The organism is Desulfosporosinus shakirovi, assembly GCF_020595055.1.
Lineage (GTDB): Bacteria > Bacillota > Desulfitobacteriia > Desulfitobacteriales > Desulfitobacteriaceae > Desulfosporosinus > Desulfosporosinus shakirovi.
Window position 1 is genome coordinate 1 of the sequence record NZ_JAJDOO010000006.1, and the last position, 57671, is coordinate 57671.

The 57671-nt window shown below is 42.0% G+C and carries 55 protein-coding genes, 1 tRNA gene, 1 pseudogene and 3 CRISPR repeat arrays (1 of these 60 running past the window's edge); of the genes and pseudogenes, 16 read left to right on the forward strand and 41 right to left on the reverse strand.

The genetic code is table 11. From position 1 onward, the window contains the following. The first annotated feature begins 48 nt into the window (after positions 1 to 48). Positions 49 to 348: direct repeats of the CRISPR family, unit length 32 nt; unit sequence ATTTCAATCCACGCTTCCCTGTGGGAAGCGAC. Between the two features lie 542 nt (positions 349 to 890). The 16 genes from LJE72_RS06745 to LJE72_RS06820 form a co-directional block, all read right to left on the reverse strand. Then, positions 891 to 2114 carry an FAD-dependent oxidoreductase gene (locus LJE72_RS06745; protein ID WP_229246864.1) on the reverse strand — a complete coding sequence of 408 codons (1224 nt, stop codon included), beginning with the start codon at positions 2112 to 2114 and terminating at the stop codon, positions 891 to 893. Between the two features lie 62 nt (positions 2115 to 2176). Further along, entirely contained in the window at positions 2177 to 2500 is a 324-nt protein-coding gene (locus LJE72_RS06750; RefSeq protein WP_229246865.1) for a thioredoxin family protein, read from the reverse strand. A gap of 510 nt (positions 2501 to 3010) precedes the next feature. Then, positions 3011 to 3187: a hypothetical protein gene (locus LJE72_RS06755; protein ID WP_229246866.1), complete on the reverse strand. Its 177-nt coding sequence runs from the start codon at positions 3185 to 3187 to the stop codon at positions 3011 to 3013. Positions 3188 to 3192: 5 nt separating this feature from the next. After that, positions 3193 to 4617 (reverse strand): aryl-sulfate sulfotransferase, encoded by a 1425-nt coding sequence (locus LJE72_RS06760; protein ID WP_229246867.1) that lies wholly within the window; start codon positions 4615 to 4617, stop codon positions 3193 to 3195. A 116-nt stretch (positions 4618 to 4733) separates the two neighbouring features. Further along, positions 4734 to 6179 carry an SLC13 family permease gene (locus LJE72_RS06765; RefSeq protein ID WP_229246868.1) on the reverse strand — a complete coding sequence of 482 codons (1446 nt, stop codon included), beginning with the start codon at positions 6177 to 6179 and terminating at the stop codon, positions 4734 to 4736. Between the two features lie 285 nt (positions 6180 to 6464). After that, positions 6465 to 7388, reverse strand: a complete 924-nt coding sequence (locus tag LJE72_RS06770; RefSeq protein ID WP_229246869.1) for a LysR family transcriptional regulator — start codon at positions 7386 to 7388, stop codon at positions 6465 to 6467. 85 nt (positions 7389 to 7473) lie between these two features. Then, complete coding sequence (locus LJE72_RS06775; protein WP_229246870.1) at positions 7474 to 7761, reverse strand: hypothetical protein; 288 nt, start codon at positions 7759 to 7761, stop codon at positions 7474 to 7476. Between the two features lie 669 nt (positions 7762 to 8430). Beyond that, positions 8431 to 10324: a CRISPR direct-repeat array (repeat unit 32 nt; unit sequence ATTTCAATCCACGCTCCCATGTAGGGAGCGAC). 169 nt (positions 10325 to 10493) lie between these two features. Next, positions 10494 to 10784: a CRISPR-associated endonuclease Cas2 gene (gene cas2 / locus LJE72_RS06780; protein WP_229247047.1), complete on the reverse strand. Its 291-nt coding sequence runs from the start codon at positions 10782 to 10784 to the stop codon at positions 10494 to 10496. Positions 10785 to 10794: 10 nt separating this feature from the next. After that, entirely contained in the window at positions 10795 to 11826 is a 1032-nt protein-coding gene (gene cas1c, locus LJE72_RS06785; RefSeq protein WP_229246871.1) for a type I-C CRISPR-associated endonuclease Cas1c, read from the reverse strand. Continuing rightward, positions 11823 to 12500 carry a CRISPR-associated protein Cas4 gene (gene cas4 / locus LJE72_RS06790; RefSeq protein WP_229246872.1) on the reverse strand — a complete coding sequence of 226 codons (678 nt, stop codon included), beginning with the start codon at positions 12498 to 12500 and terminating at the stop codon, positions 11823 to 11825. The genes cas1c and cas4 overlap by 4 nt, the downstream gene beginning before the upstream one ends. Continuing rightward, positions 12497 to 13378, reverse strand: coding sequence for a type I-C CRISPR-associated protein Cas7/Csd2 (gene cas7c, locus LJE72_RS06795; RefSeq protein WP_229246873.1), 882 nt, complete (start codon positions 13376 to 13378; stop codon positions 12497 to 12499). The genes cas4 and cas7c overlap by 4 nt, the downstream gene beginning before the upstream one ends. A 25-nt stretch (positions 13379 to 13403) precedes the next feature. After that, positions 13404 to 15161 carry a type I-C CRISPR-associated protein Cas8c/Csd1 gene (gene cas8c / locus LJE72_RS06800; protein ID WP_229246874.1) on the reverse strand — a complete coding sequence of 586 codons (1758 nt, stop codon included), beginning with the start codon at positions 15159 to 15161 and terminating at the stop codon, positions 13404 to 13406. After that, entirely contained in the window at positions 15158 to 15814 is a 657-nt protein-coding gene (cas5c, locus tag LJE72_RS06805) for a type I-C CRISPR-associated protein Cas5c (RefSeq protein WP_229246875.1), read from the reverse strand. The genes cas8c and cas5c overlap by 4 nt, the downstream gene beginning before the upstream one ends. Before the next feature lie 366 nt (positions 15815 to 16180). Further along, positions 16181 to 18436, reverse strand: a complete 2256-nt coding sequence (gene cas3 / locus LJE72_RS06810; RefSeq protein WP_229246876.1) for a CRISPR-associated helicase Cas3' — start codon at positions 18434 to 18436, stop codon at positions 16181 to 16183. An 821-nt stretch (positions 18437 to 19257) separates the two neighbouring features. After that, complete coding sequence (locus tag LJE72_RS06815) at positions 19258 to 19644, reverse strand: Rpn family recombination-promoting nuclease/putative transposase (protein WP_282437853.1); 387 nt, start codon at positions 19642 to 19644, stop codon at positions 19258 to 19260. A gap of 523 nt (positions 19645 to 20167) precedes the next feature. After that, complete coding sequence (locus LJE72_RS06820) at positions 20168 to 20365, reverse strand: hypothetical protein (RefSeq protein WP_229246878.1); 198 nt, start codon at positions 20363 to 20365, stop codon at positions 20168 to 20170. A gap of 109 nt (positions 20366 to 20474) precedes the next feature. Between LJE72_RS06820 and LJE72_RS06825 the strand changes: the two genes are divergently transcribed. Then, the gene (locus LJE72_RS06825; RefSeq protein ID WP_229246879.1) at positions 20475 to 20696 is read left to right on the forward strand and encodes a helix-turn-helix domain-containing protein; all 222 of its coding nucleotides are present in this window, start codon (positions 20475 to 20477) and stop codon (positions 20694 to 20696) included. A gap of 355 nt (positions 20697 to 21051) precedes the next feature. Here LJE72_RS06825 and LJE72_RS06830 read toward each other — a convergent pair whose 3' ends face one another. From LJE72_RS06830 to LJE72_RS06845, 4 genes are all read right to left on the reverse strand, one after another. Further along, on the reverse strand, positions 21052 to 21189 hold the full coding sequence (locus LJE72_RS06830) for a hypothetical protein (RefSeq protein ID WP_229246880.1): 138 nt from the start codon (positions 21187 to 21189) through the stop codon (positions 21052 to 21054). Positions 21190 to 21361: 172 nt separating this feature from the next. Beyond that, positions 21362 to 22555 (reverse strand): serine aminopeptidase domain-containing protein, encoded by a 1194-nt coding sequence (locus LJE72_RS06835; RefSeq protein WP_229246881.1) that lies wholly within the window; start codon positions 22553 to 22555, stop codon positions 21362 to 21364. 72 nt (positions 22556 to 22627) lie between these two features. After that, positions 22628 to 23371, reverse strand: coding sequence for a helix-turn-helix domain-containing protein (locus LJE72_RS06840; RefSeq protein WP_229246882.1), 744 nt, complete (start codon positions 23369 to 23371; stop codon positions 22628 to 22630). A 169-nt stretch (positions 23372 to 23540) separates the two neighbouring features. Further along, positions 23541 to 24572: direct repeats of the CRISPR family, unit length 32 nt; unit sequence ATTTCAATCCACGCTTCCCAGTGGGAAGCGAC. Between the two features lie 442 nt (positions 24573 to 25014). Then, positions 25015 to 25344: a helix-turn-helix domain-containing protein gene (locus LJE72_RS06845; RefSeq protein ID WP_229246883.1), complete on the reverse strand. Its 330-nt coding sequence runs from the start codon at positions 25342 to 25344 to the stop codon at positions 25015 to 25017. 152 nt (positions 25345 to 25496) lie between these two features. Between LJE72_RS06845 and LJE72_RS06850 the strand changes: the two genes are divergently transcribed. Beyond that, positions 25497 to 25904 carry a LytR/AlgR family response regulator transcription factor gene (locus LJE72_RS06850; RefSeq protein WP_229246884.1) on the forward strand — a complete coding sequence of 136 codons (408 nt, stop codon included), beginning with the start codon at positions 25497 to 25499 and terminating at the stop codon, positions 25902 to 25904. A 243-nt stretch (positions 25905 to 26147) separates the two neighbouring features. Beyond that, a complete protein-coding gene (locus LJE72_RS06855) occupies positions 26148 to 26414 on the forward strand; it encodes a hypothetical protein (protein WP_229246885.1) in 267 nt (88 codons plus the stop codon). 86 nt (positions 26415 to 26500) lie between these two features. Here LJE72_RS06855 and LJE72_RS06860 read toward each other — a convergent pair whose 3' ends face one another. The 3 genes from LJE72_RS06860 to LJE72_RS06870 all read right to left on the reverse strand — a co-directional run bounded on the left by LJE72_RS06860 (position 26501) and on the right by LJE72_RS06870 (position 29398). Beyond that, positions 26501 to 28363 carry a heavy metal translocating P-type ATPase gene (locus tag LJE72_RS06860; protein ID WP_229246886.1) on the reverse strand — a complete coding sequence of 621 codons (1863 nt, stop codon included), beginning with the start codon at positions 28361 to 28363 and terminating at the stop codon, positions 26501 to 26503. A 308-nt stretch (positions 28364 to 28671) separates the two neighbouring features. Continuing rightward, positions 28672 to 29085 carry a MarR family winged helix-turn-helix transcriptional regulator gene (locus tag LJE72_RS06865; protein ID WP_229246887.1) on the reverse strand — a complete coding sequence of 138 codons (414 nt, stop codon included), beginning with the start codon at positions 29083 to 29085 and terminating at the stop codon, positions 28672 to 28674. A 172-nt stretch (positions 29086 to 29257) separates the two neighbouring features. Next, the gene (locus LJE72_RS06870; protein ID WP_229246888.1) at positions 29258 to 29398 is read right to left on the reverse strand and encodes a hypothetical protein; all 141 of its coding nucleotides are present in this window, start codon (positions 29396 to 29398) and stop codon (positions 29258 to 29260) included. Between the two features lie 353 nt (positions 29399 to 29751). On the opposite strand from LJE72_RS06870, the gene LJE72_RS06875 reads away from it, so the two are divergent. Both LJE72_RS06875 and LJE72_RS06880 read left to right on the forward strand, forming a co-directional pair. Further along, positions 29752 to 30123: an ArsR/SmtB family transcription factor gene (locus LJE72_RS06875; RefSeq protein ID WP_229246889.1), complete on the forward strand. Its 372-nt coding sequence runs from the start codon at positions 29752 to 29754 to the stop codon at positions 30121 to 30123. Beyond that, positions 30090 to 32528 carry a heavy metal translocating P-type ATPase gene (locus tag LJE72_RS06880; protein WP_229246890.1) on the forward strand — a complete coding sequence of 813 codons (2439 nt, stop codon included), beginning with the start codon at positions 30090 to 30092 and terminating at the stop codon, positions 32526 to 32528. Before LJE72_RS06875 ends, LJE72_RS06880 begins: the two co-directional genes overlap by 34 nt. A gap of 452 nt (positions 32529 to 32980) precedes the next feature. Here the strand turns inward: LJE72_RS06880 and LJE72_RS06885 are convergent. From LJE72_RS06885 to LJE72_RS06905, 5 genes and pseudogenes are all read right to left on the reverse strand, one after another. Further along, positions 32981 to 33153, reverse strand: a pseudogene (locus LJE72_RS06885) (M23 family metallopeptidase); the annotation flags it as partial. Positions 33154 to 33161: 8 nt separating this feature from the next. After that, positions 33162 to 33374, reverse strand: coding sequence for a hypothetical protein (locus LJE72_RS06890; RefSeq protein ID WP_229246891.1), 213 nt, complete (start codon positions 33372 to 33374; stop codon positions 33162 to 33164). Positions 33375 to 33467: 93 nt separating this feature from the next. Further along, a complete protein-coding gene (locus LJE72_RS06895; protein WP_229246892.1) occupies positions 33468 to 34898 on the reverse strand; it encodes a sensor histidine kinase in 1431 nt (476 codons plus the stop codon). An 11-nt stretch (positions 34899 to 34909) separates the two neighbouring features. Further along, on the reverse strand, positions 34910 to 35647 hold the full coding sequence (locus LJE72_RS06900; protein ID WP_282437864.1) for a response regulator transcription factor: 738 nt from the start codon (positions 35645 to 35647) through the stop codon (positions 34910 to 34912). Then, positions 35619 to 35930 carry a hypothetical protein gene (locus LJE72_RS06905; protein ID WP_229246893.1) on the reverse strand — a complete coding sequence of 104 codons (312 nt, stop codon included), beginning with the start codon at positions 35928 to 35930 and terminating at the stop codon, positions 35619 to 35621. Before LJE72_RS06905 ends, LJE72_RS06900 begins: the two co-directional genes overlap by 29 nt. A gap of 402 nt (positions 35931 to 36332) precedes the next feature. On the opposite strand from LJE72_RS06905, the gene LJE72_RS06910 reads away from it, so the two are divergent. From LJE72_RS06910 to LJE72_RS06930, 5 genes are all read left to right on the forward strand, one after another. Next, positions 36333 to 37034, forward strand: a complete 702-nt coding sequence (locus LJE72_RS06910) for a polyphosphate polymerase domain-containing protein (RefSeq protein WP_312038900.1) — start codon at positions 36333 to 36335, stop codon at positions 37032 to 37034. Continuing rightward, on the forward strand, positions 37034 to 37729 hold the full coding sequence (locus LJE72_RS06915; protein ID WP_229246894.1) for a DUF4956 domain-containing protein: 696 nt from the start codon (positions 37034 to 37036) through the stop codon (positions 37727 to 37729). Before LJE72_RS06910 ends, LJE72_RS06915 begins: the two co-directional genes overlap by 1 nt. Positions 37730 to 37746: 17 nt before the next feature. Beyond that, on the forward strand, positions 37747 to 39423 hold the full coding sequence (locus LJE72_RS06920; protein WP_229246895.1) for a CotH kinase family protein: 1677 nt from the start codon (positions 37747 to 37749) through the stop codon (positions 39421 to 39423). A gap of 52 nt (positions 39424 to 39475) precedes the next feature. Further along, a complete protein-coding gene (locus tag LJE72_RS06925; RefSeq protein WP_229246896.1) occupies positions 39476 to 40357 on the forward strand; it encodes a peptidylprolyl isomerase in 882 nt (293 codons plus the stop codon). 354 nt (positions 40358 to 40711) lie between these two features. Continuing rightward, a complete protein-coding gene (locus tag LJE72_RS06930; protein ID WP_229246897.1) occupies positions 40712 to 41584 on the forward strand; it encodes a PhzF family phenazine biosynthesis protein in 873 nt (290 codons plus the stop codon). A gap of 94 nt (positions 41585 to 41678) precedes the next feature. Here LJE72_RS06930 and LJE72_RS06935 read toward each other — a convergent pair whose 3' ends face one another. The 6 genes from LJE72_RS06935 to LJE72_RS06960 form a co-directional block, all read right to left on the reverse strand. Continuing rightward, the gene (locus LJE72_RS06935; protein WP_229246898.1) at positions 41679 to 42914 is read right to left on the reverse strand and encodes an MFS transporter; all 1236 of its coding nucleotides are present in this window, start codon (positions 42912 to 42914) and stop codon (positions 41679 to 41681) included. Between the two features lie 146 nt (positions 42915 to 43060). Beyond that, the gene (locus LJE72_RS06940; protein ID WP_229246899.1) at positions 43061 to 43540 is read right to left on the reverse strand and encodes a MarR family transcriptional regulator; all 480 of its coding nucleotides are present in this window, start codon (positions 43538 to 43540) and stop codon (positions 43061 to 43063) included. A 373-nt stretch (positions 43541 to 43913) separates the two neighbouring features. Continuing rightward, the gene (locus tag LJE72_RS06945) at positions 43914 to 44315 is read right to left on the reverse strand and encodes a response regulator (protein WP_229246900.1); all 402 of its coding nucleotides are present in this window, start codon (positions 44313 to 44315) and stop codon (positions 43914 to 43916) included. Positions 44316 to 44360: 45 nt separating this feature from the next. Further along, positions 44361 to 44549, reverse strand: coding sequence for a hypothetical protein (locus LJE72_RS06950; RefSeq protein ID WP_014902817.1), 189 nt, complete (start codon positions 44547 to 44549; stop codon positions 44361 to 44363). A 229-nt stretch (positions 44550 to 44778) separates the two neighbouring features. After that, a complete protein-coding gene (locus LJE72_RS06955) occupies positions 44779 to 45207 on the reverse strand; it encodes a pyridoxamine 5'-phosphate oxidase family protein (protein WP_229246901.1) in 429 nt (142 codons plus the stop codon). An 88-nt stretch (positions 45208 to 45295) separates the two neighbouring features. Beyond that, entirely contained in the window at positions 45296 to 46165 is an 870-nt protein-coding gene (locus tag LJE72_RS06960; RefSeq protein ID WP_229246902.1) for an AraC family transcriptional regulator, read from the reverse strand. Positions 46166 to 46389: 224 nt separating this feature from the next. On the opposite strand from LJE72_RS06960, the gene LJE72_RS06965 reads away from it, so the two are divergent. From LJE72_RS06965 to LJE72_RS06975, 3 genes are all read left to right on the forward strand, one after another. After that, positions 46390 to 49077, forward strand: a complete 2688-nt coding sequence (locus LJE72_RS06965; RefSeq protein ID WP_229246903.1) for a LytS/YhcK type 5TM receptor domain-containing protein — start codon at positions 46390 to 46392, stop codon at positions 49075 to 49077. Between the two features lie 169 nt (positions 49078 to 49246). Further along, a complete protein-coding gene (locus tag LJE72_RS06970) occupies positions 49247 to 49633 on the forward strand; it encodes a response regulator (protein ID WP_229246904.1) in 387 nt (128 codons plus the stop codon). A 137-nt stretch (positions 49634 to 49770) separates the two neighbouring features. Continuing rightward, a tRNA-Thr gene (locus tag LJE72_RS06975) sits at positions 49771 to 49843 on the forward strand. 173 nt (positions 49844 to 50016) lie between these two features. On the opposite strand, the gene LJE72_RS06980 is transcribed toward LJE72_RS06975, so the two are convergent. The 4 genes from LJE72_RS06980 to LJE72_RS06995 form a co-directional block, all read right to left on the reverse strand. After that, complete coding sequence (locus LJE72_RS06980) at positions 50017 to 50316, reverse strand: hypothetical protein (RefSeq protein WP_229247055.1); 300 nt, start codon at positions 50314 to 50316, stop codon at positions 50017 to 50019. Between the two features lie 46 nt (positions 50317 to 50362). After that, positions 50363 to 51055 (reverse strand): LrgB family protein, encoded by a 693-nt coding sequence (locus LJE72_RS06985; RefSeq protein ID WP_229246905.1) that lies wholly within the window; start codon positions 51053 to 51055, stop codon positions 50363 to 50365. Then, complete coding sequence (locus tag LJE72_RS06990; RefSeq protein WP_229246906.1) at positions 51056 to 51430, reverse strand: CidA/LrgA family protein; 375 nt, start codon at positions 51428 to 51430, stop codon at positions 51056 to 51058. A gap of 327 nt (positions 51431 to 51757) precedes the next feature. Further along, positions 51758 to 52645, reverse strand: a complete 888-nt coding sequence (locus LJE72_RS06995; RefSeq protein WP_229246907.1) for a LysR family transcriptional regulator — start codon at positions 52643 to 52645, stop codon at positions 51758 to 51760. Between the two features lie 264 nt (positions 52646 to 52909). On the opposite strand from LJE72_RS06995, the gene LJE72_RS07000 reads away from it, so the two are divergent. From LJE72_RS07000 to LJE72_RS07010, 3 genes are all read left to right on the forward strand, one after another. Continuing rightward, positions 52910 to 53146 carry a hypothetical protein gene (locus LJE72_RS07000; RefSeq protein ID WP_229246908.1) on the forward strand — a complete coding sequence of 79 codons (237 nt, stop codon included), beginning with the start codon at positions 52910 to 52912 and terminating at the stop codon, positions 53144 to 53146. An 81-nt stretch (positions 53147 to 53227) separates the two neighbouring features. After that, the gene (locus LJE72_RS07005; protein ID WP_229246909.1) at positions 53228 to 53821 is read left to right on the forward strand and encodes a hydrolase; all 594 of its coding nucleotides are present in this window, start codon (positions 53228 to 53230) and stop codon (positions 53819 to 53821) included. A gap of 109 nt (positions 53822 to 53930) precedes the next feature. Then, positions 53931 to 54482, forward strand: coding sequence for a helix-turn-helix domain-containing protein (locus LJE72_RS07010; protein ID WP_229246910.1), 552 nt, complete (start codon positions 53931 to 53933; stop codon positions 54480 to 54482). Between the two features lie 304 nt (positions 54483 to 54786). Here the strand turns inward: LJE72_RS07010 and LJE72_RS07015 are convergent, their stop codons facing one another. The 3 genes from LJE72_RS07015 to LJE72_RS07025 all read right to left on the reverse strand — a co-directional run. Beyond that, positions 54787 to 56151, reverse strand: a complete 1365-nt coding sequence (locus LJE72_RS07015) for a DUF6179 domain-containing protein (RefSeq protein ID WP_229246911.1) — start codon at positions 56149 to 56151, stop codon at positions 54787 to 54789. After that, positions 56138 to 56638: a DUF6323 family protein gene (locus tag LJE72_RS07020; RefSeq protein ID WP_229246912.1), complete on the reverse strand. Its 501-nt coding sequence runs from the start codon at positions 56636 to 56638 to the stop codon at positions 56138 to 56140. Before LJE72_RS07020 ends, LJE72_RS07015 begins: the two co-directional genes overlap by 14 nt. 675 nt (positions 56639 to 57313) lie before the next feature. Beyond that, positions 57314 to 57671 carry the end of a DUF4097 family beta strand repeat-containing protein gene (locus tag LJE72_RS07025; protein ID WP_229246913.1) on the reverse strand. The gene runs 611 nt beyond the window's last position, so only the last 358 of its 969 coding nucleotides appear in the window; the start codon falls outside the window, past its right edge; it ends in the stop codon at positions 57314 to 57316.

A 57671-nucleotide genomic window follows, 5' to 3' on the forward strand; every position in this document is an offset into this window, starting at 1 on the left:
CTGTGGGAAGCGACATGCCAAATAATGATTAAATAAATAATAAATAAGATTTCAATCCACGCTTCCCTGTGGGAAGCGACAAGATTATTTAACATTTATGAAAAATTGTATATCAATTTCAATCCACGCTTCCCTGTGGGAAGCGACGGGGTTATTAATTTCAAGGTTCTACAAAATAAAAATTTCAATCCACGCTTCCCTGTGGGAAGCGACGGCTACTAACGCTTTAATGCTGCGTGATACATTTATTTCAATCCACGCTTCCCTGTGGGAAGCGACAATGCTTTTACTCAGTCGAATGGGATAAACACAAGAGATTTCAATCCACGCTTCCCTGTGGGAAGCGACAGCAAACAATAATAGAAAACTCTCTTCTGTGAAGATTTCAGTTTAATTCCTTAAACTTTTCGTCACAAACTACAATTACAAATTCAATATCCTACCATATTTCAATAAAATCTTTATTATTTCGCGGTGCGAATCCCCCGGCAATTCTATGTTCACTACACATTCGCACTAGCACTAAATAATGACTGTATCCTAGTTTCCTTGTATATATCTTCGCCATAAATACTTGCAAAACCTTGTTCCTTAGTAGTTTTTTTGATACTACCGCAAACAAAATTATAGTGACCTTGCTCTCAGGCAGGAAGAAAGGTGTACTGATCCTCACTTCCGGCTGCCTCCGGTGCGGAGGGTAGCTTGTGAAAGAGACTTATATGGGAAGGGCCAATCGAAAGTGCGGTAATTGTGGCCAAAATGGAAGACTGGACCCCGGCAACCAATATAAAATGCCAGTCCCACTTTGAAAGGCCTTTCAAAGTGGGACTGGCATTGCAATAATGTCACACCACCCAATAGTTGAGATGGTGAACATCCCTGTGTACTTCCTAATTTGTCAGAATTGATTTCCATTGTGTGCAAGTCAAAACCTCTAAGCCCTCAAAACGGTGGCTCTCCATTCCCTTATCCAGCACCAGGACTGAGGGAATGCTCTTGACAGCATATTTCTCAGCAAGATTTTTTTTCGTTGCCATATCGACGCTGACGATTTTGCAATCCAGACCATCTTCCTTGGTTGATTTCTCTAAAGCCGAGCAATAGTTCAGACTTTCATTATCTTGAGCATTAAAGAACAAAAGTAAGACTCTTTTCTCACTTTGCATAACATTGCGGTTAAAGTCATTCAGTTCTTCAATGTATCTTTCGGCTGCAACAGCAGCAGTTGCACCATCTCCCGCAGCGGAAACAACTTGTCTGAGATATTTTACCCGGTTGTCACCCACTGCATAGACCCCTTCAAGGTTGGACTTCATCAGGTCATTGGCAGGGATATACCCTCGTTTATCCATCTCCAGGCCACTGTCTTTAAGATAGCCCGTGGAGGGGACCATGCCTACAAAGAAAAAGACACCCTGACAGCTAAGCTCTGATGTCAAACCGGTTTTCAAATTCTTGATTTTCACCGCCTCGACATTTTCCTCTCCCAGGACTTCTTCGATGGTTGAATTCCAGATGAAGGCCATTTTTTCATGATTTAACGCTCGTTCCCCGCTGACTTTATTGCAATCAAGAATACCCTCCTCATGCAAAACAATGACCGTTACTTTACGGGCAAACTTGGCGATGAACATGCCTTCTTCAATAGCCTGGTCGCCGCTGCCCACAACAACAACCTCATCCCCTTCGAAGAACTCTGCATCACAGGTGGCACAATAGGCTACGCCCATACCACGCAGTCGTTTTTCACCGGGAATATTAAGCAGCCTTGGCTCGCTGCCACAGGCCAGAATCACCGCTTTCCCGAAAAACTCCTGGCCTTTTTTCAACACAATCTTCTTTTCTGCCTGGGAAAAATCCGCCCGGACAACCTCACCTTTTAAAAATTCCACCCCAAAGGTATCGGCATGTTTCTTGAACTCATTCATGAGATCCGGCCCGCTGATTTGGGCATAGCCCGGATAATTGACGATTTCCCGGGTGGTATTGACTAAACCGCCAATCCCTCCTTTGTCGATAACCAGGGTCTTCAGTTTAGCCCTGCCGCCGTAAATAGCGGCAGAGAGCCCGGCGGGTCCGCCGCCAATTATAATTAAATCATAGCTGTTTGCCATTCTTTCACTTTCCTTTTTCCATTATCAGAATCAGAATTTCCCCTTGGGCGGAAGTCCGCCCCTTACTTGAGGGTGTCGGATATTTTGTCTTCGATTTGCTCCTCCTCAACCTTGCCGGCTTGTTTTCCCTGGTATTGTCCGCCGTTAAAGTAGAGGATCTGGGGAACTCCTTTTAAGGAAAACCGCTGGAATAAGGACTTGTCTTTTTCAACGTCCACATAGTAAAAACCGAACTTTTTCTCATAGTTAGGCTGCAGCTGCTCCAAGACCGGTACAACCTCCTTGCAAACGTGACATTCCTTCCTTGAGAAGATAACCAAACATGCTTCGCCGTTATTATAGACGGCTTCCTCAAAACCCGCGGCGTTTAATTGTTTTAATGACATGGTTTAACTCCTTTCCAGTGCTTCTATCCTTTATTTTAGCCTCAAAACCCTGTCCGGCATAATACAGGTTTTGTTATAACTGGTATGTGAAAAATACTATTCCTTACTGGTGTCAGCTTTCTTATAAAGAAATTATATATTCAGAAGTCTATGTATACCAAGGAAAACCGATGGGCCGTAGCAAAACTCGAAAAATTTTCGAGATGGTGGTGCGTTATCCCCCCAAAAGAGGATTGTACATCTTGACGTGGTGAATAGATCCTCTTGTATATGGGGAAATATCGAATAAAGTGAGGATGTAACAAACAGGAAAACAAGTTTTGTTACATCCCCCTTTCACAACTACTCTGAAAAAAGCCTAAAACATACTTAATCGACCCGAAAGACAGGCGGCTTCGATCCACAGGAGAGAACCATTGCATAGAGAGGCGGTAAAGCCTACAAAGCTTGGGAGGGAAGCGAAGCCACAGGTTCACATCAGGTACTACCCGGAGGTTTGGCACGAAAGTGTCAGGTGGACATTTTCGCTGAAACGGCAATCTCCAAAGAATATTTATCCGCTGAAGATAGCCCCGCCCAAGCGAGTAGGCGAGCCTCGGAATGCTGGGTGAGCGGATGTGGGCGACTGCCCGCCCCCCGAGCAACTCCCATTTTCATCCCTGCTGGTGCCGCCTTAGCAGCAGCCAAAATGGCTACTCTTTTTGCACACAGAAGCCTGCGGATCCTCCAAACCCTTTTGTCCCCGCCACTTCGACGGTTCTTTGCGGTTCCTTGCCTTTAGCTCCCGGAAGTCTGTAGTCCTTATTGTCAATCTGTTCAATAGCTACTTCTTCTGGTTTTTCCAATTGAGGTACATAATCATAAGGATAGCGGTAGGCACGGTAGATCATATTAATGGGAATTCCCGCCTCTGAGCCCCAGTAGGGAGAGATATATTCCCAAACCAATTCATGCTCACTGGTGACTTCAAGCAAGCGGCCATCCGAACCTTCCGTAATCAGGGTGTTTCCGTTAGGCAGCCTTTGGGCACTGCTGATAAAGGGACTGTAAAAATGAGAGGCATGGAATGGCATGCCATGCCCCATTTCCGCCGGCGAAAACTGCCAGATGATTTCCATAGTCGTCGGATCGATTTCCAAGACGCGGGAGAAATCCCGGCGAACGGCTTTATTCCCTGTGGCTGTGATCTGGCTTGGATTGTCATAGCCTGCCCAGCCGCCATTGTCAAAGATCAGAATATTACCTGCCCCAGGCAAACCAGCGGGTATCATATGCGCGTGATGCTGACCGATGATCACGCCGATTCTGCGGGTTTGTTCATTTTCATCATAATCAGGACCCAGTTTCCAAACGATCTTCCCTGTTTCCTTAGCAATAATGGCGATAATATTGGTTTCCCGTCCATCAAAAATGATGTTATCAGGATGAAAGCGCTCATCCCCGGCATCATAGAATTTATTGGGGCCGAGAGTGCTCATACTGTTGACGTGCATCCAGTCCGCCCCTGCTGCCGTCATATTTGGGTCTCTGAACAAGGCATTTTTAGCGGCATTACTAAAGCCTAATTCATCAAAATGCTCATTGAGGGCCCATTCCCAGACAATTTTGCCTTCCCAGTCTACTTCAATAATCGTATCATCGTGCAGCTTTTTATCCGTGATTTTATGATTGTGCAAGTTGCGGTGACATAAAAGCAAGGTGTTGCCGCTGTCTATTTTGCATTCCATGCCTGGTACATAGTAGCCGACGGGATTTCCTTCCCTCTGATAATCGTGATGTTGTCTGGCCATCCATTGGGGCTCTTCTCCCGGATCTTCGATATACTCTAAACGGTCAAATTTCCAGACGATATTGCCGTCCCAATCCACTTGAACTAAATCTGTCTGATCCTGGAAACCGCATAACATTGTTCGTTCTCCCAGACTTCCCATGACATAGCCGCCTTTTAACAGCTTGCTGGGAAAGCCTTGGAGATCCTTCCAAAAGCTGACCACACCGCCGTTCATATCAATCAAGGTTGCACCATGCTCATTAGCAGGAAAAATTGTATAGCCATTAAAGCACTTTTCCGGATTGTAAATTGTAACTCCTGTTGGATGGACTGATGGATGACCCATTGAGAAAACCTCCTTAAAATTTGTATTTACACCTAAACTCAATTCCCTTGTTATGAATAGGGAATTCTTTCACCGAATCAAGTGAAATGAGTAAAGAGCTTCATGATTGAGCCCTATTAATAGAAGAAGCCCATAAAGAAGTAGTTAACAAGAAAAGCGATCACCGTGATCACAATGGCAGTGATCACACCATATTTATAGATGTCCTTGGACCGAATCCACTCAGTATTTGGGAACAAAATCACCGAAGCAGCGGAGGCGACGGGTGTTAAGATGGCATTAGTACTAACCACCATAATCAAGTAAGAAATTTGTTCCGGATTGATGCCCAAGACAGAGGACATATTGACCACTGCCGGCAAAAGCAGAGCAACAACCACCATATTAATCATGAAGTTGGTCAAGATAAAGGTGATTAAAGTGATAGCAATCACGAACACAAATGGAGATAAACTGGTGAACAACGGAGTCAGATTTTGTTGAAGATAAGCATTGATCCCCGTGGCAGGGTTCATTAAGCAACCGCCAATGGCTAAAATAATGAGGGTCATAGCCAACATATTCCAGGGTATCCCCGCCCGAGCGAGAGCGGCAAAGTCGAAAATATTTTCGCCATCCACCTTGACCAGGGAAAGAGCTGTGAAGACTAAGACAATAACCCCGACAACACCCATATTATTGAGAACCTGATATAGGGCAGTTGTTTTTGGCAATAAACTTGGTAGAAGCAAGAGAGCAATAAAGACACTTAAAGCAAGAAAAGCTATTTTTTTCGTTTTAGTCAATACCAGCTCTTGAGGGTTAATCATTTCTCCCGATATTTCTTTGAGGGGTGCTATATCCAGCCTGAAGACATATTTACAAAGTACGAGATAAGCAAACATGGAAAGGATACCTACTGGAATGGTGTAGATAATGTAGCGGATCATGTTCCCGGGTTCCCCCATGATGTTGGCGTAAACCCCTAAATTAACGATAGCATTACTGCCCCAGGGCATTGCCGAAAGGCTCAGGGCTCCCATCATAGCGACCCCAAAGACCATCAAGGTCGGAAATTTATCCAAGGGCTTTTGCTTAACAATTTTGGTAATGTTGTAGACGATTTCCCAGACTAAGAAAATCCCGATAAAGATGTTGACTAAGCTACAAATAACATAAGCCGTCAGCAAGATCATAAAAATCAAGCGCCAGGGATGTCCCTGGATAAACTTGCGGCTCATCAGCCAAGCTGCTAAGAACTGGCTTACACCCACTTGCTCTAAGAACTTGATTAAAACAAAGGCCAGTACCATGAAATAAAAGACATCCCCGCCCCAGCCCATGGCGATGAATTCCTTCATAGTAACTACACCCGTCAGGGGGAACATTAAGCAGCTTAACAAGCTGGGCCAAACCTGACCGGTAACCGACCAGCCGTAAACCACCGCCAGAAAGACAAAAAACACTCTAACTCCTATGGGGGTAATTGGTGCCGGAGCAGGTAAAATCCAGCCTAAGCCAACAATTACAAGAAATCCAAAAACTTTGACTAATTCTTTATGCCCTTTTAATTCATCTGCCATGTCAAAACCCTCCACCAATTAGTTCGTCTAAGTGATTTAACCTTACCGCCTTCCTCTTTTGGATTAACTTACAAATTAAAGATTCCCAATTATGATTGTGCACAATCGTGCATATTTAGCTAAACAGATTTCAATCCATCTTTCATTTTTTTATTGTATATTAAAAAAACTAATCCGAATAATATAGGTTTTCTTATAGTTAATATGTCAAAAAAAATATACTTACAGGTTTTGACCCCTGTAAGTATAGGTTGGCGACATGGATTCCGGTCGTTGAAGGATCCATCATAATTGATCTGTAATCAACTCTTTGACGATCGTCAGCAATTCCCGTTCAATAAAGGATAAGGACTCCCTGCTGGAATATAGAATATAAATATTGGCTATCTCGCTTAATTCTTTACCTTTAATAGGTATAACCTTGATCCTGCCGCTTTTTACATACAGATCATTGACGGCCAGGGTCTCCGGAAAAATAGAAAAGCCAAAGTCATCACTAATCAGTTTCTTTAACAGTTCCATATCTTTGACAACCACCGGCTTGAGAAGTGAACGTTCCAAGTCTTTGGACATCCTGGCATAGTTTTCTTTGTAGGAAATCATCCTCATATCCTTCAGCTCGGATGCACTAACCCATTCCCGTTCAGCCAAAGGATTATTACTGCTGATAAAAAGTGAGAGTTTTAAATGTTCCCCTCCTGGGATTTCTTCCCAGGCGATGTTTTTCTCTTTGAGCTGGTTAATAAAATTGTATTCCAGACCAACCATGCAGCTGACGATACCTACGGAATAGATCCCTTTATCCATCAGATCCACAATTTCATAATAAGTCGCCTCATGAATATGGAGGTTCACATCAGGGTAAAGTTCCCGAAATTGCCTGAGCAGCCCTGGAGCAATGGCATTGGCAAAGGCAGCAGGCACTGCCATCTGGAGATTTCGGATCGAGACATTGGTTTCCTCCATGATTCCCGTGATCTTGTCACTTAAGTTCAATATATTTTCGGCTAGCCTTAGTATATCTTTCCCTTGCTCCGTAGCAGCAACTCCTGCTTTGCTGCGTTCGAATATTTTCAGGCCCAGTTCCTCTTCCAGATTATTGACGGATATACTTAAGGAAGGTTGGCTGATAAACAAGTCAATGGCCGCTTTGGAGATGGATTGTTGCTCTTGAATCTTGACAATTTGTTTAAATTGTTCTATGCGCATTGCCCACCTCAAACATTATTATAAATGCATTTTTCTATAATAATAGCATTTATAACCAATGTTTGAAAGCTGAAGGCTCCACCTTTTATTTTACTCCAACAGCATGATCGATTTCATTCATCCAATCAGCAAGTGCCCTGCAAGGAGTTGGACTGACAATCTTCGTTTTCTTAAAAAAGGCATAATAGATTGCTTTAATCAGCAAAAAAGAATACATTTGCCTGTAGGCACAATCCATAACAGCACTCAAAGATGGAGGGTCCTCCTTGATCACTGGTGCTTGATAATCTATGGAAATCTGACCAGCGTCATTTCTTGTTACTCTCACAGAGTCCTTGATACGTTGAATCTCCTCTTTTAAAAACGCGTCCATTCCAACTCCTCCTTTATCCCTCGCCTTTACTGATGTCCTTCTTTTCCATTATCATAATCCCTAAGATTTTAGAAGTAAAATTGGAACTTGATATTTTAAGTATTAGTTTTTCCTATCCAATTTAGAATTGTTTTCCACATATAATTTCAACAAATGCAAAAACCCGGTACCCAGGAGCGTATTGATAAACTATTAGACAATGTTCTGGCTTTCTTTATATAATTAAACGCTCCGCCCCTGATTCTTCACGGTATTAATGATTCCAGACTGGTACCCTTTAAAGCATATGGTCATTTCCTATTCTGATGTAGCTCTTCCAAGAATATAGAACGCAACTGATTGCCTCCCCTGACAGTAAAGGGCCATCTAAATTCGTTACCAGTGACGAATTTGGATGGCCCTTCATATCTAAAATCACTAAAATTCAAAGTTCTAAACACTCCTTTAGGGGTTTAGAGTTCTAAGTTATAGTCAACGGAGCTTTTCTTGGTTAACCCGGTAATTTCCGGCCTGATAAACCATCTTTTAAATTCTTCCGGCATTATAGGAGCCAAATATAATTCACGGCTTAACTATGTGGAAGCTTTTATCATCTCCATACCAACGTTTTTAAAAATACTTTAAAACAAGCACTCTTACCTTCCTTAGCATTTCTTAATCTCTACTATAATTTCAATCCACGCTCCCATGTAGGGAGCGACACGTAAAGCTAGAATTTCATGCGGATATACAGAGATTTCAATCCACGCTCCCATGTAGGGAGCGACTCTGCCGGCCGGGCCGCTAATCCCGGCACCAGAAATTTCAATCCACGCTCCCATGTAGGGAGCGACGGAAAAATGTTGAGAATACAAAAAGGTTGGTTACAATTTCAATCCACGCTCCCATGTAGGGAGCGACCGTGTATGCCGCAATCGTTGGCTTGGCAAGACCTGTATTTCAATCCACGCTCCCATGTAGGGAGCGACTTGTTTTACACTGGCTTCGAGGTATCCATGTTAATTTCAATCCACGCTCCCATGTAGGGAGCGACGTTTCGGGTCTATTCACTAAATCAAGTTAAGGAGATTTCAATCCACGCTCCCATGTAGGGAGCGACTTTATACGATTACGCTTGTCATATCTTAGAGAATATTTCAATCCACGCTCCCATGTAGGGAGCGACCAATTAAGCAAAGTCCTTATAATCATTCTACACTTATTTCAATCCACGCTCCCATGTAGGGAGCGACTCTCTTTCCTCTTTCGGGATAGTGACCGTAAAAGATTTCAATCCACGCTCCCATGTAGGGAGCGACGTACGAAAATCTGTATTTGTAGGAGGGATTTGTATATTTCAATCCACGCTCCCATGTAGGGAGCGACAATGGGAAAAAGATAAAATGGACTCACTCATAAAATTTCAATCCACGCTCCCATGTAGGGAGCGACCCGACAGCAGTACAACGAATATAAAACACACAGGAATTTCAATCCACGCTCCCATGTAGGGAGCGACCAATAACCCGGCAAACATCGACAGCCTAGCCGCAAAATTTCAATCCACGCTCCCATGTAGGGAGCGACGTAGCTGACCTAAGCTGATAGCTTGTGTACGAAAATTTCAATCCACGCTCCCATGTAGGGAGCGACAAAGCTTTATAGACTCTTTTGTTTTCCTGTAATTATTTCAATCCACGCTCCCATGTAGGGAGCGACACAAGTGACGTAGCAAGGTTTTTTCGTACATATGGATTTCAATCCACGCTCCCATGTAGGGAGCGACTTAAGGAGTGATTATTTTATGAATAACAATATTAATTTCAATCCACGCTCCCATGTAGGGAGCGACGCACGGAAGTAGCGGGATGAGGGAATCAATAGCTATTTCAATCCACGCTCCCATGTAGGGAGCGACATGGAATAGTTTATGCGAACTTCGGTGTGGCCGGAATTTCAATCCACGCTCCCATGTAGGGAGCGACAAGTAAAACCTGTCGGAGCAATCGAAACTATTGGAATTTCAATCCACGCTCCCATGTAGGGAGCGACCGCTGAGTACGTGGACAAGTTGTTTGAGATAAAGATTTCAATCCACGCTCCCATGTAGGGAGCGACAAATTCTCAACGAGTGAACAGAGAGCATTCCAAATTTCAATCCACGCTCCCATGTAGGGAGCGACCGAGATCATGTGGTTTTTGCATCGTACCAATCAAGATTTCAATCCACGCTCCCATGTAGGGAGCGACTTGACGGCAAGCAATTAAGGACTGCTGATGAAGTGAGATTTCAATCCACGCTCCCATGTAGGGAGCGACGCAAGAAAAGATTTTAGGCACGACTCGAGAGATATTTCAATCCACGCTCCCATGTAGGGAGCGACTCAACTCAAGTTATTCGCAAGCAAACTAGTTAAGTATTTCAATCCACGCTCCCATGTAGGGAGCGACGATAAGAAAAAATGAAGCAAGGCATGGAAAAAAAATTTCAATCCACGCTCCCATGTAGGGAGCGACATGTACTAGAATTAGAGGAATTTAACATCATTAAGATTTCAATCCACGCTCCCATGTAGGGAGCGACAGCAAAAACTAATAAAACTATCTTCTAAATTGAAAGATTTTATTAGTCTTCTTGTATTTTTCACAAAAAACGCCACTCCATCCCCCGCATTTTCTGCACATTCCAACAAATTCCTTCCCATTTCGCGGTGCGAATCCCCCAGGGATTTTATGTTCGCTTCACATTCGCACTAAATGATCAAGGTATCCTCAACATCAAAGGAATCCTTGGCTCCTACATGCTCAACCTTATTCTTATAATTATTCCCCAGCAAATAAAACCTCAAGCTATCCTTCTCCGTATCAATAATCTTCTCCAACTTATGCTGAACCTCACGGAATTTAGCCGCATCCAGCACACATTCAAAGACCGAATTCTGAACACGCTGCCCATAGTTCACACATTGCTTGGCAACGTGACGCAACCGCTTTCTACCCTCCGCCGTTTGAGTATTTACATCATACGTAATAAGTACTAAAATCCCCTCTCACCTACTTCCACATAAAGGCTGGGTACGCGTCCAAATCCCCCCGGATAAAGCGGGCCAGCAGCATAGCCTGGGCATAAGGTACCAGCCCCCATTCCATTTTTTCCTGCAGAAAGGGATGCCTGATCTCCTCCTGCTTCCGGCTTTGCCAAGCCTTAAGAACAGCTTTTCTCGTATCATCATCCATAATGACCGCTCCGTTTTCCATCCGGGTAAAGCCGCTGCCATTGACTTCTCGTTTATTAATTAAAGATATAACAAACCGGTCCGCGTAAACGGCCCGCAGCTCTTCCATCAGATCCAAAGCTAGGGAAATCCTTCCCGGTCTGTCCCGGTGCAGAAATCCCACATAGGGATCCAGTCCCACGGTTTCCAACGCCGCCGCAGCATCATGGGCCAAAAGGGTATAGACAAAGGAGAGCATGGCGTTGACATTGTCCAAGGGAGGACGTTTGTTCCGAGAATTAAAATAGAATTCATCTTTTTGCTGAAGAATCAAATCATCCACTACTCGAAAGTACTGGGCCGCAGCTTCCCCTTCAAATCCTCGCAGCTGTTCTAAATTCTGACTATTTTCAACCAGCTTCAAAGCCTTGACCAGGGTCTGGCAGACTCCTTTTAATTTATCCACATCCAGCCTGGCCCCATGATCCCTGGTTGCCCGCTCCACCACCCAGCGGGCGTTATATATTTTTCCCAAGAGAAAGGATTGAGCAATTTTATGGCTCTCCGCTGCATCCTCTGATAACCTGTATTGAGCCTTTCGCAAAGTGACATTACCCCTAACTTCACCCACAACCCTGCTCAGGAATTTTCCGCTGGGCTTCATAAAACTCAAGGCGATATTGCGTTTGGCACAGGCACCCATCAGGGCCGGACTGGCACCGGTATAGCCGAAGGCAACAATGCCCTCCAAATTATGCAGGGGAACTCTCAGCAACTCTGCCTCATCCTTTAAAATCACAATATTTTCTCCATCAAGGGACAAATAAGTATTGGGCGAAGTTACATAGAGGGTATTCAATAATTTTCTCATTCATCAACCTCAATTTCCGAAACATTCTTCTTCATATAAGCCAGAGCCGAGGGATTTTTACACAGCTTAGGCAGGCAAAGCTCACTGAGGGAACAGGCTTTGCAGCCTTTGGTCGGCTTTACCTTGGGCGTATACCTTCTGTCGTACAGTTCATGCATCTCTTTACAAATCGCCTTTACCTGTTCCCGGATCTCCTCGTCAAGCAGCACTTTAAGCCTGCGTTTAGTTTCCCTATAAAACAGAAACCCTTCGGGAATCGTACACAAGAGCATTTCTTCCAGGCACATGGCCTGAGCGCATAATTGCAGCACATCTGCATTGTCCAGCTTGGGCTTGCCTCGTTTATACTCCACAGGAACCGGCTTATACGTCCCCTCCCGGCCATAGAGCGTGACTCCATCCCGGGACTTGTGGAATTCCACCACATCACAAGCCCCGGTAATCCCTAAGGTGCGGGAAAAGATTCCCATGCTCCGGGATATGATCAAGTCTCCTCGTTTTTCCTTGATGGTATTATCGTGGGTTTTCTCGTGCAGGATTGCACCCTCAACGGTGCGCAAATTTTCCTGCCACTGCTGTTCAATATGGATCAAGGCCCACTGGCGCTTACAAAAGACGAAGTGCTGTATCCCGGATAAGAGCAGGAAGTCGTCTTCTTGGTATTCTTGACTCATATCATACGCAGACACTGCACTTCGGCAGGAACTTTTTCAACGTCAACTCTTACGTCATAATCAGCATAAACTCTAGCTGGTCTTGTTTTATCTTTGCGCTCAACCGTTATGATATCGAACAGCTTATAGGCTTGAGTATTACCAAATTCGCTGTCATGTTTAAAAACGATTAACTCTCTGACATTCATTTTCCCTCTTGCCGCAGAATGATCATGCTCAAACATATTAATGAGGGCTTCCCACAGAAGCTGTAAATCGTCTTCAGAAAATCCGGTTACATTTTTCGCCAGGTTAGCGGAGATATATCCTTCCGCCCGATAGAGCGCATAAGGTACAATGTATTTTCTGCCCATTTCCGTTTCTTTCTTCTTAAAATCTTCTTCTGTTGTGATCGCAACCCTGGTTATCGTAACTTCTTGTTGAACAATCGGATCTATGCTTCTGGCAAACCCGATCTGCACAGGGCCTCTGACTTGCCCGCAGTTTAGTTTGGCCTTGACGAAAGTCGTCATAACAGCGCCAAAAGTCCTGATATCAAAAAAATTCTCACACATGAAATCCCGAATCTGGTTGTCTTTTTCACCCTTGCTCTTTTGTGCTTCTTCCTCCTTGATACCCAAATATTCATAAGCCGACTTATCGCTGGTGTTCAAGGGAACACCGTCTTTGATATATATTTTGTAACCCTTGCTGTCCCCTTTCACAGTTTCAACATAATTTCTGATTTTTCTTTTCAGGCAGACATCGGTAACAATCCCGTAACCTGTTTCCGCATCAATTCTGGGCATATTACCGGCATCAGGATCTCCGTTTGGATTGCCGTTTTCGACCTCGAATAAAATGACAAATTCATACCTGTTCTTAATAGCCTCACTCATTATTCTTTCGCCTCACTTTTTATTATTATTGATAGAATGCATTCCTTTGGTGGTAGTAACCTAAAACAAACACACCTTGCTGCTCTAACGACAAATTTGTCGGAAATGGGTTATTGTCTATATCCATTTTTTCTAAAATATCACCGATCCTTCTATCACTGGTATATCCATAGTCCGCTTTTGAAATATGGTGCTGAGTCAATCGCAGCAGGACGGGAAAAACCGAGGCCGGTGTGGCACAAGCCGATGTAAAATACCGGTCTTTAATGGTTGCATTTATCCTCGGATTGGCATCCTGCTGTGCCTTTTCCAGCACTGCGAATAATCTTCCCAAGATATAGGCGCTGTTTTCACTTTGCTCATTCAGAGCCATGGCTAATACCTCCTTGAATTCTTCTGTATTTCTGGATAAATACGCTTTGATGATTGACGCTTTATAATAACTGATCTCTTTTTCCGCTTTAATCCTCAGCATGATGGAATTATACAGACCTGCCGGATATTGGGTGCCAGTAATAATCGCCTTCAGCACAGCGCCGACAAGTAATGGTGAAGCTGCCTTATCCTTGGACATGGGGGATACTGTTTCGTTTAACAACCTCCATACAGAAAAGATATCCGGATCGGTAGGATATTGTTTTTCTATCCTTAAATCTTCGTAATGCCTTCCGACTTTTTTCACAAATTCCCCAAAAGAATTGGCGACAAAAAACCTGACTGCCAGTCTCGCTGCGTTTGGGGATATTGCCAGGATATAAAAATTTGTTTCTTGATCAAAGATATTCGATAAATCACTAATAGGTTTGCCTTGTGCTATTTTTTCAAAGACAGAATTTATTTCTCTTGCCGCTGCTTCATCCTGCACCAAGTTCTCCCCGTTATTCACTGTTCCACCATTCAAATAGAGCGCCATAAAATCCTGATAGATTTTCTTAGGGCTTTCCGCCCAAAAGACAATCGTTGCATCACCCAGATTCAGCTTATGGGCACTATCCGCCAAAAGATGATTCAACACGGTAGTGTAGGCAAAGGTTGCGTATTCACTCACCGGGGCATTCAATCCCTGTTCTTTTTCATGTCCGTAAGACTCATAAGCCCGCTCATTGAAGGAAACTATTGAGCCGCCTGAGGATTGTGCACCACGGACCCCCTTAATGCTGGGGTGCAATCTGGCAATCGGACTTTCCTGGCCAGTTACCAGGCATTGCATGGTATTCGTATTGTCTGAATTGCTTTTATATGTTTCCCAGGCTTGTCTGATCTCCGGGTTTTGATGAGCAAATTCCCCGCCATTAATCTTAATTACAAAATTGGCACCGGATAAAATTTTATCCAAATATTCGGCCAACGCATAATGTTCCAGTGCGTGATCAACCTCCCAACGGTTCACGAAATTGACGACCGCCTGTGCCGTTGCATTGTTAACATCCTTCAGTATTTGCAGATGTAATTGCTTAAACGCTTCAAAACAGGCCTTAGCTCTTTCAGGTTTCCCTTTATTGTCCACGCCGAATACATAGCCCGCGTTTTCACACAGGAAATTTGATTTTATCCCGACGGATTTCTTTTCCTGTTCCGGCACTTCCATGCTTTGTGGAATTTCCACCATTTTTTTGCCGCGCTGGGCACCGATTTTAAGCGGAATAATGTTTAACAGTTCTCCTTCTAAGGATAAATTAACTGCGTAAGACACATTCACCTTGCCGTAACCCAGCTTGGGAATGTTGCTGTCCTCATTATTAGCCAGAATTTCATAGTACTTAACGAGTGACTGTAAAATCATCTGACCACCTCACGAGCGGATAAATCAATAATCCCGTTATGCATAACAGCTCTGAAAAATACAGGCTGGATATTTTCGGGATCTGTAAAGTCCATATCATAGAGCATATAGCCAAGGTCTTTTTCTCCGGTCAAGCCGGATTCGGGCACGTCTCCCTCAAGCAGCCTGAAATTTGCCGGAAACTCTCTACAGCCAAAGCAAGGCTGATGATAGCACTGACCTTTTCTCATCCTCCGGAGCGCGATATTGTAATGTTTTTCAATAGTATCCGTTTCTCCGGCCTTGTCCGTTAACTCAAAGTGTGCTTTAATAATATAATGGACATTCTTGAGAATCATTGAGGCTCTTTGCTGTCTGTCCTCATTCGTATTGATGTATAAGGGCTTGGTAGCGCCGTTCATTACCGAATCGACGGATCTAGCCGATATTTTGGAACTGACTTCATTTCTTCTGACATTGGTAAATTCAATTGGATTACAGACATGTATCTTGTCGATACGCCAGACAATCGCCGGTTTCCAGTATATGGCATCAATAATACCGCGGGCTGCCGACGGTGTGATGACATCATAGCTCACTCGTTCTACTTTCATCTCCGCTCTGGCAAAAAGCGCATAATCCCCCCACGTTTCCAAGTAAATTCCATACCCCATTTCATTACCAACTTTCTTATTTTAGTTTTTAATAGCCTTATATTGATTGTTACTTTAATTCATGTTGTAAATTTTGTCAATATACTATTCAAATCTTTTACATTTGACAGGAAAAATTATAAATGTTAAAATCAGCTGTCATTTCGAGATGACGTGTGGATTGAAATAGTACCTAAGCCAACGTTTCTCCCGAAACGTTAGCAGCTCTTCATGGGAGCGTGGATTGAAATCTTTTCAGAGCTACTCAAATTAGGTAGCTCTAACTAGTCGCTCCCTACATGGGCGCGTGGATTGAAATTTATTTTAGTTATTAATTTAAACATTGCATCGGGCAGCCAAAGATAAAATCATTGGCTGCCCGACGTTTTAGGCAAAGATCGCTACACCGGATTCCACATTAAACTCAAGGCCTGTTTTTTCATTGTACTTTTTGATATCCCGCAGAATATAAATCCCATCGTCAACAATTTCTATCAAGCCTGCTCCATTCATGGCTTTGAACTCATTTTCATAAATATTAACGGAATACGGCTGTATCACCCTTAAAATCCCCTTATACTCGCTGACATAACGCAACTTATGAATCAGCTCTTCGGCCTTCTTGTCAAACCCAATAACAATCGGTATCGTATTTTCATCAATTAATTTAAACTGACCGGCAATTTGTTTGAAATTGAAATTAAAATTACTGCCTTCCGCTCCACTTTCCATCGTTTTAAAAATATTATGTATATCCAGTCCTGCCTCGCCTTCATAGTTATATAATTCTTCAAAATAGGACTTGATAGCTTGTGGAGAAAGAATGTCCTCATATCTTGTCATAATGCTTTTAGCCACCTCAATTGGCCGTTTGATCGAACTAGGCATATTTTGGGTATATCTACTTTCCGGTTCGAAAACATTGACGATGCCTACTTCAAGCTTATTCTCTCTGTTGCACCGACCTGCAGCTTGCACAATGGAATCAATTCCGGCCATTGCTCGGTAGACCACAGGAAAATCCACATCAACACCGGCCTCAATTAACTGGGTGGAAACCACTTTACAAGACAGCCCGTCTTTTAACCTTTGTTTTATTTCCTCTAATACGTCGCTCCGATGTTTGGGGCACATTCTCGTTGATAAATGAAAAACCCCTTCTCCCAGTAATGCCAAGTATATTTCCCTGGCGTGTTTTTTGTTGTTGACGATGCATAACACCTGATCACAGCTGTTCAGTTCCGCTGCGATTTGCGCTGTTTCCATTTGTCCTCTTGGGGTAACGTGGGTTCGCCGAAAAAATTCATATAAGTCTTCCGTGTTTTCACATATCTCATCCACCGTTATTTCCTTCGGAAACCTGTTTTTTAAAGATGGCTGGGTAGCACTGCATAATACGCAGGTTGAGCAATAATTCCTGACTAATTCGGAAATCGCCATCAGACAAGGTGTAAGAAACGGCGTGGGCAACATTTGCGCTTCATCAAAAATGATGACGCTGTTGGCAATATTATGGAGTTTTCTGCACCGTGAAGACTTATGGGCAAACAAGGATTCAAAAAGCTGGACGTTTGTTGTTACAACAAACGGAATATCCCAGTTCTCTGAAGACAGCTTTAGTTGGTGCAATACCAAATCTTCGTCATCCTTAAAATCAAAGTTCGAATGATGTTCTAAAACATTTTCCTGCCCTAAGATCTCTTTAAAAACTTTTCCGGTTTGTTCAATAATGCTTGTGTATGGAATCACATAAATAATTCGCTCCATACCGTGCTTCAGTACATGCTTCAAGGCAAATGCCAAAGAGGAAATAGTTTTACCCCCGCCCGTGGGAACAGTAAGGGTGTATAGCCCTCTTTCGCTCTGCGCTTTTTCGAGACAACAATGAAGTATCTCAGCTCTTTTTTGATTGATTTCACGTTCCGTATCCTTGAACCCATTTGTATATGTGTTAAGCTTCTCATGGAAAAGCGGATAATCGTAATGCGTGCTTCGAACCACTTGGCCCATACTCATGAAGCTTTCCGTGTCGAGGAAGTCGGCATCCACCAGGCACGAATAAATCATCCTTACAAAAAAAGACAGGGAAAAACCGCCCTTATTCAAGGGTTTTATATTAGGCAGCCTTCCCGGTAAACATTCACGAGTATTAATCTCATTTTTAAAATACGAGTAATCATGAAGCTGCTTCGCTCTTTTTAGCCGTCCATTTAATGTTGTTTCAATTGCGGTGTCGCTCTTACTTCCACCGTCCGGAAGACCGCCATGATGACCGGCAATACAATAGGCCAGCAACTTTCCCAGTGAAACAAAGGCTTCATTAATTTCAATTGCACCTGCAGTCGAATGATCCACCCGGGCTTTCGAGTTATTGATAATTTTATTTTGAAATTCCGTCGAGTACTTTCCGATATCATGCAGCAACCCGCATACATAGGCATAATCGCCATTATGGAAGCTATCAGCAAACTTCTTAGCCTGATTGGCAGTATTCTCTAAATGTGTTTTCAATCTTTGGGATTCCGAATCATTTTCTCTACGATGAGCAATATGCATGATATCTGTTCTCCTTTTTTCATTAGGGACACTTCGAGTCCACATTTCATGAAAAATTCCATCTTTCCAAGTAACCCGCTGGGCCATTGTGTGAGATATCCTTTTAAGTCAAAAGGATATCTCACAGCACCCAGTCCCACCCTCTTCTCTTGCTAGGCATTGACTAAGGCTGACTGTACTGCTTCCTCAAAAAGAATAATATGAAAACATAATTCTTCTCCGAGGCGGAATTCAGAACGATCCATTTCAGGGAGAATACTCAAATAGAAATTCGGAATATCCTGCTGCCCGTCACTTAGGCTTCGTTATCGTAAAGATACTTGTACAGATTATAATGCAAAGCCTGTCAGACTGACCCGCACGAAGTAGAACCTAAATATATATACCGGCAATGTAGCAGTTTCCAGAGATAGTAAGTATACCTTCATTAGCAGGTATTTCAAAAAAAGGCGACTTACTGTTCCATGCTTCTTACTCCGCTTAATATACTAACATTCATTTAGTGTCATTATTATGTAAATTCTTTAAACCTCAGGCAAATTCCTGCCTATAAGCTTCAATTATTTTTCGAATATTACACTGGAATAAACTATATTTAGGTGAGTAGGATTTCAATTCACACTTCCATGGGAAGCGACCACGAAGCTTCTCTTGCCGTGATATTGGCCGCTTTCACCCACCTCTCCGGATAACAGATTGGCAGAAAGACCTAAAGATTCTTTCTTGCATCACAACACTTTCCCTGGTGACATTATCCAAAATAGCCGGAGCTATAGGCCGAGTCTTCTCTTCCCATCGGCCGCCAGAGGCTGCACGCATAATCTTGGAATTGGTTATAGCATGTTAACAGTTCTTAAAAAATTGCCCTGGACTGCTTAGTGCAGCCCAGAGTAATTTAGTTTCTATGGTTAATTCATGATTTTCCTAATTTCCTCTTCACTCAGTCCTGTAGCCTTCATAATCATGTCGACTCCCATACCTAGCCTCAGCAAATTTTCCGCCACTTCCAGCTTACCCTTCTCCATGCCCTTTTCTATACCTTTTTCCATGCCTTCTGTGATTAGCCTTTCCGCAATAGTCATAAAGACTTCACTCCTTTCCAGAGAAATCTCTTTAGCTAGCTCGTAGACCGTCTGAAATTCCAAATCATTTCTGGCACTCATGATGTAGCGGATAAAAGTCTCAAAATACTCCAGCCCATTACCTTGGTTTTCCATCTGATTAAAAGCCATGATAGATTCTTCTAAAGTCTTCAGAAATACTGTGTAGTCCTGTTCACAAATGTCTCTTAACAACTTTAAGAATATCTGGCAGACGAAAGGACAGGGACTTGTCTGTTATGCCTTTTCAACCATATCCTTACTTACCTTACAAGCTGTCTTATTGTAACAGCGTTTATTGATATTAAATCCACCCTTTAACTGACAGACAAGTCCCTATCCCCTTGCCCCCCTGGAGGGGCAGTCTGATGATAATTAACGTTGTAGACACACATTCATCCGTGTAGTAAATGCTCCTTCTTCGTGCATATAGTGTATTATTAACACTGATCAACATCAATGATACCATGTGTATATCCGAGTACTTATAGTTATATTTCCAATTCATCTCCCCATTGAAATAAGGGAGATGAATTGGCGGATTGTCCTAAATTAGCTCCCCATTAACAAAGCTTCACGAAGAGTACCTCTTAGGGAAGCTTTGTTAATAGTGGTCACCTAAATAAGAAAGACTAAATTTTAATAATGGCTTATCTAGATCGAAAGCGCTGCCGATTTAGATAGATCCATAAATAGTGGATTATTGCTAACTGGATATTTAGATGCTTTCTGACTTTTCTAATTGTATATATAAATTTTCCAACTCTAGCTGCGCAAGAGTAAGCTTCTCTTCCGAATCCGCAGACATGGCTTTTGCTTTCTGTGCTATCTCGATAGCATCAGCAATCATAGCGCTGATGCTGACTAACAACCTCTCTATCCTTTTATCCTGTAGGTTAATGACTTCCCGCTCCATAGATTCCTCCCGAATACATAGCAAAGATTTGATAATATTTTAAGGGAATATCCCTTAAAAGTCAATAATGGATATTCCCTTAAGGCATACTTATTCTGAGGTGATTTCTGTGTACGAGAGAATCCGCAATATACGGGAAGATAGAGATATGACCCAATCCCAAATGGCAGAGTATCTGAGAATTCATCAGACAACCTACTCTGACTATGAGATTGGCAAACTAAATATACCAGTACAGGTTCTGGATAAAATAGCCGACCTGTTTGAGACCAGCATCGATTATTTGGTAAACCGCACGGATGTTGAGATACCCTATCCTCTCAAGAAATAGGTTATGCCGATATAGAAAATGCCGTCAAAACCCGCAGAGTATTCGCCTCAGTCTTGACGGTTTTAATATATGGCGATTCGATTTCTTCTTACGGTATCATCATCTTCAGCCTGAATGATTAGAGTAGTTTTTTTTGATACTACCGCAAACAAAATCCAAGACGTCTTCATCACTAACACTCTAAAGCACGAGAACAACTAATTAACTTCATAAGTTTCTGAGCAGAGACAAATGATTCATTGCCTTCCCTTTTCCTCGGTATTGCGCCGAAGGGGCAGCCAGTAAACTCAGTTTTAGAACTAAAAATTGCCCTTGGACAGCTTAGTGCAGTCCAAGGGGCAATATGCTTCTATGGTTAATTCATCATTTTCCTGATTTCCTCTTCACTCAGTCCTGTAGCCTCTATAATCATGTCGATTCCCATACCTAGCCTCAGCATATTTTCCGCTACTTCCAGCTTACCCTGAAAAAAGATGCAAGGTAACAATAGCATACTGCGAGCATTCCACGCAGCCAATTTTCGTTAAGACCAAACTTTTGGCTCCATTTCGAAATCAAGTCTGAATTGAGAAAACCCGGATTTTCAACTGTGGGCAGTTGAGAGGTCATCGCAAAAATAAGTATTTTGTGCAGAACCTGCCGTAATTCGAAGGGCCTGGGTTTTCTTAAGTCTTGATGCAGTCCGGCTTATCTTCTCTGTTTTTAAGAGTATTGATCCAGGAAATTATGGTATCTAAAACAAGCTTTCCATTCCCCGCATTACAATGATTTTCAGCGTGTTCCTGAGCTGTGAATAATCTCAGAGTCATGGATTTAACATTGGTAAGAGCATCAATGATCCTTTTGTATTCAGCCACGGCCAGAAAGTGATCTTTTTGGGCGCCGATCAGCAGATAGTCCTGAGAGACAGCCGCAGCTGAACTTTTGTACTCAAATAACTGGACTTTTGCTAAGTAGTCATAGGGGGTTTTAACGCCCATATTGTAGCAGCCATGCCTCACATTCCAGTCGGCGATAGGCTCCCGCTCCATCATTTTACGAAAGATATAATTAATCACTGATCTGCTCCTTAGTTTCATCAGCAAGGGGATCATTTTTCGGACTATTTTTGGCCGGGATGCCAGGATACTGTCAAAATAGCTTATCATCAGGCTCCAGGCTATCACTCTTTTAACACGTTTTTCACAAGCGGCCGCCCGTGCAACAAGGATTGCTCCTAAGGATAAGCCTATTAAGGTGACCTCATTCAGCTTGAAATGATCCAGAATAGCCTTAACCGGTTTATGCCATTCATGAGTTAAGGGTATGCCCTGTTTTCTTATCACCGCTCCCTGCCCCGGACCTTCAAAAAGGTAGACCGTAAATCCTTTTTCTCTTAGATATAGGATCATGGGTAAAAATTCTTCCATGTAGGAATCGAAACCGCCCTGTAATAAAATTGTATCAACGCTTTCGCCTTCCGGCTCCGTGTACAATACGGGCAGAAAGCCCGATTCATAGGGGACTTTGTCCCGCTTCACCATTCCTGATTCAAACAGTGGCGCGTAATGCTCATAAAAGAGCCGGATTGCCTGGTCATAGGTCTTGATTTTTTCAGGTTCTCCATCATACATAAAGAACTCGGCCATTCTCCAGTAGGCAATGGCTTGTTCGATTCGCTCCTCCTTCATTGCCTTATGGGCAATTGCCAGCATTTCCCTGATCCAGGCGGCCGAATCAGTGATTTTTGCCGCCGCTTTTTTCAGCTCCAATAAATCGCCCTGGCTCCAAGAGTAGGTCCTGTTCAGTTGGTAATTAAAGTTTGGGTCATTATGCAGTTGATGGGTGCCCACTCTGAAATAATTTTCAGATCTATTCATCTTGTTTCCCTCCCAAATATCGGTTGACCCCATTGTATCTGAGAGGGAGGTTGGGATACTTGCAAAAATGCGCTATGGTATCTGCTGAAAGAGGGCGGTTTTGGCGAAATCCGAATAAGCAAGCCCAAACATTCGTTTACAGGTGTTGGCAAAATGGGATGAACTACCAAATCCAGCCCGGATACAGGCTGAGGTCAGGCTTTCCCCGACGGCGGCATAGGCACAGGTTTTTCGCATTTTTTCAAAAACAAGATAGCTGCTGAGGGCAACCCCGACTTCTTCTTTAAACAAGTGCGACAGCCGGCTGCGCGAAAGAAAGGCTTCCCTGCAGAGCAGATCCATTGTATCCTCGTAGATTCCTTCCAAGTTTAGAGCGCGCTCCAATACACAGTTGATTCGCCGATCATAGTTTGAATGGGCGATGCCGTTTAACTTGCAGGCGGCTAAGACAGCTTGGTCAAGGGCCTTAGCATCATTTTGGTAGGCTTTCCAGCCTTTATTGACTTTTTCTGCTATGGTATCCTCTATGACGGAGCATGGTTCTCCCTTTAAATAGTTTGTCTCTAATTCCCGAGAAAGCTTGCTTGTCTCGTCAAAGAGAAATACCAGCAATTCCTTTCCATTCTCCTTGACCGTATGTTCGATATTGGAATTGATGCAGACCCCTCGACCGAATAGCCGTAAGTTTTCGATCCTGCATTCAACCTCTCCCTCAGTACAAAAAATCAAGTGCTTGGCCAAATGCCTATGAGGAGCTGGGTCTGAATAATTTTTGGCAATCAGGATATGATCAAAAGTCCAAAATACCTCTTTCAATCTCTTACCTCCCGGTTGGGCCTCTTGATCTAAGTTTGAGGTTCAGCCAAATGTGAGCTAGGGCTTTTGTTAGGGTAGCTTGCTTCAATCTGAGATTCGTGACTAGGGAGATTTCACGCTCCCATGGGAAGCGACTGACTTATCATAGACTAAGGCACACTTGCTTTAAATTTCAATCCACGCTTCCCAGTGGGAAGCGACAAGCCATCAACGATAAATCTATCTCAGACTATATAAATTTCAATCCACGCTTCCCAGTGGGAAGCGACCTCGATGGTTGATTGTTGGAAGTGCTTATAGAGTATTTCAATCCACGCTTCCCAGTGGGAAGCGACATTGTAACATTAACCTAATGGTAAAAAGGAGAATAATTTCAATCCACGCTTCCCAGTGGGAAGCGACCATACTGTAAGGCTGATTAGGTTCAAGGGGTGTAATTTCAATCCACGCTTCCCAGTGGGAAGCGACAAACACGCCAACGCAGACATTATAGTTTGATTAAATTTCAATCCACGCTTCCCAGTGGGAAGCGACGCGAATAAATCAAATTAAGAAAACAAGCATATTTATTTCAATCCACGCTTCCCAGTGGGAAGCGACTGGAACGGCTTTGAAGATTTAAACTAAAAAGGAGTATTTCAATCCACGCTTCCCAGTGGGAAGCGACTATTCGATGAATCAAGCATATCAAGATAAGCAACTATTTCAATCCACGCTTCCCAGTGGGAAGCGACCGTCATATACGAGATTGCCAAAAAGTTAACATGAGATTTCAATCCACGCTTCCCAGTGGGAAGCGACGATGCTTGCCGGAGTAAAGTTCCAAGTCAATGATGATTTCAATCCACGCTTCCCAGTGGGAAGCGACGGGTAGTGCACACGATGAATCACCATCGTTAGATAATTTCAATCCACGCTTCCCAGTGGGAAGCGACTAGAAAAGATTGTGAGTGAGCTGGAAGCTGAGTGATTTCAATCCACGCTTCCCAGTGGGAAGCGACTGAAAATCCTAAAGTTGATGAGGATGGAGAACTTATTTCAATCCACGCTTCCCAGTGGGAAGCGACGAGGCCAGGCGTTTGTCATAAGGCAAAATATAAGCATTTCAATCCACGCTTCCCAGTGGGAAGCGACCATGGATAGATGGAGCAATGATAATAAATGCAAAGATTTCAATCCACGCTTCCCAGTGGGAAGCGACAGCAAAAACAATAAAAAATTTCTCTCCCATAGAGATACCTGTTTAATTAAACAAACTTTTCGCCACACACTACAATCACAGATCCAATATTTATCCATGTTTCAGCAAAATCTTCATAATTTCTCGGTGCGAATCTCCCGACATTTTTATGTTCACTACCCATTCGCACTAAATGATTTTCGTAACCTCATTCTCCTTTCCTGACATGTAACTTCGACATAAATACTTGCAAAGCCTTGTTCCTTGGTGGGTTCTTGATACATCCTCAAACAATATTTAGAATATCTTCATCCAACAATATTCATTATCCGTAAAACACACCCATTAGTCTGAAAAAATCATGCCAAGGATCATGGAGTGTTTTAAACTCTTCTTGATAATCGCCTCGCTCTGCGGAATCCTCAGATCCCATGCCAACTTCCCCGGAAGTTCCTAGCTGAAACTATAGTTTTTCATCAACTAGCCAGCTTATAAAATGATCAACCAGTTCTTGCTTTTTCTCATCACACAGCTTGAGTTTTTGATTAATTTGAGAAAGCAGGCTGTCCTTCGCTTGTCTGAAAATACCCAGCAGGAGGTAATCCGGCGTAACGTCCAGGGCCTCACATATTTTAAGCAATGTTTCAATGCTGGGAATAGAATGATTGTTTTCGATATTGGAAATGTGGTTGTTGCTAAGTCCTGTGGCTTCTGCGACGTCATCCTGGGTCAGGTTCAATACCTTACGCCTTTTCGCAATCCGTTCTCCTAATTCTTTATAATTAATCTCCAAATTTCATCACCCTGTTTAACTTTATCAATTACAAATATTATTCTTAACAAACTACAAGGGTATTTATACACTTGTGTTTGTATTTTTATAGATATAAAATGGTTCAAATACCTTTTCAGTTGTATATTAATTAGACTTTGGAGGGAGATACTTTGCTGACTATCGGCATTTGCGATGACAGGCCGTTGTGTCGTCATTTATTGGAGGCATACATTCATTTATATGAAGAAAAAAAGGGACTATTATTTCACATTTCTCAATTTGGCAGTGGGGAAGAACTTCTCGAAGAAGTTAATAAACATGGGATAATTTTCAACCTTCTTTTTCTTGATAATAGTATGAAAAAGCTGACCGGTCTCGAAACCGCCAAGCAAATCCGGCAATCCGAGTCCCTGTCAACATGCAACATAGTATTTGTGACATCTGCAGATGATTATGATCAATTCAGACAGGTCCAGCCTTTACAGGTAGTATGCAAGCCCGGTACCCAGGAAAGTATTGATGAAATATTGGACAAGGTTCTGGCTTCCTTCATCTTCAATCGATCCTTGTCTATGTAATATTCGTAACTCGAACTAAGAAGAACTCTATGTTCAAACAATGGCGTACAGGGAGAAATTTCACAGTCTACAGTTTGAAAATCGCCTGTTTTGAGATGACTAATCAAGATTAGTCAGACCTCAAAACAGGGCAATTTTTAATCATCCTCTGGGTGTGCCATTATTCCATGAATGATAGTTCTTTTTAAAAATTCTCCTTGACTTATCTTGCAAAAGCGATAAGCTGTTCATTAGGAGGCGATAGTGTTGGATGATAAGGTAATGGATCTTCTTGCAAAGATCCTTGAAAACCAAACCGATACTAATTTCCAACTTAAAGAATTAACCTCTCGAGTCCAAAAAATTGAAACACATGTCGAAAATGATTTAGGCTATAAAATTAAAGCATTATATGATGCTCGCGAAATACAAAATGAGAAAAATGATACTATTATCTGTGCCCTCGAAAGAATCGAAACTAAAATTGAAATCTTGCAAATGGAAACAGCCCATGTACGCAAAATAAAATAGAAAGTTTGAAGGAGTTGTCCACGACTCCTTTTTGTTTTACCCTTTGAAGACTCAAGTGGAACCATGGATGGCAAAAATCAACGGGCTTATTTTTTATTCTCCTTCCAGTGTAATAATAAGGATGAATTGATAATCACCGCGACTGAACCGGCATTATGTACCAGGGCACCCACAACAGGTCCGAGAACCCCTGCCATGGCCAGAATAATAGCGGCAAAATTCAGGGCCATGGATATGGCCATATTGAACTTGATGGTATTCATCGTTCGTTTTGCTAAAGCAAGCAAATGGGGAATGCTTTTTATATCGTCACCGACCAGGGCAATGTCGGCTGCTTCCACGGCGATATCACTGCCGATGCCTCCCATAGCAATGCCTACATGGGCTTTTTTTAGGGCAGGCGCATCGTTTACACCGTCGCCTACCATGCAGACCAATTCGCCGCTGCTTTGATACTCTTCGATAATAGCCAGTTTATTTTCTGGCAGGCAATCGGTATGGATATCCTGGATTCCTGCGATTTTTGCCATATGAGACGCAGCCTGGCGATTGTCACCCGTTAACAAGACGTTCTTAACCCCTAATTTCTCAATCTTCCTAACTACATTCACAGCATCGGGCCGCAAAGTGTCCGACAAGGCGATAAAACCCGAAGGCTCGCCGTCTACAGATACAAAGATGATGGTGCAGCCGTCATTTCTGTATGTATCCGCCTTGTCTACCATGGTTGGGGGTAAGAGGATAGAGTTATCACCCAGCAGTTCTGCATTCCCGGCCAGTATCCTGCGGCCGTCTACTAGGGCGGAAACACCGCGCCCCGCAAGCATCTGAAAATCGCTGGGTTCCGATAGGGATGGGTTAGAGGCAAGCGTGTAATGAGTGACAATGGATTTTCCTAATGGATGCTCGGAACGCAGCTCTGCGGAAGCCGTCAGAGACAGCAATTCAGCAACAGTCAGGCTGGAATCAAAGCTCTCGACGGCTGCGACGTCAGGTTTTCCATAGGTGAGGGTGCCTGTTTTGTCAAAGGCAATTCGCTTTACCGCAGATAGTCTTTCCAAGGCGTCGCCTTCGCGGATCAGGATACCAAATTTCGTGGCGTTACCGATACCGGCCATAATAGCTGTTGGCGTTGCCAACACCAATGCACAAGGGCAAAATACCACCAAGATGGTCACAGCGCGGATTATTTCATCGGTCACTAACCAGGTGGCTCCGGCCGAAAGCAAGGCAATAACTACAATCCAGGTAGCCCATCTGTCCGCAATCCCGACAATCTTCGCTTTGCCGGCGTCCGCCGACTGTACCAGCCTTATCATTCTTTGTAAGGAGCTGTCCTCGCCAACTTTTGTAGCCTTCATTTCGAATGTGCCGTACTGATTGACCGTGCCGCTATAAACCTCATCCCCCTCGCTCTTGTCAACCGGCAGGCTCTCTCCGGTCATCACTGCCTGATTAACCGAGGTTTGACCGTTGATAATGATGCCGTCTACAGCAATGGTTTCGCCGGCAAGCACCCGGAGGGTATCCCCAACCTTGACCTGCTCGGCAGGGACAATAACCTCGTCCCCATTCCTGGCGACCCTTGCCGTTGTAGGAGTGAGGTGCACCAGCTTTTCAATACCTGCTCGGGCTTTTGACACAGTTCGTTCTTCCAGATACGCACCGATTGCCATAATAAAGGCGACTTCCCCAGCGGCAAAAATTTCGCCTATGATAACCGCGGCAATTAAGGCGATGGCTACCAGTACGTCGGCTTTTATATCAAATTCTGTAACGAGGCCGACAACAGCCCCCTTGATGATCGGTATCCCGCACAATAAAATTGCCAACCATGCAACATCAAAGGGTAAATCCCCTACATTTAAGAAGCTGATTACCACGGAAATGAACGATATTGCAAGGAATAGGACTGTCCTTTTTTCCTCGTCTTTCAATAGTTTTATCATCTATATCATCCTTTCAGATACCTATTTCTTTTACCGTTTTCAGTTAAAACAATTATGTTAATCCTTCTATCTTCCTGAGTAGATTCTATTGAATTTTCTCAGATAATGAGCAATAAGAGTTCATTAGTTAGTTCTGAAATCATTAGCCCCTCAACTTTAGTAAGACTTTCTTATTATTTGAAATTCAAGCTATATAGGCAAAAAAAATCCCTCCCAAAAGCCATGTTTCAGCAATTTTGCAGATATGTAAAAGAAAAATCGACTAGAATGGTTTTGTTTTAATTGAGTATAGACTTTACTGGCTCAGATTAGAAAGTCTCCATATTGATCTTTTTAAGGGTATCATTAAATTGCTTTATTTCGTCTTCGCTCAAAACTGAGACCATCTGTTCTGTTAATTGTATGTGGTAGTTATGGTGTTCTTCAAAAGCCTTCTTCCCTTTTTCTGTTAATACAATTAAGTTAACCCGTCTATCTTCCTGAATTGATTCACGTTTTGCAAAATTTTTCTTCTCAAGCCTGTCGACTGTAACCGTCGTAGTTCCCGTAGTGACTCCAAGTTTTTGAGCTAGAGATTTCATATTTATTTTTTCGTGTTCCCCTAATACTTCTAAAGCATGAGCCTCTGAAATTGTTAAATCACTGGCACGTACTATTGAATTTTCCCAAGACGAAAACCCGTTAAAGAAAAATAAAAGTTCATTGGTTAATTCCTCTCTCATAAGCCATCCTCCATATTTAGTTATAGTATCTTATTGTTTGGTATTCAAGATGTATTATACTAAAAATATCTCTCCCTGACAATACATACTACAATTCGGAAACAAGTCATAAAAAAAGGCTTGAACACCTTGCAACTGCGAGGGCTTTCAAGCTTTTTATGATTTTAAACTGTCAAAGATAAGATTGTCTCAGCCCTAATCCAAAATGTTTTCTCCGCAGAGTGCTGAGCGCTTCTTTGGAACTGCAGCCGGCAAGCAACCCGGTGATGACCGCTGTCATGATAATCAGCCCTATAAAAATCCTTCGTTTCATTTCCTCATCACCCTTTCACGTCATTTCTTATATAGACGGAAATTCAGGCGACTTTCTTCTGTTCTGGAAAATAAAATATCTTTCAGTGCTAATCTCAAATACAGAAAACTTGAATTCAAAGCATCGGTTCATACATCATTGGCATGATATTATTTCTCCGCAGCTTGACAGATCTTCACCTCAATATAAATCATCAAGAGCGGGCTCTTTCTTTCGGGCTTGTACCAAGAAACTTACGCGCGTAAGCTTCTTGGTAAACAGCTCAATTACTAATTACATCTTGACAAACATATTAGTTTGGACTAATATTTCAAGTAGATATTAGTGCGCACTAATATATGGAGGTTATGTACATGGATTATTTAGACATTAAAGTCAAGTTTTTAAAGGGTTTTGCCGATCGAACTCGTCTGGAGATATTAGAATCCATACAGATCGAAGAGAAAACTGTGCTTCAAATCGTGGGCGAAATCAAGGGAAACCAATCTAATGTCTCTCAACATCTAGCCTGTCTAAAAGGATGCGGTATCGTCACCGCACGTCAAGAAGGGAAATTTGTCTATTATTCCCTACGCGATGAACAAGTCAAAAGCTTGCTGACTATGTTTGATACTGTCTTAGGTGATGTGGTACAGCAAGTAGCGGCCTGTGATAAAAACGACCAATGCCTTTGCGGAAAGAGTGAGTTGAAATGCCTAACCAAAAGGAAAAAAATATCTCCTTAAAAAAGGAGATCTCTACTAGCCATCAATCAGAAGACACTGAAAATCAGTTTCAGATATTATCACAGGCAGAAGTACCTCTTGATTCCAATTGCAGTTGTTGTCAACCCTTGGAAAACTTAGAAAGGAGTCATAAAAGGGTTGAATTTACTGTTTTGCATACTTCTTCAGTTAAAACACAACCAATAACTCCATTCCCCATCACTAACTCTTCAAACAACAGTTCTTGTAGCGATCATAATGGTTCTTGCGAGATTCCAGATCAAAATCTTATCGATATTCAAGAATTAACCGGAAATATCCTGGAATATCGTATTGAAGGCATGGATTGTGGGGTCTGTGCCCAGACGCTTGAGAAGTATCTAAGAACATTACCAACAGTCAAAGAAGTAAATGTAAACTTCTCTACCGGTAAGATGCAAATAGTTCATGATATAACAATTGAAGAAATTATTAAAGCAGTGTCCAAATCAGGCTTTAAAGCCACTTTAATTTCAAGAACCAAAGATAAGACATATATGCCGGTATCAGTTGCTAAAAAATCCCCAGTCTCTTTAAGTACATTCTCTGGTATTTTCCTACTATTGGGCTATCTCTGCTCCAAATTAACTGGAGTTCCAGAGTATCTTTCCCTGATAATGTACATGGTATCGATTTTAACCGGGGGATATAGACCCGCAAAAAGCGCTTTTTATGGTATTAAAAGCAAGTCATTAGACATGAATGTGCTCATGACCACGGCTGCTTTTGGTGCAGCGATCATTGGGCAATGGCTGGAAGCCGCAACAGTGGTTTGGTTATTTTCACTGGGTACTACCCTCCAGACTAGAACCATAGATAAAACGCGAGATTCAATTCGTAGCTTAATGAACTTGGCCCCGCCCGAAGCATGGTTAAAAATCGGCCAAAATCTGACCCGCGTATCCGTTGAAGATATTTCGATAGGGGATATTATTGTAATAAAACCTGGTGAAAAGATACCCCTAGACGGCGAAATCATCTCAGGAACTTCAAGTATTAATCAAGCTCCGATTACCGGAGAATCTATTCCTGTGGACAAAAGTACAGGAGATACGGTATTTGCAGGAACCATTAATGAGAACGGTTCAGTCGAAGTCAGAGTTAGCAAGTTGATCGAAGATACTACAATCTCAAAGATAATTCACCTTGTCGAAGAAGCCCAAGAGAAAAAAGCCCAAACCCAAGCCATCGTCGATCGTTTTGCCAAGATTTATACACCCATTGTTTTTCTCTTAGCACTGTTAACCATGGTTATTCCACCTTTGTTGGCCTTGGGCACATGGCATGAATGGTTTTACAAAGCTTTAGAGTTACTCGTAATTGCCTGCCCCTGTGCATTAGTAATTTCGACTCCTGTCGCAATAGTATCAGCGATCGGGAATGCGGCTAAAAACGGAGTCTTAATTAAAGGTGGAACATCCTTAGAGGTTGCGGGTACTGTACAAGCCATTGCCTTTGATAAAACCGGTACTCTTACCGCCGGCAAGCCAAAAGTTTCACGAGTTGTTCCAATAAATGCTTCAGAGCAAGTGATCTTAGGTGTTGCTCGAACGATTGAAGAATATTCCACACATCCTATTGCGCTAGCTATATTAGATCATGCTAAAGCACATAATATTTCCGGCCAGCAAGCAGATTCCTTTAAGGCTATTGTCGGGAAAGGGGCCGAAGCATCCATAGAAGAAACACGATATTATGCTGGTAAACCGAGCCTATTTACAGAAATGGGGTTATCTCTTACCTCTGATTTACAAAGCCTTATTGAGGACGCACAGAATGAAGGCAATACGGTTGTTGTAGTAGGAACTCAGTTAGAAATACTAGGCTTAATTTTAGTTGCCGATTTTGTTAGAGAGGTAAGCGTTAGAGCTTTACAAAGGTTAAAGCATCTGGGTATTGAGCAAATTCTTATGCTAACAGGTGACAATGAAGGAACTGCCAGAAAAGTTGCCGCAGAAACCGGAGTTGATCGATACTTCGCTGAATTACTTCCTGGAGATAAGGCAACTATGATTAGAGCGCTTCAAAACCAAGGGAAAGTTATTGCAATGGTGGGTGATGGTATTAACGATGCTCCTGCATTAGCTACTGCAAATATTGGAATAGCGATGGGTGGAGCAGGAACTGATACCGCTATGGAAACCGCAGACATTGTTCTTATGGCGGATAATCTGGAAAAGCTTCCACACGCCATCAAGCTAAGCAGAAAAACGCTCAAGATTATTAAGCAAAATATCTGGTTTTCCCTTCTCGTTAAACTAACTGCCATACTGTTAATTTTCCCAGGTTGGCTTACTTTGTGGATGGCGGTCCTGAGTGATACTGGCGCAGCTTTAATCGTAATACTAAATAGCATGCGCTTGATGAGAATAAAAACTAATAATTAGGTTGAGATATCTAGTCATTAGTTCCGAAACTTGCATAAACGAATATTCAAACAGCCGACTTTGAGTACATGAGATTCTAATCATTACACTTAATCATTCATGACTGAATTGTCTGCCTGACATGGGGTCGTTGGGGGTCGGCAGCTTCTCGCACATCCGTTTACTCAGTTACTCCGAGGCTCGCCCACGCGCTGACCTGGGAGCTCCGCCAAACCTCAGGGTAATACCGAAGTGAACCCGTGGCTGCGCTTCCCAGGTCAGCTTTGTGGCCTTTAGCGCCTCTCCGTAAAATCCTTCACTCCTGTGCGAGAAGCTGCCTTTGGGGTCTGATAGGGTTTTTTTCAGAGTAGGTAAAAGACTTTATAGAGGGGATTCGTGATAAAAAAAGCAAACGAGAGGACAAGCAAAACTTCGTCTTCAAGTTTGCTTTTATTTGTGGATCATCTTGTAAGTTAGTCGTAGTAACGCAGATAATCCAAAGAATTTCCAGTGTCCTCATTGACAACAACTTCAAAATGAAGGTGCGGCCCGCTAGAACGCCTAGTTGAACCCACTAATCCAATCGTTTGCCCCTAAGAAACCGTCTGTCCGGCAGAAACAAAAGTTTCGAAGAATGGGCATAACGTTAATCCTTTACCCGCCCCAGCTTCCGTAATAACCGCCACAACAGCCGTAACCGTTGCCATAGCCATAACCTGGAGCCTGCTGTCCAGGTTGATTAGGGTCTGCTGGTTGAGCCGTCCGGTACATTTGCGGATAAGCTGGCGCTGCAGAGGCAGTAGATGCCCCCACCGTAAGTAAAGCAACACATACAAAAAATACTCGGGATATTTTTGATAATTTCATTCTGTTCTCTCCTTTCTAAGTTGTTAAGCATAGTATAGAGTTGTTATTTAACGACCACGTCACGAATTCTTAACATTTTTGTTATATAGTTAATTATTTTTGATCGCTAAGCTCGTTCAGATGGGGCAAATAAAGGGTGAAGACGGCTCCATGCCCGGGTTCGCTTTCCGCCGATACTTTTCCGCCATGCATTTCAACGATTTTTTTAACGATAGAAAGCCCTAAGCCTGTTCCGGTTCCACGCCTAGATCTAGACTTATCGACTTTATAGAATCTTTCCCAAATATTTTCAAGCTCTCCCTGAGGAATACCGGAACCGGAATTTTTCACGGAGATATAAGTATAATTATTTTTAATACCCAACTCTACGTCTACTGCACCACCTGCTTCCGAATGTTTAATGGCATTGTCCAATAAATTCGTAAGAACCTGTTTGAGGCGATCGATATTTCCCCATACGGTAATAGTTTGCTCTGGTGCAGTTAGCGTTAAAGTGATTTCTTTAGAATTTGCCATATTTCTTAAACGCTCAACGGTGATTTGAGCGAGTTTATTCAAAACCACATATTCCATTTCATCAAAGCTTTTAACAGCTTCCATTCCTTTTAAGTCGAGTAAATCGTCCACCAGTCGCCTGAGACGCTCGGATTCGTCAATAATGTTGCTTAGATAGAGATTCTCCTGTTCCTTCGACTTGACCAGCCCGTCCAACACTGCCTCGGAAAAACCCTGGATAACCGTTAAGGGAGTGCGTAACTCATGTGAGACATCGGAAAGTAGTTCCTGCCTCAAACGGTCAAGCCTCTCGATAGCCTCGATTTTTTCTTTAAGTTGAGTCGACATGCGATTAAACGATCGGGCAAGACGCCCCACCTCATCTTCCGAGGTAACCTGAATTTGCCTGCCGATCTCACCTTCTGTAATTAGACGTGCTGTTTCTTCCATTTTTGCAAGGGGACGGATCATCTTTCGCGATACAAATATACTTAACACAGTAGCTAATACAATCCCTATTAATGCTCCTATAAGAGTAATTCCCAAAATATTGTTAACGTGCTGCTTCATGCCTGCAATTGGGCTATAGATAACTACCGAACCAATAACCTTATTATCTTTAATTAATGGAACAGCCACAAGAAACAGCTCTTCATTGACCCCAGCAATCTTACCGGCAAATACAACATTTTTGCCACTGAGGACTTGCTCTCTAAAACCTGGCTCTAAAAGTAATTTGCTTGGTGATTGATCTTGAGATGTTTGACCGTACAAAGTATTTCCATCGGTATCCATAATAGTAGTTTTAGCACTTAAGACTTTAGTCAAAATATCCAATCTATCATTGATAATCGATCTCTGAGTGTTCTCATATTTGTTAAACAATATTATGACTTCTTCTGCCTCATTGATAAAAAAGCGCGCTTGTTGATTATACACCAGAGAAGTAATCTGCTGAGCCTGTATCACAACGGAAAACAGATAAACCGCTAGTACTATAAGTACAATTGCCAACCAGAGCTTACTCACTAAGCTATTTCTTAATGACCACTTAATTCGAATTTGTAACCCACCCCTCTAACTGTCTGTATAAAGTCACTGTAACCCACCTGGTTTTCCAGCTTGGATCTTAAGCGATTGACGTGGGTATCAACAGTACGGGAATCTCCGCAGTAATCGTATCCCCAGACCATGTTGAGTAACTGATCTCGACTATAGATTTGCCCCGGTCGTTTAGCCAAGCAATGCAACAATTCAAATTCTTTTGCCGTTAAGCTTATATTTATTCCATCAACCTCAACTTCACGAGTTATCTGATTGATTTTGAGACCAGGGTAAGCAAGGATATGTTCCTTACTTTCTTCCCCTTCCAGCCTTCTTAGGACAGCCTTGACTCGGGCACTGAGTTCACGCGGGCTAAACGGTTTTACGACGTAATCATCAGCCCCTAAATCGAACCCTAACACTCGATCATTCTCTTCTCCCTTGGCTGTTAGCATGATAATAGGAATCTTGGTTTCTTTTCTTAATATCTTGCAGACCGTCCAACCATCTAATCCCGGCATCATCAAATCGAGGATGATAATATCCGGATTATCTTTCCGAACCATCTCTAATGCTTTGTTTCCATCCTCTGCCTGGTAGACGTCAAAACCTTCTGCTACAAGGTAGAGGCACACAATTTCCCTTATCCGATCATCATCGTCTGCTATCAAAACCTTATTGTTCAATGTATCTCCCCCTTCTATACTATTGACAGCACCAATTCCTATAAGCATTACTCCAACTATCATCGTGAGGACTTCTATACCAATAATATTCCGGCTGATAGTTTGGATTGATTGGACTGAACCAAGATCCATTGATATCAGAGGCAGCTGATTTAACATCAGGTATACCTTTATCTGGGACAGCTGTAGAAGAGGGATTAGGTTGGGCTTGGATTGGGCTAACATTTAGATTTTCTTGCCAAGGACGGGGTTCCGCAAAGGCTTGTGTTAAAAAAAGACCTGCAACAAATAATGTGATAACAATAAATATCATTAGTGCCTTCTTCTTCATTGTAGCCCCCCCATTATCAATCAATAACTCTATTATATCTTAAGAGGATTACATGGAGTTAACGGGTTTTTAACATTTTTGTTAAACTTCGATTATCTGAATTACTAAATCACTGATTGAATAAATGGAAAATGTTCGTATCTAGTGTTTATACTCCCTGACAATCCATATTACAATTCGGAAACAAGTTACCCACTGCACAACAGAATTGTAGCTAAATGTAATACGACTCCCAAAAACAAAAGACCTATGATTTTCAAAATCATAGGAGGGTTGAGAGCTTTCCTTCAGCAAACATTCAGTTCATCCTCAATTCCAATTCAGCAATCTTAGTTATAATGCCAATATCCCAGTGAAGCATTACACATGAGGAGAAACGAGGTGTGAACACTGAACCAAGCTATCAAATATCGTCATGAGTTAAAATTCTTTGTTAATTTTCATCAATACTACACCCTGCGGCAGCGCCTTAAAAACCTGATGGAACAAGATGAGCACGTCGGTCCTACCGGAGAGTACCATATTCGCAGCTTATACTTTGATGACATCGGCAACAAGGCCCTTGCTGAAAAATTGGGAGGGATAAGTCAACGTAAGAAATACCGGATCCGCATCTATAATTTAGAAGACAAGGTGATTCACTTTGAAAAAAAGATTAAGAACGGGGACTATATTGCCAAAGTCAAAGAGTCACTCACCAGAGAAATGACTGACAACATCCTTGCCGGGGACTATCAGGGACTTAAGAACCCGAGCAACCCGTTTTTGTTGGAATTGCACAATGAAATGGCTCATAAATTGCTGCGCCCAAAAGTGATTGTCGATTATGTCAGAGAGCCTTATATTCAGCCGCAAGGTAATGTTCGCATCACCTTTGATAAAGACCTGAAAAGTGGTTTGCAGCGCACCGATGTCTTCAATCAAGAGTTGAGTATGGTTCGGGCCTTGTCAGAAAACCACATTATCCTGGAAGTTAAATACGATGAGTATTTACCCAGCCCTATTCGAAATGTCTTACAGTTGGAGGGCTTGCAGCGTCAGTCTGCCTCGAAATATGTAATCTGCCGAAAATATATTAAATTAAATTCATGGGAGGACCAATAATGAACACTGATACAGCGGCTCTTACCTTTACAGATATTATTAAAAACTCTGTCATGAGTAATTTTGTTTCCGATATCGCCATCTCTCAAGTCCTAATTACCATGACCATGGCCTTCTTTGTCGGCTTCTTCATTTATCTGCTTTACAAGCGAATTTTCAGCGGTGTCTTATACTCGAAGAGCTTTAATGTGACCTTAATCGGTATTACGATGGTGACTGCCATGATTATCATTGCCATCAATTCAAATCTGGTCCTCTCCCTCGGTATGGTCGGTGCACTCAGTATTGTGCGCTTTCGAACTCCCATTAAAGACCCTACCGACCTGATTTTTATTTTCTGGGGTGCCGCCGCAGGCATTGTTGTGGGGGCTGGGTTCTATTCCCTGGCCATTATGGGATCCATTATGATTGGCTTAGTGATGTTTATCTTTATCAAGAAGTCCTCCTTCGAAACCCCCTACCTGCTAGTGGTTAATTGCGACGGCGACGAGAGCGAAAAAAACCTTCTCAGCCTAGTCCACAAACATGCCAAACGATATAATCTGAAACAAAAAAACGTATCCTCAAACAATCTTGAAATAACTCTTGAAGTTCGAATTAAAGATAAAGAAAGTAGTTTTGTCAACGAAATTTCGGCACTTGTTGGCGTGAAAGACGCTGTACTCATCAGCTACAGCGGAGATTTTGTATCATGATCGGTGGTGTTTAAGGAATGAAGTTCAAACTCCCAGTACCGTTTCTTCTTTTCGGATTTGTTATCCTCTTGATTATCGGGGTCATGAGTAATGGAGGATTCACCCAAAATTATACTTCCGAGGCCTCGACGAGCAACTCAGAAGTTATAGACAACAACGCTGTCCTCGACGAAACAGTGTTTCCCAAAGACAAAGTCGTCGATGTGAAAATCACCATAGATGACAATGATTTTCAAAATCTCATAGAAAATGCCACAGAGGAGGAATTCAAAACCGCCTCTGTCGAATATAACGGCATAAAGCTTGATAATATCGGCATACGTGCCAAAGGCAACTCCTCCCTGCGGAGTATTTCCCAGTCAGATTCCGAGCGTTATAGCTTTAAGCTGTCCTTCGATGAATATATGGACAATCAGACCTTGGCTGGACTCTCTAAAATTAACCTCAACAACATGTACAGCGATGCCTCCTATTTGCGAGAATTCCTCACCTATGAATTAGCCGAGGCAATGGGACTGCCGACCCCTAAATACTCTTACGTCAATATCTACGTCAATGACGAGCTCTGGGGCTTCTATCTCGCAGTGGAACAGATCGGAGATGCCTACCTGGAGCGGAATTACGATAATACCACCGGTGAATTGTACAAGGCCGAAATGAATGGCGCAGGCAGTGATCTCACCTGGTTGGGAGAGGATGTTTCATCTTATTCAAGCCTGGTCGAGAAATCAAAGTCGTCGGATAACGATAGCCTGATTAACATGTTGAATGAACTCAATAACGGCAGCGATTACGCGAAGGTGTTGGATGTGGAAGAAGCACTTGGCTATGTTGCTCTTAACGTGCTCAGCGCAAATATGGATAGCTACTTGGGCCAAAACAAGCATAATTATTATTTGTATGAAAATGATGGCGTCTTTTCCATACTGCCTTGGGATTATAATATGGCCTTCGGAGGATTTGGGGGATCTAATATCTTAATTGATGAGCCTACGCAAGGTGCTTTATCTGAAAGACCCCTTATAGCTAAGCTGCTTCAAGTGGAGGAATATAAGGCAACTTATCATGAAATGCTTAGTGAAGCTATTGAAGGCTACTTGTCTGATGCCCAGTTCCAAACCAGAGTGCAAGAACTGACTCAGCTCATCGAGCCCTATGTCATGGCGGATCCCTCCGCCTTCTCCACTTACGAAGAATATGAGCAAGGGGTAACTCAATTACTAGCCTCTAATACCTCTAATGTTCAAACTATCGCCCAGCAGCTTGAGGGAACAATTCCTTCCTCGGGAGACGGTTCAGGTAGTGGTGACAGTCGCGGAGGTGCTATGGGCAGGGGGCAAAGAGAAAATAATGCCCAAGGGAATGAACCAACCGCACCAGAAGGACAGCCCGTGGCCAACGCTCAAAACACGGACACCCCGGCACAAGTGGAGCAGAGTCCTAAGGGACAGACTGACCCAAATCAGGCTATCGGGCAACAACAGCCTAATGACCAACAAAATGAAGCGCCACCATTTGCTAAAGGGGGGCAAGGCGGCCCACCAAATGGCATGGGGGGCAGAGGCGGCATGGGCGGTGATATGAACTCTACAATTGGCCAAGGCAGCGTCACCGAGTTAATTACGACCGGGATTTCACTGGTTGTTCTCCTTCTTGCCGGCTTGTTTATAACATTTTTTAAACGCAAACGTTAATAGGTCAGCACAAGAACATTCTAACTAACATCAACTTTAAAGGAGTAAAGCAATGACATTAAAAAAACTTAAGACGATTTATGTAGGGCTGTTCACCATCCTCTTAGTTGCTGTAATTGGAATCGGATCTGTTTATGCTACTCAAAACAACATTGTTGCCAAGGTCAACGGGGTGGCCATCTCTGAGACGGAGCTACAGGAGTTTCTGCTTCAGCAAGGGGGCAGTGATGGCTTAAATACTTTGATTCAACAGAGTATCATTGAGCAAGAAGCCGAAAAACAGAAGATCCAAGTTACTGAGGCGGATATTGATAAGGAACTTGCCACAGTGAAAGCATCCTTTGATAGTGAAGAAGCCTTTAGCCAAGCCCTGGCAACAAATGGGATCACTCTGGATACTCTTAGGACAAATATCCTGACCAATCTTCAAATGACCAGACTGCTTGAAGCCCAAAATCCTATAACTGAAGATGAAATTAAAGCATACTTTGATACGAACAAAGACAGTCTTGACGTTGCCGAGGAAGTAAACGCCAGCCATATTTTAGTGGCAACCGCAGAACTTGCCAACGAGATTAAAGCAAAGATTACAGCCGGTGAGACTTTTGCTGACTTAGCTAAGCAATATTCAACTGACGAAAGTACCAAAGAGCTAGGTGGAAACCTTGGCTTCTTTGCTAAAGGAGAAATGGTACAAGAATTTGAAGAGGTGGCCTTCTCTTTAGAAGTTGGCCAAATCAGTGATCCTGTCAAGACAGACTACGGATATCACATTATTAAGATTGAAGCCAGAACGGAAGCAAAGGCAGCCACTCTTGAGGAAAGCAGGGATAAAATCAAAGAGATCTTGTTAGCTCAAAAATTGACGACAGAATTTGATCCTTGGCTTCAAGAACGTTTAGCCGAGTATACTATCGAAAATTATTTGACCTAGAATTGTACAACCTTCATTCTATCGACTACGAGGGGGTGGCTAGCCCCCTCGTTATTTGCTTTTAGGGGATGGAAAATTCAAAAGAAAGGAGCACATTCTTTGACTCAACCCCTACCGGTTAAGTTTATTTACTAGGTTGTATGTGATAGAGTATCTTTGGTAAATTCATTACCATTAAGTTCATCAATAGCAGAAATATTTCCCCTTCTATAACACTGTGGTTTTAACTCGATTAATTGTTGCATTAATTTTTTTCGCAAAATTTCCTCCGACTTAGCTAGAGGTATCAAAGTGATTTAACTTTCCCATTCGAATTTTTCGAGTAAAAAGACTAACGAATTGAGAGGAACAACTATGAAAGTGAACGCGTATGCAATTAATTCATTTGCCAAAACCACCGAAGGAGGTAACGCGGCAGGAGTAGTTCCAAATGCTGATTTTCTGTCAGATGTACAAATGCAAAAAGTAGCTGCCATTCTCGGATTCAGTGAGACAGCATTTGTTCTGAAATCAAATCTAGCGGATTTCAGGGTAAGATTCTTTGCCCCGAGGGAAGAAGTGGATCTATGCGGACATGCTACAATAGGAACCTTCTATACTTTGGCAGCTCTAGGCTATCTAAAGCCGGGCAGCTATCTGCAGGAAACCAAAGCAGGAATTTTGGGAGTTGAAATAACGAAAGACCTGTCGATAATGATGGGTCAGCCGCTCCCCTCTTTTTTTGAAACCGTTGAAAAGAGCGAAATCGCCGATTCATTAAACATTGAAACAGCCAGCATCCATGAAGATCTACCGGTTCAAATAGTATCCACAGGTTTGAGGGATATCATAGTGCCCATAAAAAGCTTGGATATTTTACACACTATAAAACCGGATTTTGAAAAAATCAGAGAAATCAGCCGAAAGTACAATGCAGTCGGTTATCATGTATTCACACTTGAATCAATCAACAACTCTACCGCCAGCTGCAGAAACTTTGCCCCCTTGTTTGAGATCCCGGAAGAATCCGCTACAGGTACATCAAACGGCGCTCTTGGCTGTTACCTTTATAAATACGGCAAGCTCGATTTTAATCAAGCTTCACATATTAACGTTGAACAGGGTTATTCTATGAAAAAACCGTCGGAAATACTGGTTTCTCTGGCAGTTGATGGGACGGAAATCAAAGGAGTCAAAGTTGGCGGGAAAGCATTAAATTTATCGTCAATTATAGTTGCCATAGATTAGTTCAATCTTAGCAAGACTCACAGGCTCAAAGGGCCAGCACTTTGCAACTTGCAAAAATGCTGGCCTTTCGTCTTTCCTAAAGAAAGCAGGCAGGTTATATAGTTACAGGCGTTCTCTTGTATAAAACCGGTATTGCCGCCGCTATAAGGATCATACCCATAAAAGCGGGTGCGGCATGACCTAGTGATACATAGATTTGACCTCCAATGATCGGCCCGATCATTCTTGCCAAAGCCTGAATAGATTGGCTGCCTCCTTGAATCCTTCCTTGTTCACTGGAATCGACAGACTTGGAGAGCATCCCATTGAATGAAGGTCCAAAGATCGAATCCCCAAAACCAAATATAAACATTCCAACGATTAAAAGAGGATAGAATGAGAACAAAGCCGATGCTGCAATAAAACTGTAGCCTATGATCTCCGCAACCATGCCAAGAATTGCAATGCGAGCATCACTAAGTTTCAGCAAAAGCTTTGGCATTATCAAACCTTGGGAAATGATGTCTTGGATGCCCATAATTGAAAACATGAGTCCGATTAGGGCAGGCTTCCAACTGAAAGTATCGATTGTAAATTGTGAAAAAACTGCCTGTAAAGATCCGTTGGGTATCCAAAGTAAGAAGGCTGAGACAAGCAGCCTGTTTAAGTTTTTCATGGCAAGTATGTTTGCCAGCTGGGTAAATGGATTGAGTCTTGTAAAGGTTATCTTTTTCAGTCTATTATTCTTGTCAAGGCTCTCAGGCATATAAAAGAATCCATAAACAACATTCAATAAAGTTATTATTGCTCCAAAATACAAAGGTACAGAATAGCCAAACTTAGCAAGTAATCCGCCTAGAGTTGGGCCAATGACGGTGCCTACACCTACGACCGCACTCACCCACCCAAAGTACTTGGTCCTCTGTTCCGGAGGAATGATGTCTGCAAAATAGGCGAAGATAGTGCTTATGGTCCCGCCTGTTATACCATCGATGATGCGCCCGACAAATAGTATCCATAGAGCTCCTCCTATGCCAAAAACTACGTACCCGATTGCGGAACCCAAAAGGCAAATTAAGAGTACCGGACGACGGCCATATCTGTCGCTTAAAGCTCCAAGTCCGGGAGCCGCCAAAAACACGCAAACTGCATAAACAGAGGTCAGCAGCGTAACAACTATAGCTTGATCTCCCGGATTGCTTATATAAGGCTGCACTAAGAATGGAACGACAGGTGCTATGATCGTGAAGCCGATTCCGCAAAGAAACACAGACATAAGACCGAATATTAAAGCCTTTTTATCGACGGTTGGTTCTGTGGTTGGTTCATTGTGTGATCTAAATTTGAACATTAAATTCTCCCCTCAAGAGTTGTGTTTTTGCTTCCTTGGAAGCATAATTAATCCTATTATAGTTTTCCTTCCTTGTCAACAAAAATAATAGCAATGAAAAAGCAGCCTGTTCTCAATAGAGTTGGGCTGCCTGTGGTTTTCATTATTCAAATTGATTCCGACTTAATATCTGCACCCAGTTTCTTTATTTCTGCATCCAAATGCCTGCTATACTTTTCCACGAAGCTAAGCATACTTTCAAATTGTTCCTCGGTTACCTGCTCAAATACGGCCTTATCCCGCTCTTGAAACTCTTTGTGCAGTTCCTCGTGGATTTCATAAATTGCTTTCCCTTGCGGAGTCAAGCGAAAATAGATTTCTTTCTTGTTATCCGGCTTCTGATAGCTTTCGATAATGCCTTTTTTTATGAGCTTTTTAGTCATTTTACTTATGGCACCGCTAGTCATATAAAAGGACTCTACAAGTTTAGTCCCGTTGGAATCTTCATTTCTTCCAATGTATTCGATGCAATGTACTTCAGAAGACTTATAACCCTTGAGACTGTCTTCCATCTTAGACTTATTAAGCCAAACCAGCTTGTTAAATAAGTCCCTGAAACCCGCTATGACCAGTTCTTCTTTGTTCATGCCTGTCCTCCCACCCGTTGGTGCATTAACCATATTATCTTAGATTTTTGTTGCTATTCAACACAATCACGTCTACTTCCCGAATATCCTTCCGGCTGATCGCCCCACTAATTTTTTGCATGGCTTGGATAATATCTCAAAATTAATTTCACAACTTTCAAAACAGTGGGGTTTTATGGCAAAACATTTACCTACCTTATTGAACTGTCTCATTTGTTTAACGGAAAAATAAAGCCCACTAATTAGCGATGTACCATTGTTCTGTATTCCAATCAGAACTGAGCGAATCTTAGTCATAATAATCTAACTCTACTTATTTAGCTGTAAGATATGTTTAAAATAATTATTGACATGTTTCCTAACACAATGAGGGTTATGAAATTATGCTTTGGTTGATATTAACGTTATTTGATAAATCTTTTATAAGAACCCCTAGTTCTGTCAATTCAAACGGTTTAATTACAAAGTGTTTAATCTTTCCTTCTTTGACCGCCTTTTGTAAATCTTGTGCATCAAAGTAAGCACTCATAATTACTACTATTGTTTCTGGAACTAAATCCCTTAATCTATCCGCAGTTTGTAAACCACCTAATCCAGGCATCCTCAAATCGAGCAACACAAGATTAGGCTTCTCCTCCATAACAAGTCCTAAAGCCGTTAATCCATCAGATGCTTCTTTAACATAGTAACCTTCTTGAGTTAAAAACTCACACATAAGTCGGCGTATACCACAATTATCATCAACCACTAAAATATGTCTATTATTCCCCAACAAAAATTCCATCCTCCTTTGCCCAGCAAAATAAGAATATGGTAATCGTTATTCGTCAAGCGATAGTAATTTATTAACCAGTTCAGTAACCATTATTTCCATACTATTTATTTCATCTAATATAACTAGTGAATGATTGACTTTATTATTCAACTTACCCAGTTCTACAAATCCTTTAAGAACTGTTAAATGGTCAATTAAATTGTCACAAATACTGACTATTTGATCTTTGTTCATATTCAATCCGCCTCTATAAATAATGGAAAACCCTTTTGAAAGAGGAAAGAAACTTTTTGAAAACAATTTTCTTTTTCTACCATAATTATTATATAATCCTTATTCTATATTCTTTTATTTACATATTCAAGCAAGGATGAATAAGAAGAAACCAAAAAAGCACCGTTAAAAACGATGCTCAATTTGCACGGGTTTGTACAATTACCGGTTCTTACAGATAAAACTAAAGCTAGAATCTAATTCTGGGTATGTCCGCTTCCTTAAGATTGTCTTCCCATGTCCAAAAATGAGCCTCTCCGTTGCCCACCCGGAAAAGAATAAAGTTAGGATCATCTGCCGTATTTATACCCAGGGCTTTTAGAAAAGGTCTTTCGTCTAAAGCATTAGTTTTTAAAACAATATCCTCAACAAACTCTACACAGCCTGTTATCCGTAAATGCTTTACAGGTTGCAATGTTACAAAACAAAGTTCCACATTAGAATTAGCTAACAGTTGAGAGTATAAATTCTTAGAACTGGCAGTTGTAAAATAGATTCCATCCTCTTTTACCCACAATGGAACCATTCCCCTACCCCTAGGTTGACCTCCATCGTTAGTACACAAGGTACACGTTGCTTGACTCTCGGTGATAAATCTAATGCAATCTCCAAAATCCATTTCTATACCTCCTTTTGACTTTTGTATATTCTACCAAAATATCAGAAGAAGGTCTTTGCTAATTTTGCTTATTGTTTTTCCATATTTGCTATTGTGATTGCCTTATAAAATCAGTTGGAGTTATCCCAACTTTTTTTAAAAAAGTTCGACTAAAGTGGCTGAGGTTGTTAAAACCGCTTTCAAAACAAATTTCGGTGACTGACTTATCCCTACACTTTAGAAAGAGTTCCTTAGCATGATCGATTTTAACATCTAACATATAATTCATAGGTGTTTTTCCGACTTCTGCCTTGAAGACTCTCGAAAAATGGTACGGACTCAAATTTGTAACCATAGCAAGGTCATTTAGGGTAAAGTCTGTTTGATAGTTCGCATGAATATAGTCTATGGCTCGGGCAATAGGTTTCTTCTCGGCATAGGATCGTTCATTAACCGGAAGAAGACAATTACTTTTAAGATGTCGAAGCAGATAGACTCCTACCTGGATGGCTATGCTTTGGGTTATTAGGTTATATCCAGATTGCTTGAACTTTAACTCGTTAACAAAGTCTGTTAGCATATTCTGGAGGTAGGCATCGTAAGCGTAACTAATGTTTTCAAAGGATAACTCCATAGTGTTGGAGATGGATTTAGCTATATTGTTAAGGAAGTGAACATCCAGGAATAAAGCAATAAGTGTCTTAATGGAAGTTTCCTCAACGGCTATGTGGGGCTGTTCGGAATTTACGGGTAAGATTTTATTGCATTCAAGTTTCACAGTTTTCTTGTGAAACTTATAGGTGGTGGTAGCTCCAAAGGGAATAATGAACTCATATCCTCGATGAATATGCTCAACCTCGTTAAAGTTCATAGGTTGCTTAGTTATAAAAACACCCATACTATCTGTAACAAAAGCGTCTACAGTACTTGGAGATATGGGCTGTAATTGCCCTAAAATTTCTATCCATCTCTTCTCCAAACCTATCTCTCCCACCTAAAATCTGTCGAGCAGTTTAAATTCTTGTAGGCTAATTTTACCATAATATTATGCTATAAAAACCCATATCGAATTATTATATACAGAAGCGATTAATATTCCAAATTATAGCTCCTATCCGACAAATAAATGCGACAAATTTTTAAGAACATTGGATGTACAATCTAATTATTAAAAAATATTTTTACATAACGGAGGGATTTATTTTGTATTACGACCTTGCATCCAATGTACTAGATGTAATGTTATTATGTGGTATTCTGATCTGGATTAACTTATCTCTCAAAAGCAAATATTCCCGTTTTTTGTTAGGTATTCTATTCGGACTTATAACTATCTTTGTGATTAAGGGCAGAATTGAAGTTTTTGAAGATCACTTTTATGACTTCCGAAATATCACTATGACGATGGCAGGATTTATTGGTGGTCCGATCACTGCTATAATTGCAGCTTTCATAGGTGGGCTTTATCGATATTTTGTAGGTGGAAACGGATCCATGGGCGGCGTCTTCAGTATTATCGTTTTTGCTTGTTTTGGAAGTATCTTAAGAAACCAGGTGAAGAGTAATCAAAATGGCAAAAAACTTCTATTTTGGTATATCATCGGATTTATTATGTCATGTATCTCTTTATTTGTTGTGGCCTTTACTCCCCCGTGGGGGGATAATAGGACAGTTGTTCTTAGTGTCATTACTGTCCCTGTTTTAATCATCAATCCAATTGCCACAACCATATTATTTAACTTCTACTTCTTGATTTCCGAGTTCTTTGGCAAAGCCTCAATCCTAAATGCAATTGTTAACGTTAGTCCAATTAACTTAATGGTTTTCGATAATAATGGGCCTATTCTGCAAAGTGAAAATCTAAAAATGCAACATCAAACTTCCCAAATTGCAGAAACCTTTGTTCAATCACCGGATTGCCAAAGAACCTCCTTGAACGCCACAAAACAGGAGCATTTAGAAATCTGTACAGTTGATCAGAGACACTATGTCGCTGACTTGTGTAGTTTTCAGCTGCCCTGTGGGGAATTTGCCTGTGCAGCTATCCTTAACGATGTTACTGATCGAGTGAAAGAACAAGAAAATCTCAGAGGCGCAACTAATCGATTTGCCAAAGCATTTCAGTTAGGTCCTCATATGATGGCTATAGTTCAGATGTCTGACTTTCGATATATATATGTTAACGATCGTTTCCTTGAAGAAAGAAATTTCAACCGTGAAGATGTAATCGGTAAAACACCCATCGAGTTAGGCTTGCCTGAGAGTGAATTTGGGCAAATCATGGAAATCCTAGATATACAAGGGTCTATACAAAATGTTGAGTGTTCATTGGTAACGAAATTCGGTTTGATAGGTACGGTGATTCTTTCTGCTGAAAAGATAAAAATCGACGATCAAGAATGTATTCTGTTTGCTTATAATGATATTACTGAAATGAAACGACTGCAAACAGAAAGACTTGATCAACTGTCAAAATATTTGACATTAGAGGCGGAGCTTTCTCGAAGCAACCAATTAATAGCAGATATTATCAATAGTATGCCGGACGTATTTTACGTATTAGATGATCAATGGCGCTTTACCTATATCAATAAAAAAGCCTCAGAGTTATTCCTCAAAACACGAGAAGAGCTCTTAGGTGAAGTTATATGGGAAGCAACCCCCCAAGCCCGAGGAACTTTGCTGGAATTAAATTATCACAAGTCGATCATTGATTGCCTACCTATAACATTCGAATACCTTGACTTTTCGCATAAAGATACATGGCATGAAGTCACTGCGTATCCTTCCAAATTTGGATTGACCGTTTATTATCGAGATATTACCAAACAAAAACTAGTACAGGAAAAATTGGTTGCATCTCAAGAAGAAATGACCTACATCCTTGAAAGTATGACAGATTGTTTCTTTGCCATTGACAGCAACTGGCTTTTCACTTATGTAAATCGCGCAGGAGAAAAGGTGATGGAAAAATCACGTGAAGAATTAGTAGGCATGAAATTGACGAAAGTTTTTGAGGCTAATGACACCACCCTCCAGCGGTTTAATGAAGTAATGTGTGGAAAGAGGTCGGTCACTTTTGAAATTCTTTCGGAAGCCTTAAGTAATAAGTGGTTAGAGGTAAGTGCTTATCCTATAGGATCCGGCCTAACCTGTTATTTTCGAGATATTACAAGCCGAAAGATGGCTCAAGATGAAATGGCCAGACTCGACCGTCTTAACCTTGTCGGACAATTGGCTGCAGGGATCGGACATGAAATAAGGAATCCACTGACAACAATTCGTGGCTATCTCCAATTGATTGGCATTAAACCAGATTACGCAATTCTGAAGCCAACCTTTGACCTAATGATTTCAGAAGTTGACCGTGCAAATTCCATAATTACGGAATTCCTTTCCTTGGCTCAAACCAAAAAAAGCGAACTGAAACAACAAAGCCTTAACGACATTCTTGATCAGCTATATCCGCTTTTAGAAGCCGATGCGTTTTCTCAAAACAAACAAATCCGCTTCACTCTGGGAGAGATTATCGATCTAGAATTAAATGCCAAAGAAATCACTCAACTCATTCTCAATCTAACCCGCAATGGGCTCGAAGCAATGGAAGAAAGGGGCTGCCTGACTATAGAAAGTTATTCACAGGATAATAAAGTGGTACTGGCAATTAAGGATGAAGGATGCGGTATTCCACCTGAAAATAACCAAAAACTCGGGACCCCCTTCTTTACGACTAAAGATACCGGTACTGGGTTAGGTCTAGCTACATGCTACAAAATTGTCGAAGCACATGGAGCTAAGATCTGTGTCAATTCCAGCTCAAGAGGTACAACATTCTATATTTCTTTTCCTATTCCAGATAAGGCAAAGGAAAAATGCCAAATGATCGCCTGAACGTCATCATGTATTCAAAATATTTATGCAATTATCTGAATTTTTAGAGGATTATTAATGGTATATAGCGAAGTATTCTATGTAGTAAGCTACTGGGTTCCATGATAAATCTTGCTTCTGCTCTAAGTATAGGTCTTTCTCATTCTATAAAGAAAAGAGATGGTTATCTTTGAGTAACGATTATCTTTTGGTTGTAGATGATCATTTTGGTGTACGGCAACTTATGTGTGAATTTTTATCTCAGGAAGGTTTTCGCGTTAAAGAAGCTCCCGATGGCTATACTGCTTTACAAATAGCTAGTGAAGAGAAACCCAAACTAACATTCTTAGATTTGAAAATGCCTGGTTTAAGTGGATTAGACACTCTGAACAAATTGCAACAAATACGTCCAAAGACGCAAGTGGTTGTAATGAGTGGTTATACCCAAGATAATGCTTTGACATCCGCTGTCCAGAGTGGTCTTGTTAAACACTTTTTAACCAAACCTTTTGACCTAGATAATTTGCGTCTGATATTACCTAGCTTACTGAGTAATCCTTGGGAGTCCTCAAATTAAAACACCACTCGTCAAAAACTGGGGCGGTTTCCGAAAGTCAAAATTGCCCTGCTTGATTGAAAGCAGGCCTTGCTACCTGTTAGTTTTTGCCCATTTATAATAGGTAGGAATTTTTCGATACTCTGGAGAAAATACACGCTAGTGCAGCTCGATTGGAAGAGTAGTTGATTCGTTATCAGCTTGCGGGTTCGATTCCCATCACCAGCTCCATCTAAGGCAACCTTTCGCTGCTGTTAAAAATCTCAAGCATTTAACATCTTGAAATGCGTCGGTCTGACCATAAACTCAACAACTACAGGCACCTGTCTTTCAAAGGTATGGAGAAACTATATCTGCTCTTCATACCTTTTTATATGTTCCTAAGTACTCAACCTGACAAAACTTTAATACTTCCCGAATTTCTTTTCGCTTATGAGAATTTTCGTCTTTGTTGCAGCTGCCTCGGCAGAGGCATCTTGCATAGGGCTTGAATTTTGCCTCCTCTCATTAGCCTGATTGGCATTTTCGGCATTTAGTTTTGTCTCGGAGGCTATTTCTTCAAGAGATGCAGTCAGCTGTTCGATGGAACTCGCCTGCTCAGTAACTCCTTGTGAAAGAGCAATACTTGAAACCGATACCTGTCTGGACCCTGCTGCCGGCTGCACAGAGTTGCGGAGAGTGTAGCCTGCTCCCCTCTGCTGCATCAGACTCTTTCCGTCCACTGCCTAAACCAAGGGGTCCACCTGAACGTCACAAACTTAACACATGATGCACCAAAAACGGAGCAGCTATCGACATATAAATGGCGGCAATGCCCATGGCCACACCGGACATGGACCCCTGCACCATTCCCTCAGCCAGAGCTGAGGCCGTCCCCTGACCGTGAGCTGTGGTTCCGTAGGCCAACCCCCGCACCAGCGGGTTGCGCACTTTTAATAAATTAAGCAGAAAGGGCGTCAGAAAGGTCCCAATCATGCCGGTAACAATCACGAAAACCGAGGTCAGCGTGGGATCGCCGTTTAAGATCCCTGAGACGCTGACGGCAATGGGCACAGTGACGGATTTGGGAACTAAGGAAGTGACAATGAGCTTATCCAGCCCCAGAAATTCCGCCACCCAAACGGTGGTGACGATATTGGCCGTGGTTCCCACCACAATTCCGCCCAATACCGGCAGGATATTCCTGCCTAGGATCTCTTGGTTCCTGTAAAGGGGGATGGCCAAAGCCACGGTGGCCGGCCCCAACAAATAGGTCAAAATATTCCTGGCATCCTGGTACTGGCTCACCGTAATTCCGGAAAACCAAAAGACAGCAATGATCAAGGCAGTGCTCAGGAAAACCACATTGAGAAAAGGATTGGGGTAACGCTTATTAATGAAACGACTGAAGACATAAGCGCCTAAAGTAACAGACATGGTCAGCAATACTAGCAGCAGATTCATTTAAACTCCCCCTTTGGTCGCACACAGCCGGACTAGCAATCCGGTCACTGAATTCATAACTACTACACATACTGCCGTGCCCATAACAATCGACAATAAAAGCTGGGCTCCGCTTAACCGGAACAGACCTATCCACTGCATCAGCCCAACGGCAATGGGTATAAAGAAAAAGGCCAAATGTTTCAGAAGAAAATCCGCTCCTTCCTCAATCCAGTGGATCTGAACCACCCCCGTCAGCAGTAGCAAAAAAAGGATCAGCATGCCCAAAACATTGCCCGGCACCGGGAGATGGCTTAACTCCGCCAGCCAGTTTCCCAATTGATAGATTGCCCAAAGCAAAGCAATCTGCACCATAAAACGTAACCCCTGCCTCATGAACTCTCACCTCTTTCTTTCCTAGAATTAATTGTATAGTCCTAATTTTCATTTGTAAAATAGATAGTTGCCATTCTATCTATTGATGAAATCGATTTATAGAAATTTCCTTTTGAACATACAATCTGAAAACCAAAACCCAGACAAAAGGAGCCTTACGCCCGGCGTAACGCTCCTTCTTCACAATCATTTAAAAACCCCTATAAATTTATTGTACCGATACTCATATTCCCTTTGATCATCTCAACCAGATCCCTATTATCTTCATAATTTTGACTGACCACCCAATCGGCTAACCTTCAATGTTATGGTTTTCCCCCGAGCCGGTCAACTTTTGGCAAAGAATCCGGTGGCGAACTGCAGCCATAAATTAGCCGCATGGGACATGGACCGCCCCCGTTTCCAGATGATGAACATCTGGTGAATTATCTGCGGGTTGGTCACCGGGATCACCACAAAGCGGCGGGGGTCCAATTCTCGGCAGGCGGCCCCCGGCAGGAAGGCGATACCCAAATCAGCCGCCACCATCTGGGTCATCAGTTCAAACTGGGAAGTCTCAAAGATAATGTTGGGCGCAAAGCCCTCATTTTTGCACTTGCTGATAATCTCATCATGCAGGCTGAATTCACTGCTGTATAGGACAAAAGGTTCACCGGCCAGGGAGCGGAGATCCAGGGATGCCGCTTTGCTGAGTGGATTCCGGGCTGAAACGATAACATACAGCGGATCTTCGGCAAAAGCAAAGGAATCAAAATACCGGCCGTCCGGTACGCTGCAGACCGCCCCCAGATCCAGAGTTCCGTCCAGAATATCCAGGATGACCTTTTTCGACCCGTGCTCGGAAAGACTGATTCCGATTTGCGGGTATTTCTTCTTAAATTCCCCTAGCAATTCAGCAAACAGGGTGGTACCGGTAATGGGCAGCAGGCCGATGGAGATTTTGCCCCGTTCCAGTTTAAGGCGGTTTTGAAATTCGACGGTGAGATTGGCAAACTTGGTTACGATCTCCTGAGCCTGGTCCAGAAAGACTGCCCCTGTATCCGTCAATTGCACGTATTTGGAGGTCCGGTTAAAGAGCGGAGTACCCAGTTCCCTTTCCAGATCTTTGATCAGCTTGCTGATGGTAGATTGGGTCACGTGACATTTTTCCGCAGCTTTGCTAAAACTCTTCTGGTGAGCCACTTCCACAAAATACTCCAAATGTTTGATCTCCATGGTCACACCTCCCAAACCCTACCCAAGGCTACCTATCTTTACTCCAGATTATAATGAACACGCAGAAATGATGCAAGCTCTTTGCCGTCCAAACTTGATTTATCTCCTTATCATTTTCGATAATTCAAAGAAAATCGACAAAATATGTTGACAAATATATTTTTCATTCGTACAATATCTTTAACACTTGATATACTTTATATCCAACATATATTTTACATTTCCCATAGACAAAGACCCATTACTTGCAGAGGAGGTGTATTTATGAGGCTTTTAAACGATGTAACAGAAACAATTGGTTACACTCCAATGGTGAACCTATCCAGAATTACCAAGTCATTTGGCACAGAAGGTCATATTTTTGCTAAGTTAGAATACTTAAATCCAGCAGAAAGCTCGCTGAATGCGAGGGGATATTTGCAGGTTTCTCATCCGGAGCAAACGTATGTGCTGCCCTTAAACTATTATCCGCTGCTGAAAAAGGGAAAAATATTGTGGTGACACTGAATGACAGTGGACTGAAATATCTGAGTACCGATTTATTTCAATAATTCAAATTAATATTGATTGGAGACTATGATGATGACAACTAGCATTAGCAGAGATGAAGCTTTGGAATTACTTATGAAATATAACAAAGATCCCTTCCATATTTTGCATGGATTAACCGTATCTGGCGTAATGATGTGGTTTGCCGACACCTTGGGATATGCCGGCGAATCTGAATACTGGGGGATCGTCGGGTTACTTCATGATATTGACTATGAAATGTACCCAGACCAACATTGTATTAAGGCTGAAGAATTATTACGGTCAGCAAATGTCAGCGCTGAAATGATATATTCTATTTCCAGTCATGGATACGGAATATGTGTTGATATTAAACCCATACACTTAATGGAAAAGATACTCTATGCCACAGATGAACTCACAGGATTAATCAATGCCGCAGTCAAAATGCGTCCGTCCAAAAGTTCACTGGATTTAGAGCTTTCCAGCTTAAAAAAGAAATTTAAAGATAAAAAATTTGCCGCAGGCTGTTCCCGAAATGTCATCCAACGAGGAGCAGCGATGTTGGACTGGAATCTCGATGAGCTTCTGGAAAAAACCATATTGGCAATGAGGTCTTGTGAAGAATCTGTTAATCAGACAATGAAGAATTTAGAGCTAACCTGATCCTATTTCCTTTAGCCTGTAAACTTCAAACTTCCTGTGAATCAGATGCTTGTCCTCTTTAGCATCTGATTCATTGCTTCATGAAATCATTTTGTAAGGAGGTCCTTAAATGAATTTAAATGCAATAATCGCAGCAAATCTGAAACGTCTTCGTTTGGCGAGAAGCCTGAGTTTAGGGCAGTTGGCAGAACTATCCGAGGTCAGCAAAGTAATGCTTAGCCAAATTGAAAAAGGTGATTCCAATCCAACCATCAACCTGCTGTGGAAAATTGCCAACGGTTTGAAGGTACCTTATACTTCATTGCTTGATGATCAGGACAATAACCCGGAATATATTTCACAACAACAAAGAACAGAGCAGCATGATTCGGAGGGTCACTATCGAATCTACAAATATTACAACAGCACTCCCACTCGTAATTTTGAATTATTCATGATAGAACTTGATCCTGGAACTGAGCACACATCTGTTGGCCATTCAGAGAAATCCTACGAATATGTTGTTGTTTTGGAAGGTCGTCTTTGTTTAGGGACTAATGAGAGTGAATACCATTTGAACAAGGAAGATTCTATCTGTTTTGACTCTGCAAATCCCCATGTCTATACCAACAAAGGAGATTGTATAACGAAGTCCATCATCATTAATTACTATCCGGTGTAACCTTTCCAGGATAGCATGGGAACAATTGACCTTTATGTTAAACGCAATTCATACTGCAGCGATTCAGAAAAACCTTCCCCCCATTTAGTCGCATGATATAAGGTTTGCAGCGGTACCGTCGTTTTCCCGGTTACAAATTAAGGTGGTGCAGAACAATGTCCGCTTTATCACGCCTGACCGCTACCCAGTAGCGGCTGATCATTCCTTATAGCATACTGAATAAGCATAAAAAATACCCTCCAAACCCGTAAGTCTGGAGGGCTTAACCGGGAACCTACGCGGAACGACAGTATCGTCCCCCCAGCTATATCTCTATACAATCCAGCATAGCTGCTGCCTGTTTTATCAAATCCCGCCTCTTCGCCGGAAGCGCAGCAAGGAACTTTTGCAAACACTGGCCTAGTACAATTTGGCTTTCCCTTAGCTCATATTGATCTAAGGCAGAGGGCATCGGATGTTTTTTTACCAGGGCTGCAATTTCAGCAGGGTTTAACTCCCTAAAAATACTGAGAATTTCTTCTTCGCGAAGTTCCGCATCCAGTAAAATATCCTCTAAATCGACAAGGGAGTGTATTCCACCTTTGATCAGGGCTTTCTTGTCAGTCAGATAACGGCATTGCCTAATTTCTTCTAATACCTTACGATATTTTTCATCCTTCATCTTCTCTCCAAAGGAAAAGATGAGCTGCCTGTTGTTTTCCGGATATTTGGGGAGGATGAACACACGATCCAATGTTTGCAGCAGGACTGCGTTTTCTATTACCGCAGCAATTTGAGGCAGACTGACCCTTAGATATCTTTTTAAAGGCTCGGTCAGCTTCAGCAGTCCGCTCAGTTGACTTACAGCTTCCCTGAGAATTCCCTCGATTTCGGTTCTTCTTTTGCCACGAAATAAATCATTTAGAATTTGGATAGAAGAAGGTGCCATCTCCAGTCTGTGGACATCCCTGCCGGAAAGGATGCATCCGATTGCCGCAGATAACACCGGTTCATAAATATTAACGAGCAGCTCTTCATAATCTTCATCGTATCCACAAAGCAGATGATGAACATCCTCTGCTGAGAATTGCGCGCAAAATAGATTTTCGTAGTAGATGCACTCTAAATACTTCTGTATAAACTCAATCCCAACCAACCGTTCCATTGGATGATGAACAGGATAGTCTGCAGTGATATGAATTTCCTGTGCGGCAAATTCTGGGTAATATAGCTTGAAAAAGCCTTTTATGCCGTCCACAATAGTGGAGCGGTAAAACACATTTTCGGTTTGCAGCAAATTACCGATAATTGAAGAGTGCAGGATTTTGGTTGACTTTATCAGTCCGTCGATACGCTTATGTCCGGCTTGATATAGAGCGTACATGCTTTCTTTTTGGATTGCTGCCACTGCTTCATCGGGGTTAGGATAGGTCTTTAACCATACACCAACGGTGAACATAATGGAGGTTAGAAGACTCTGTGCTCCTTCTACTCGGATTGAGCTGCTGCCCCCGCTGTTATACCTCTCAGTTTGCTTTGCCAAAAGTGAGAGGCAGTCAAATTGTATTTTTTCAAGCTGTGCATCTGACAACATCCCCCACATATAGGCTTGCTCAAGTAACGATTTGAAATAATATTCACTGCTTAATGTTTCCCTTTTGATTCTGCAGATCTTATCAATATCTGCCATATTCATCCTCCTCCTCCGCATCCAATTGGATAGCATGGTCTGCATAATCCGGAGCATAACCATAGCGCAAGTTTCGGGCAAGCTTATATAGTTCCCGCCCGGATAGCAGTTCAAGAGAACCTTGGCATATTCCATTAAAAGCATTTTTCATATATTTGATCAAGTCGTCATCGCCCATCAGATCAAGAGTTTCGTTCTTGTAATAATAAAATGTTTCTAAAAGCTCATGCAAGGTTTCTTCATAGTTATGCCTTGAAAGATAAGGTGAGTTGCAAAATTCCTTAATTATCTTGTCAATCACACCGCCACCGAATTCAATCCGGCCATTTTCCTTTAATGCAAAAGAGCGAGTTTCAACCAAGGCGAGAGCCTGTGCCTCTGTCAGAACAAAACCAAATTTCACAGTCAGGTCGTTGCATTTCATGACTTCGTTGACAGCTTGCTTTTCTACCAGAGCGCCGCTGAACAGGGATAATTCAAAGGCCATAAAAAATATTCCTCCTCCCATTTAAAAAGCAGTATTGACAACGCAGGCAAGGTGTGATATGATAAAATTAAGTGTATTATATTCTTAGACAACGAAACATTATACAATCATAACTTCTCTTTGTCAAGATGAAGCAGACTATTTTTATGGTTTGCTTTTTTATTTTCACGAAAAATATAGCCCCTATTTTAATACTCGGTACCCAAAAGACACTTTGATTTATGACCTGTTTATAAAAACAAAGGCATCCATTTATTATCTGGTGCCTTTGTTTATTTCTGTGTGAAATTGTCATTTCAATGGTCAGATCTCCCTAATCTCCAAGCCGCGCTTTACGCCCGCATTCCGGTAGTTATGGCTGTTCTTATCAAGATTCCTGCCTGACCATGATTGCCGTAAAGTTATTAAATTCTTTACAATAGTCTTTACATGCAGAACGGCATATTGTCATTCGGTTCAACGCATATATTTTCTTCACTTTATCTCAATTAAATTGGTTAATATACCTGTCCCAGCTCCAATATCTGAGATAACAGTATTTTTTGAAAACCCCAATTCATTGACAAGATAATTGATAAACTCCTTTGGATATGTCGGGCGATATTTAATATAGTCTGATACTTTATTGGAAAACTTTTTTTACTATTCATCTTTACCCCTTATATAGTATTTTTTTCATAACCTTGATACTTTTATATCCCCATTTCGGGTTTCCAGCTCAATGGATACAGTGGGGGATGAACCGACAATACCGGCAGCGGTATTGCCAGTGACGGCAAGCAGGTCAGCAAACGAGGTATCAATAGAACCTTCTCTTGTTGTTGCGGAAAATTTAAACTCCAGCTGGCTCGGAAGTCCGAAGGTAAGGCTTCCATTTTTAGAATAAGCGGAAATGTCGCCTGTCACATCGGTAAAGGACGCCTTTATCGAACCTTCCCCAGAAGCATTGAAAGAACCGTAGCCGGTAATATCGGATATAGCCAGCTTCCCGCCGGTAGATTTGTAGGTGAATGAGCCATTTGCATGATTAATC

Excerpts from the sequence above, each read along its gene's own strand:
- LJE72_RS06745 (WP_229246864.1), bottom strand. The coding sequence starts at position 2,114 with ATGGCAAACAGCTATGATTTAATTATAATTGGCGGCGGACCCGCCGGG.
- LJE72_RS06750 (WP_229246865.1), bottom strand. The coding sequence starts at position 2,500 with ATGTCATTAAAACAATTAAACGCCGCGGGTTTTGAGGAAGCCGTCTAT.
- LJE72_RS06760 (WP_229246867.1), bottom strand. The coding sequence starts at position 4,617 with ATGGGTCATCCATCAGTCCATCCAACAGGAGTTACAATTTACAATCCG.
- LJE72_RS06765 (WP_229246868.1), bottom strand. The coding sequence starts at position 6,179 with ATGGCAGATGAATTAAAAGGGCATAAAGAATTAGTCAAAGTTTTTGGA.
- LJE72_RS06770 (WP_229246869.1), bottom strand. The coding sequence starts at position 7,388 with ATGCGCATAGAACAATTTAAACAAATTGTCAAGATTCAAGAGCAACAA.
- LJE72_RS06775 (WP_229246870.1), bottom strand. The coding sequence starts at position 7,761 with ATGGACGCGTTTTTAAAAGAGGAGATTCAACGTATCAAGGACTCTGTG.
- cas1c (WP_229246871.1), bottom strand. The coding sequence starts at position 11,826 with ATGAGAAAATTATTGAATACCCTCTATGTAACTTCGCCCAATACTTAT.
- cas4 (WP_229246872.1), bottom strand. The coding sequence starts at position 12,500 with ATGAGTCAAGAATACCAAGAAGACGACTTCCTGCTCTTATCCGGGATA.
- cas7c (WP_229246873.1), bottom strand. The coding sequence starts at position 13,378 with ATGAGTGAGGCTATTAAGAACAGGTATGAATTTGTCATTTTATTCGAG.
- cas8c (WP_229246874.1), bottom strand. The coding sequence starts at position 15,161 with ATGATTTTACAGTCACTCGTTAAGTACTATGAAATTCTGGCTAATAAT.
- cas5c (WP_229246875.1), bottom strand. The coding sequence starts at position 15,814 with ATGGGGTATGGAATTTACTTGGAAACGTGGGGGGATTATGCGCTTTTT.
- cas3 (WP_229246876.1), bottom strand. The coding sequence starts at position 18,436 with ATGGCCCAGCGGGTTACTTGGAAAGATGGAATTTTTCATGAAATGTGG.
- LJE72_RS06820 (WP_229246878.1), bottom strand. The coding sequence starts at position 20,365 with ATGGAGCGGGAAGTCATTAACCTACAGGATAAAAGGATAGAGAGGTTG.
- LJE72_RS06830 (WP_229246880.1), bottom strand. The coding sequence starts at position 21,189 with ATGCTATTGTTACCTTGCATCTTTTTTCAGGGTAAGCTGGAAGTAGCG.
- LJE72_RS06835 (WP_229246881.1), bottom strand. The coding sequence starts at position 22,555 with ATGAATAGATCTGAAAATTATTTCAGAGTGGGCACCCATCAACTGCAT.
- LJE72_RS06860 (WP_229246886.1), bottom strand. The coding sequence starts at position 28,363 with ATGATAAAACTATTGAAAGACGAGGAAAAAAGGACAGTCCTATTCCTT.
- LJE72_RS06865 (WP_229246887.1), bottom strand. The coding sequence starts at position 29,085 with ATGAGAGAGGAATTAACCAATGAACTTTTATTTTTCTTTAACGGGTTT.
- LJE72_RS06870 (WP_229246888.1), bottom strand. The coding sequence starts at position 29,398 with ATGAAACGAAGGATTTTTATAGGGCTGATTATCATGACAGCGGTCATC.
- LJE72_RS06875 (WP_229246889.1), top strand. The coding sequence starts at position 29,752 with ATGGATTATTTAGACATTAAAGTCAAGTTTTTAAAGGGTTTTGCCGAT.
- LJE72_RS06880 (WP_229246890.1), top strand. The coding sequence starts at position 30,090 with ATGCCTAACCAAAAGGAAAAAAATATCTCCTTAAAAAAGGAGATCTCT.
- LJE72_RS06890 (WP_229246891.1), bottom strand. The coding sequence starts at position 33,374 with ATGAAATTATCAAAAATATCCCGAGTATTTTTTGTATGTGTTGCTTTA.
- LJE72_RS06900 (WP_282437864.1), bottom strand. The coding sequence starts at position 35,647 with ATGCTTATAGGAATTGGTGCTGTCAATAGTATAGAAGGGGGAGATACA.
- LJE72_RS06905 (WP_229246893.1), bottom strand. The coding sequence starts at position 35,930 with ATGAAGAAGAAGGCACTAATGATATTTATTGTTATCACATTATTTGTT.
- LJE72_RS06915 (WP_229246894.1), top strand. The coding sequence starts at position 37,034 with ATGAACACTGATACAGCGGCTCTTACCTTTACAGATATTATTAAAAAC.
- LJE72_RS06920 (WP_229246895.1), top strand. The coding sequence starts at position 37,747 with ATGAAGTTCAAACTCCCAGTACCGTTTCTTCTTTTCGGATTTGTTATC.
- LJE72_RS06925 (WP_229246896.1), top strand. The coding sequence starts at position 39,476 with ATGACATTAAAAAAACTTAAGACGATTTATGTAGGGCTGTTCACCATC.
- LJE72_RS06930 (WP_229246897.1), top strand. The coding sequence starts at position 40,712 with ATGAAAGTGAACGCGTATGCAATTAATTCATTTGCCAAAACCACCGAA.
- LJE72_RS06935 (WP_229246898.1), bottom strand. The coding sequence starts at position 42,914 with ATGTTCAAATTTAGATCACACAATGAACCAACCACAGAACCAACCGTC.
- LJE72_RS06940 (WP_229246899.1), bottom strand. The coding sequence starts at position 43,540 with ATGAACAAAGAAGAACTGGTCATAGCGGGTTTCAGGGACTTATTTAAC.
- LJE72_RS06950 (WP_014902817.1), bottom strand. The coding sequence starts at position 44,549 with ATGAACAAAGATCAAATAGTCAGTATTTGTGACAATTTAATTGACCAT.
- LJE72_RS06955 (WP_229246901.1), bottom strand. The coding sequence starts at position 45,207 with ATGGATTTTGGAGATTGCATTAGATTTATCACCGAGAGTCAAGCAACG.
- LJE72_RS06980 (WP_229247055.1), bottom strand. The coding sequence starts at position 50,316 with ATGCAGCAGAGGGGAGCAGGCTACACTCTCCGCAACTCTGTGCAGCCG.
- LJE72_RS06985 (WP_229246905.1), bottom strand. The coding sequence starts at position 51,055 with ATGAATCTGCTGCTAGTATTGCTGACCATGTCTGTTACTTTAGGCGCT.
- LJE72_RS06990 (WP_229246906.1), bottom strand. The coding sequence starts at position 51,430 with ATGAGGCAGGGGTTACGTTTTATGGTGCAGATTGCTTTGCTTTGGGCA.
- LJE72_RS06995 (WP_229246907.1), bottom strand. The coding sequence starts at position 52,645 with ATGGAGATCAAACATTTGGAGTATTTTGTGGAAGTGGCTCACCAGAAG.
- LJE72_RS07000 (WP_229246908.1), top strand. The coding sequence starts at position 52,910 with ATGAGGCTTTTAAACGATGTAACAGAAACAATTGGTTACACTCCAATG.
- LJE72_RS07005 (WP_229246909.1), top strand. The coding sequence starts at position 53,228 with ATGACAACTAGCATTAGCAGAGATGAAGCTTTGGAATTACTTATGAAA.
- LJE72_RS07010 (WP_229246910.1), top strand. The coding sequence starts at position 53,931 with ATGAATTTAAATGCAATAATCGCAGCAAATCTGAAACGTCTTCGTTTG.
- LJE72_RS07015 (WP_229246911.1), bottom strand. The coding sequence starts at position 56,151 with ATGGCAGATATTGATAAGATCTGCAGAATCAAAAGGGAAACATTAAGC.
- LJE72_RS07020 (WP_229246912.1), bottom strand. The coding sequence starts at position 56,638 with ATGGCCTTTGAATTATCCCTGTTCAGCGGCGCTCTGGTAGAAAAGCAA.